This is a genomic window from Streptomyces tauricus (genome assembly GCF_014650955.1).
GTDB lineage: Bacteria > Actinomycetota > Actinomycetes > Streptomycetales > Streptomycetaceae > Streptomyces > Streptomyces tauricus.
Genome location: NZ_BMVY01000041.1, coordinates 1 through 57,671 on the forward strand (window position 1 = coordinate 1; position 57,671 = coordinate 57,671).

The 57,671-nt window shown below is 71.0% G+C and carries 49 protein-coding genes; 33 read left to right on the forward strand and 16 right to left on the reverse strand.

Annotation, left to right across the window (positions count from 1 at the left end):
- Positions 1 to 118: 118 nt before the first annotated feature.
- The 3 genes from IE278_RS36370 (at position 119) to IE278_RS36380 (ending at position 2,639) form a co-directional block, all read left to right on the forward strand.
- Positions 119 to 1,108 (forward strand): pirin family protein, encoded by a 990-nt coding sequence (locus tag IE278_RS36370; protein ID WP_189779066.1) that lies wholly within the window; start codon positions 119 to 121, stop codon positions 1,106 to 1,108.
- Positions 1,109 to 1,444: 336 nt separating this feature from the next.
- Positions 1,445 to 2,104, forward strand: a complete 660-nt coding sequence (locus tag IE278_RS36375) for a hydrolase (protein ID WP_189779068.1) — start codon at positions 1,445 to 1,447, stop codon at positions 2,102 to 2,104.
- Between the two features lie 190 nt (positions 2,105 to 2,294).
- Positions 2,295 to 2,639: a GNAT family N-acetyltransferase gene (locus tag IE278_RS36380; protein WP_189779070.1), complete on the forward strand. Its 345-nt coding sequence runs from the start codon at positions 2,295 to 2,297 to the stop codon at positions 2,637 to 2,639.
- 542 nt (positions 2,640 to 3,181) lie between these two features.
- Here the strand turns inward: IE278_RS36380 and gnd are convergent.
- A complete protein-coding gene (gene gnd, locus IE278_RS36385; RefSeq protein ID WP_189779072.1) occupies positions 3,182 to 4,621 on the reverse strand; it encodes an NADP-dependent phosphogluconate dehydrogenase in 1,440 nt (479 codons plus the stop codon).
- A 317-nt stretch (positions 4,622 to 4,938) separates the two neighbouring features.
- On the opposite strand from gnd, the gene IE278_RS36390 reads away from it, so the two are divergent.
- Positions 4,939 to 6,096, forward strand: a complete 1,158-nt coding sequence (locus IE278_RS36390; protein ID WP_189779080.1) for a transglycosylase family protein — start codon at positions 4,939 to 4,941, stop codon at positions 6,094 to 6,096.
- A 9-nt stretch (positions 6,097 to 6,105) separates the two neighbouring features.
- Here IE278_RS36390 and IE278_RS42605 read toward each other — a convergent pair whose 3' ends face one another.
- A complete protein-coding gene (locus IE278_RS42605; RefSeq protein ID WP_246571251.1) occupies positions 6,106 to 7,554 on the reverse strand; it encodes a DMT family transporter in 1,449 nt (482 codons plus the stop codon).
- A 240-nt stretch (positions 7,555 to 7,794) separates the two neighbouring features.
- Between IE278_RS42605 and IE278_RS36400 the strand changes: the two genes are divergently transcribed.
- From IE278_RS36400 to IE278_RS36420, 5 genes are all read left to right on the forward strand, one after another.
- Positions 7,795 to 8,592, forward strand: a complete 798-nt coding sequence (locus tag IE278_RS36400) for a (2Fe-2S)-binding protein (RefSeq protein ID WP_189779082.1) — start codon at positions 7,795 to 7,797, stop codon at positions 8,590 to 8,592.
- Between the two features lie 37 nt (positions 8,593 to 8,629).
- Positions 8,630 to 9,781, forward strand: coding sequence for a glycogen synthase (glgA, locus tag IE278_RS36405; protein ID WP_246571254.1), 1,152 nt, complete (start codon positions 8,630 to 8,632; stop codon positions 9,779 to 9,781).
- 51 nt (positions 9,782 to 9,832) lie between these two features.
- Entirely contained in the window at positions 9,833 to 11,053 is a 1,221-nt protein-coding gene (glgC, locus tag IE278_RS36410; protein ID WP_189779086.1) for a glucose-1-phosphate adenylyltransferase, read from the forward strand.
- Positions 11,054 to 11,276: 223 nt separating this feature from the next.
- Positions 11,277 to 12,623, forward strand: a complete 1,347-nt coding sequence (locus tag IE278_RS36415; RefSeq protein WP_189779088.1) for a wax ester/triacylglycerol synthase family O-acyltransferase — start codon at positions 11,277 to 11,279, stop codon at positions 12,621 to 12,623.
- A 171-nt stretch (positions 12,624 to 12,794) separates the two neighbouring features.
- Complete coding sequence (locus IE278_RS36420) at positions 12,795 to 14,291, forward strand: SDR family NAD(P)-dependent oxidoreductase (RefSeq protein WP_189779090.1); 1,497 nt, start codon at positions 12,795 to 12,797, stop codon at positions 14,289 to 14,291.
- On the opposite strand, the gene IE278_RS36425 is transcribed toward IE278_RS36420, so the two are convergent.
- The 4 genes from IE278_RS36425 to IE278_RS36440 form a co-directional block, all read right to left on the reverse strand.
- On the reverse strand, positions 14,270 to 15,073 hold the full coding sequence (locus tag IE278_RS36425) for an SDR family oxidoreductase (protein ID WP_189779092.1): 804 nt from the start codon (positions 15,071 to 15,073) through the stop codon (positions 14,270 to 14,272). The genes IE278_RS36420 and IE278_RS36425 overlap by 22 nt on opposite strands.
- A gap of 129 nt (positions 15,074 to 15,202) precedes the next feature.
- Entirely contained in the window at positions 15,203 to 15,670 is a 468-nt protein-coding gene (locus tag IE278_RS36430) for a hypothetical protein (RefSeq protein WP_189779169.1), read from the reverse strand.
- A gap of 111 nt (positions 15,671 to 15,781) precedes the next feature.
- Positions 15,782 to 16,414 carry an MBL fold metallo-hydrolase gene (locus IE278_RS36435; protein WP_189779094.1) on the reverse strand — a complete coding sequence of 211 codons (633 nt, stop codon included), beginning with the start codon at positions 16,412 to 16,414 and terminating at the stop codon, positions 15,782 to 15,784.
- Positions 16,411 to 17,499 carry an S-(hydroxymethyl)mycothiol dehydrogenase gene (locus IE278_RS36440; RefSeq protein ID WP_189779096.1) on the reverse strand — a complete coding sequence of 363 codons (1,089 nt, stop codon included), beginning with the start codon at positions 17,497 to 17,499 and terminating at the stop codon, positions 16,411 to 16,413. The genes IE278_RS36435 and IE278_RS36440 overlap by 4 nt, the downstream gene beginning before the upstream one ends.
- 404 nt (positions 17,500 to 17,903) lie before the next feature.
- On the opposite strand from IE278_RS36440, the gene IE278_RS36445 reads away from it, so the two are divergent.
- Positions 17,904 to 18,074: a hypothetical protein gene (locus IE278_RS36445; protein ID WP_189779098.1), complete on the forward strand. Its 171-nt coding sequence runs from the start codon at positions 17,904 to 17,906 to the stop codon at positions 18,072 to 18,074.
- Positions 18,075 to 18,374: 300 nt separating this feature from the next.
- The gene (locus IE278_RS36450; RefSeq protein WP_189779100.1) at positions 18,375 to 18,860 is read left to right on the forward strand and encodes a GNAT family N-acetyltransferase; all 486 of its coding nucleotides are present in this window, start codon (positions 18,375 to 18,377) and stop codon (positions 18,858 to 18,860) included.
- A 116-nt stretch (positions 18,861 to 18,976) separates the two neighbouring features.
- Here IE278_RS36450 and IE278_RS36455 read toward each other — a convergent pair whose 3' ends face one another.
- Positions 18,977 to 20,338, reverse strand: a complete 1,362-nt coding sequence (locus IE278_RS36455; RefSeq protein ID WP_189779102.1) for an amidase — start codon at positions 20,336 to 20,338, stop codon at positions 18,977 to 18,979.
- Positions 20,339 to 20,716: 378 nt separating this feature from the next.
- On the opposite strand from IE278_RS36455, the gene IE278_RS36460 reads away from it, so the two are divergent.
- Together IE278_RS36460 and IE278_RS36465 are read left to right on the forward strand one after the other, a co-directional pair.
- Positions 20,717 to 22,543, forward strand: coding sequence for a glycoside hydrolase family 20 protein (locus IE278_RS36460; protein ID WP_189779171.1), 1,827 nt, complete (start codon positions 20,717 to 20,719; stop codon positions 22,541 to 22,543).
- A 62-nt stretch (positions 22,544 to 22,605) separates the two neighbouring features.
- A complete protein-coding gene (locus tag IE278_RS36465; RefSeq protein ID WP_189779104.1) occupies positions 22,606 to 24,162 on the forward strand; it encodes an alpha-L-fucosidase in 1,557 nt (518 codons plus the stop codon).
- 194 nt (positions 24,163 to 24,356) lie between these two features.
- On the opposite strand, the gene IE278_RS36470 is transcribed toward IE278_RS36465, so the two are convergent.
- Positions 24,357 to 25,424: a LacI family DNA-binding transcriptional regulator gene (locus IE278_RS36470; RefSeq protein WP_189779105.1), complete on the reverse strand. Its 1,068-nt coding sequence runs from the start codon at positions 25,422 to 25,424 to the stop codon at positions 24,357 to 24,359.
- A 246-nt stretch (positions 25,425 to 25,670) separates the two neighbouring features.
- Here IE278_RS36470 and IE278_RS36475 point away from each other — a divergent pair, with 246 nt between their 5' ends.
- From IE278_RS36475 to IE278_RS36510, 8 genes are all read left to right on the forward strand, one after another.
- Positions 25,671 to 26,954 (forward strand): ABC transporter substrate-binding protein, encoded by a 1,284-nt coding sequence (locus IE278_RS36475; RefSeq protein WP_189779173.1) that lies wholly within the window; start codon positions 25,671 to 25,673, stop codon positions 26,952 to 26,954.
- Between the two features lie 5 nt (positions 26,955 to 26,959).
- A complete protein-coding gene (locus tag IE278_RS36480; protein WP_189779107.1) occupies positions 26,960 to 27,862 on the forward strand; it encodes a carbohydrate ABC transporter permease in 903 nt (300 codons plus the stop codon).
- Positions 27,859 to 28,779, forward strand: coding sequence for a carbohydrate ABC transporter permease (locus IE278_RS36485; RefSeq protein ID WP_373312187.1), 921 nt, complete (start codon positions 27,859 to 27,861; stop codon positions 28,777 to 28,779). The genes IE278_RS36480 and IE278_RS36485 overlap by 4 nt, the downstream gene beginning before the upstream one ends.
- A 224-nt stretch (positions 28,780 to 29,003) precedes the next feature.
- Positions 29,004 to 30,242 (forward strand): glycoside hydrolase 5 family protein, encoded by a 1,239-nt coding sequence (locus IE278_RS36490; RefSeq protein WP_189779110.1) that lies wholly within the window; start codon positions 29,004 to 29,006, stop codon positions 30,240 to 30,242.
- Positions 30,243 to 30,334: 92 nt separating this feature from the next.
- Positions 30,335 to 32,371: an endo-beta-N-acetylglucosaminidase gene (locus tag IE278_RS36495; RefSeq protein WP_189779112.1), complete on the forward strand. Its 2,037-nt coding sequence runs from the start codon at positions 30,335 to 30,337 to the stop codon at positions 32,369 to 32,371.
- A gap of 65 nt (positions 32,372 to 32,436) precedes the next feature.
- The gene (locus IE278_RS36500; protein WP_189779114.1) at positions 32,437 to 35,454 is read left to right on the forward strand and encodes an alpha-mannosidase; all 3,018 of its coding nucleotides are present in this window, start codon (positions 32,437 to 32,439) and stop codon (positions 35,452 to 35,454) included.
- A 450-nt stretch (positions 35,455 to 35,904) separates the two neighbouring features.
- Positions 35,905 to 36,765, forward strand: coding sequence for a helix-turn-helix transcriptional regulator (locus tag IE278_RS36505; RefSeq protein ID WP_189779116.1), 861 nt, complete (start codon positions 35,905 to 35,907; stop codon positions 36,763 to 36,765).
- Between the two features lie 152 nt (positions 36,766 to 36,917).
- Complete coding sequence (locus IE278_RS36510) at positions 36,918 to 37,712, forward strand: SDR family oxidoreductase (RefSeq protein WP_189779118.1); 795 nt, start codon at positions 36,918 to 36,920, stop codon at positions 37,710 to 37,712.
- Positions 37,713 to 37,855: 143 nt separating this feature from the next.
- Here IE278_RS36510 and IE278_RS36515 read toward each other — a convergent pair whose 3' ends face one another.
- Positions 37,856 to 38,602 (reverse strand): FadR/GntR family transcriptional regulator, encoded by a 747-nt coding sequence (locus IE278_RS36515; protein WP_246571257.1) that lies wholly within the window; start codon positions 38,600 to 38,602, stop codon positions 37,856 to 37,858.
- A 175-nt stretch (positions 38,603 to 38,777) separates the two neighbouring features.
- On the opposite strand from IE278_RS36515, the gene IE278_RS36520 reads away from it, so the two are divergent.
- From IE278_RS36520 to IE278_RS36555, 8 genes are all read left to right on the forward strand, one after another.
- Positions 38,778 to 39,860, forward strand: coding sequence for a sugar ABC transporter substrate-binding protein (locus tag IE278_RS36520; protein WP_189779119.1), 1,083 nt, complete (start codon positions 38,778 to 38,780; stop codon positions 39,858 to 39,860).
- On the forward strand, positions 39,857 to 41,362 hold the full coding sequence (locus tag IE278_RS36525) for a sugar ABC transporter ATP-binding protein (protein WP_189779121.1): 1,506 nt from the start codon (positions 39,857 to 39,859) through the stop codon (positions 41,360 to 41,362). The genes IE278_RS36520 and IE278_RS36525 overlap by 4 nt, the downstream gene beginning before the upstream one ends.
- A complete protein-coding gene (locus IE278_RS36530; protein ID WP_189779123.1) occupies positions 41,355 to 42,392 on the forward strand; it encodes an ABC transporter permease in 1,038 nt (345 codons plus the stop codon). The genes IE278_RS36525 and IE278_RS36530 overlap by 8 nt, the downstream gene beginning before the upstream one ends.
- Positions 42,393 to 42,536: 144 nt before the next feature.
- Entirely contained in the window at positions 42,537 to 43,907 is a 1,371-nt protein-coding gene (locus IE278_RS36535) for an L-fuconate dehydratase (RefSeq protein WP_246571260.1), read from the forward strand.
- Positions 43,904 to 44,659, forward strand: a complete 756-nt coding sequence (locus IE278_RS36540) for an SDR family NAD(P)-dependent oxidoreductase (protein ID WP_189779125.1) — start codon at positions 43,904 to 43,906, stop codon at positions 44,657 to 44,659. The genes IE278_RS36535 and IE278_RS36540 overlap by 4 nt, the downstream gene beginning before the upstream one ends.
- A gap of 5 nt (positions 44,660 to 44,664) precedes the next feature.
- Complete coding sequence (locus IE278_RS36545; protein WP_189779127.1) at positions 44,665 to 45,657, forward strand: aldo/keto reductase; 993 nt, start codon at positions 44,665 to 44,667, stop codon at positions 45,655 to 45,657.
- Positions 45,654 to 45,968 carry an L-rhamnose mutarotase gene (locus tag IE278_RS36550; RefSeq protein ID WP_189779129.1) on the forward strand — a complete coding sequence of 105 codons (315 nt, stop codon included), beginning with the start codon at positions 45,654 to 45,656 and terminating at the stop codon, positions 45,966 to 45,968. The genes IE278_RS36545 and IE278_RS36550 overlap by 4 nt, the downstream gene beginning before the upstream one ends.
- Positions 45,965 to 46,834 (forward strand): amidohydrolase family protein, encoded by an 870-nt coding sequence (locus IE278_RS36555; RefSeq protein ID WP_246571263.1) that lies wholly within the window; start codon positions 45,965 to 45,967, stop codon positions 46,832 to 46,834. The genes IE278_RS36550 and IE278_RS36555 overlap by 4 nt, the downstream gene beginning before the upstream one ends.
- Positions 46,835 to 46,914: 80 nt before the next feature.
- On the opposite strand, the gene IE278_RS36560 is transcribed toward IE278_RS36555, so the two are convergent.
- Positions 46,915 to 48,321 carry a lipase maturation factor family protein gene (locus IE278_RS36560; RefSeq protein ID WP_189779131.1) on the reverse strand — a complete coding sequence of 469 codons (1,407 nt, stop codon included), beginning with the start codon at positions 48,319 to 48,321 and terminating at the stop codon, positions 46,915 to 46,917.
- A gap of 151 nt (positions 48,322 to 48,472) precedes the next feature.
- Here IE278_RS36560 and IE278_RS36565 point away from each other — a divergent pair, with 151 nt between their 5' ends.
- Positions 48,473 to 50,551, forward strand: coding sequence for a SpoIIE family protein phosphatase (locus IE278_RS36565; protein WP_189779133.1), 2,079 nt, complete (start codon positions 48,473 to 48,475; stop codon positions 50,549 to 50,551).
- A 94-nt stretch (positions 50,552 to 50,645) separates the two neighbouring features.
- A complete protein-coding gene (locus IE278_RS36570; protein WP_189779136.1) occupies positions 50,646 to 51,509 on the forward strand; it encodes an Fpg/Nei family DNA glycosylase in 864 nt (287 codons plus the stop codon).
- A gap of 43 nt (positions 51,510 to 51,552) precedes the next feature.
- Here IE278_RS36570 and IE278_RS36575 read toward each other — a convergent pair whose 3' ends face one another.
- From IE278_RS36575 to IE278_RS36590, 4 genes are all read right to left on the reverse strand, one after another.
- On the reverse strand, positions 51,553 to 52,209 hold the full coding sequence (locus tag IE278_RS36575; protein ID WP_189779138.1) for an anti-sigma factor family protein: 657 nt from the start codon (positions 52,207 to 52,209) through the stop codon (positions 51,553 to 51,555).
- 210 nt (positions 52,210 to 52,419) lie between these two features.
- On the reverse strand, positions 52,420 to 52,935 hold the full coding sequence (locus IE278_RS36580; protein ID WP_189779139.1) for a hypothetical protein: 516 nt from the start codon (positions 52,933 to 52,935) through the stop codon (positions 52,420 to 52,422).
- A gap of 135 nt (positions 52,936 to 53,070) precedes the next feature.
- Positions 53,071 to 53,616: a sigma-70 family RNA polymerase sigma factor gene (locus IE278_RS36585; protein ID WP_189779141.1), complete on the reverse strand. Its 546-nt coding sequence runs from the start codon at positions 53,614 to 53,616 to the stop codon at positions 53,071 to 53,073.
- A gap of 246 nt (positions 53,617 to 53,862) precedes the next feature.
- Complete coding sequence (locus IE278_RS36590; protein ID WP_189779143.1) at positions 53,863 to 54,324, reverse strand: universal stress protein; 462 nt, start codon at positions 54,322 to 54,324, stop codon at positions 53,863 to 53,865.
- Positions 54,325 to 54,478: 154 nt separating this feature from the next.
- Here IE278_RS36590 and IE278_RS36595 point away from each other — a divergent pair, with 154 nt between their 5' ends.
- Positions 54,479 to 55,327 (forward strand): polysaccharide deacetylase family protein, encoded by an 849-nt coding sequence (locus IE278_RS36595; RefSeq protein WP_189779145.1) that lies wholly within the window; start codon positions 54,479 to 54,481, stop codon positions 55,325 to 55,327.
- 54 nt (positions 55,328 to 55,381) lie between these two features.
- Here the strand turns inward: IE278_RS36595 and IE278_RS36600 are convergent, their stop codons facing one another.
- Positions 55,382 to 56,044, reverse strand: a complete 663-nt coding sequence (locus tag IE278_RS36600) for a class F sortase (RefSeq protein WP_189779147.1) — start codon at positions 56,042 to 56,044, stop codon at positions 55,382 to 55,384.
- 333 nt (positions 56,045 to 56,377) lie between these two features.
- Between IE278_RS36600 and IE278_RS36605 the strand changes: the two genes are divergently transcribed.
- Entirely contained in the window at positions 56,378 to 56,863 is a 486-nt protein-coding gene (locus tag IE278_RS36605; RefSeq protein ID WP_189779149.1) for a hypothetical protein, read from the forward strand.
- 105 nt (positions 56,864 to 56,968) lie between these two features.
- Here IE278_RS36605 and IE278_RS36610 read toward each other — a convergent pair whose 3' ends face one another.
- Positions 56,969 to 57,502 (reverse strand): hypothetical protein, encoded by a 534-nt coding sequence (locus IE278_RS36610; protein WP_189779151.1) that lies wholly within the window; start codon positions 57,500 to 57,502, stop codon positions 56,969 to 56,971.
- Positions 57,503 to 57,671 lie beyond the last annotated feature (169 nt).

The following is a 57,671-nucleotide window of genomic DNA, read 5'->3' on the forward strand; positions in this document are numbered from 1 at the left end:
CCTGAGCCGCGGGGCGGGCCGGCCACCCCGCCCCGCGCCGCCCTGCCCCGTGCCGTCCCGCTCTGCCTTGTGCCACCCTAGTTGACGTGACAACCAAATCATGTGGGAGGTGCTCTCGATGAGCAACGCGGAAAACGATGTCGTGGCCCTGCTCGGCGGTGCGCCCGTCGAAGGCGGCCGGCCGGACGGAGCCCCCGGGGTCGACGTCCTGTCCGCGCGTGAAGTCCCTCTCGGGGGCCCACGTGCGATGCGCGTACGGCGGACGCTGCCCCAGCGGCAGCGCACACTCATCGGCGCCTGGTGCTTCGTCGACCACTACGGCCCCCACCAGGTCGCCGTCTCGGGGGGTATGAACATGCCCCCGCATCCGCACACCGGACTGCAGACGGTGAGCTGGCTGTTCAGCGGAGAGCTCGAACACCGCGACACCCTCGGCACCCACGCCTTGATCCGGCCCGGCGAGATGAACCTCATGACCGGCGGACACGGCATCGCCCACTCCGAGGTCTCCACCCCGGACACCGCCGTCCTCCACGGCGTCCAGTTGTGGGTCGCGCTGCCCGAGGAACACCGCCGCGCCGCCCGGGACTTCCAGCACTACGTGCCCGAACCCGTGCGGGTCGACGGCGCCGAGATCAGGGTCTTCCTGGGCTCGCTCGCCGGCCGGACCTCCTCGGCCCGGACCTTCACACCGCTGCTCGGCGCCGAGATCGTCATCGAACCCCATGGGGTACTCACTCTCGCCGTGGAGCCGGCCTTCGAGCACGGCCTCCTCGTGGACAGCGGAGACATCCGCGTGGCCGACACCGTGCTGCGGCCCGCCGAACTCGGCTACGTCCCTCGCGGCGCGGACACCCTGACGTTGGTGAACGAAGCCGACGCCCCGGCGCGGGCCGTCCTCATCGGCGGACCTCCCTTCGAAGAGGAGATCGTCATGTGGTGGAACTTCGTGGGCCGCAGCCACGAGGACATCGTGCGAGCCCGTGAGGACTGGGAGGCCTCCTCCGACCGCTTCGGCGTCATCGAGGACTTCCCCGGCGGCCCCCTGCCCGCACCGGCCCTCCCGAACGCCGTCATCACACCGCGCCGGAACCCGCCGGCCCGGTGACGCCCGGCCGCCTGTGAGCGCGGTGCGCGCGGTCAACTGCCCGCATTCCTGCCGTAGTTGAGGCCCGGGACGACTCCATGCATCTGGTTGACACGTCAACCAGCACTGCTAATGTGGTTGATGTATTAACCGCTCGGCCGGCGGGCAGCGAGCCGTCACCGAGGCCGCGGGCCGTCCTCCCGTCGAAGCTGAGTGCGAGGCCGAGCCCGAGCCCGCTCGTGACGCGATGTCAGCCGACACGCGATATCAGCCGACGCGGCGTGGTGGTCGGTCGAGCCGACCCCAGGGTGACCGCGCACACGCCCCCGGCGCCACGAAGACCCGGAGAGGGACCCCATGAGCAACGAGACGAAGTCCGGACTGCAGGCGCTGCTGACGCCCGAGGAGAGCGTCGTCGTCCTCATCGACCACCAGCCGTTCCAGTTCGCCAACCTGCACAGCCACGAACCCACGATGATCGTGAACAACGCCGTCGGCCTGGCCAAGGCCGCCAAGGCGTTCGACGTGCCGACCATTCTGACGACCGTGCTGGAGGAGCGCGGCGGCTACCTCATCCAGGGGCTGCAGGACGTGTTTCCGGAGCAGAAGCCGATCAACCGCACGCTCATCAACACCTGGGAGGACGCGAACGTCGTCGACGCCGTCAAGGCGACCGGCCGCAAGAAGCTGATCATCGCCGGCCTGTGGACGGAGATCTGTGTCGCGATGCCGGCGATCCAGGCGGCGGGCGAGGGTTTCGAGGTCTTCGTCGTCACCGACGCCTCGGGCAGTGCCTCGAAGGAAGCGCATGACATGGCCGTGCGCCGCATGATCCAGGCGGGCGTGGTGCCGATCACCTGGACGGCCGTGGCGAGTGAGTGGCAGCGCGACTGGGCGCGCGAGGAGACCATCCCGGCCGTGACCGACATTCTGCTTCAGCACGGGGGCGCCACCGGCGTCGCCTTCGCCTGGGAGACGCAGTTGCTCGCCACGGGCCGCACCGTGAGCGCCGGCTGACATGTCGCAAGGCCGTGGCGCCGTCACTCCCGACGGCGCCGCGGCCCCGGTACGTGCACCCCGGCGATCCATGAGCACCACCGGTTACGCTCAAGTCGCCGTCACCCGTGCGCCTGGGCCGCAGGCCGTCCCTACGGCCCGACCGGCCCCGTACCCGCACTCACCACACCCGTAGCCACGAGGAGCATCCATGAGCGAGATCACCATCCGCGACGACCGGGCCGGCGGCCTCCTGGAGGCGTACGCCGGTGACGAAGTGGCGGGTCGCATCGCGTACTTCGTCCTCGAAAGCCCCGGTCGCGCCCTCGTCCCGGTGCACACCACCGTGGAGCCCGCCCATGAGGGCAAGGGCATCGCGGGCTCCCTGGCCCGTGAGCTGTACGCGATCTCCGGGCGCGAGGGTGTGCCGGTCGCGCCGCTCTGCCCGTACGTCGTGAAGTGGGCCGAGCGGCACCCGGACGAGGCGCCGGTGGCGGACCCGGCGCTGCTGAGTGCGGCGAAGGAGTGGCTCGCGGCGCACCCCGGCCGCTTCTGAGCGGCGCAACCGCCGGGTCCGGTGCTCGCGGCGCGGGCCGGTGGGCGCCGGTCGCGCGGTTCCCCGCGCCCTCACGGGGCCACATGGGCCCCGTTCGTCCCGCCAGGGGGTGAGTGGGTGCGCGGGGTCCGGGTACGCGTGGGAGAAGTCCAGAGCCGACGTTCCCTCTGGCTGGAGGACATGATGACGCAACCGTTCCCCGATCCCGTACACCCGGATCCCACACCCGGCCCGGGCCCGGACCGACCGCAGCCCTTCCCCGACCCGGACCCGGTGCCGCCGACCCCGAAGCCGCGTCCGGTCCCGGGACCGCCGCCGCGCCCCGCGCCCGGCCCGGACCCGACCCCACCGCCGGAGCCCCAGCCGGGCCCCTTGGGCTGACAACGCCCTGACAACGCCCGAAGCCGGTGGCCCGGCGTGGAGACATCCACGCCGGGCCACCGGCTTTGCCTTGAGGGGCGCGGGGAACCGCGCGATCAGCCTCCACCGGGCCCGCACCCTGCAACGAACCCTCAGTTCCCCCAGCCCTCAACCCTCGGTCGTCAGCCGGAGACCTCGGACCGGTCCCCGCCCCACAGCGTGTGGAACGACCCCTCCCGGTCGGTCCGCCGGTACGTGTGCGCCCCGAAGAAGTCCCGCTGCCCCTGCGTGAGCGCCGCGGGCAACCGCTCCGCGCGCAGCGCGTCGTAGTACGCCAGCGCCGCCGCGAACCCGGGCGTCGGCACCCCCTGCTGCACGGCGGAGACGAGCACCGCGCGCCAGTCGTCCTGCGCCGCCGCGATCTCCTGCGCGAACGTGTCGTCGGAGAGCAGGCTCGGCAGCTCCGCCTGCGCGTCGTACGCCTCCCGGATCCGGTCCAGGAACGCCGCCCGGATGATGCAGCCCCCGCGCCAGATCGACGCGACCGCGCCCAGGTCGATGTTCCAGTCGTACTCGGCGCTGCCGGCCGCGACCTCGTGGAAGCCCTGCGTGTAGGACACGATCTTCGACGCGTACAGCGCCTGCTCCACCTGGTCGGCGAACGCCGACGCCTCGGACTCGCTCAGCGCCGTCGCCGACGGCCCGGCGAGACCGCGCGAGGCCTCGCGCAGCGCGCTGTGGCCCGACAGCGACCGGGCGAAGACCGCCTCGGCGATGCCCGACACCGGTACGCCCAGGTCAAGGGCGATCTGCACGGTCCAGCGGCCCGTGCCCTTCTGCTCGGCCTGGTCCTGCACCACGTCCACGAACGGCTTGCCCGTCGCCTCGTCCACGTGGGAGAGGACCTCGGCGGTGATCTCGATCAGGTACGAGTCGAGGCGCCCGGTGTTCCAGGTGCGGAAGATGTCGGCGATCTGCGCGGGGGAGTACCCGGCCACATCGCGCAGCAGCTGGTACGCCTCGCCGATCAGCTGCATGTCGGCGTACTCGATGCCGTTGTGCACCATCTTCACGAAGTGCCCGGCGCCGTCGGGACCGACGTGCGTGACACACGGCGCGCCGTCCTCGGCCTTCGCGGAGATCTTCTCCAGCATCGGGCCCAGCGACTCGTACGACTCGACCGGACCGCCCGGCATGATGCTCGGGCCGTTGAGCGCGCCCTCCTCACCGCCGGAGATGCCCGCGCCGACGAAGTGGATGCCCTGCTCGCGCAGCTCGCGCTCCCGGCGCCGGGTGTCCGCGAAGTGCGCGTTGCCGCCGTCGATGATCATGTCGCCCGGCTCCAGGAGCGGGGCGAACTCCTGGATCACCGCGTCGGTCGGTTCACCGGCCTTCACCATGATCACCAGGCGGCGGGGCCGCTCCAGCGCGGCCACGAACTCCTTGGCCGTCTCCGTCGCGATGAAGTCGCCCTCACTGCCGAACTCCTCCACCAGCGCGTGCGTGCGCGCCGCCGTCCGGTTGTGCAGGGCGACGGCGTATCCGTTCCGCGCGAAGTTACGGGCGAGATTGCGCCCCATCACCGCGAGTCCCGTGACACCGATCTGCGCTGAGTTGCTCATACGGTTTGGCTCCTAAGATCCTGAATCAGTGGTGCCGGTCCTGCCCGCCAGTATTGACCCACCGACCATCCTGACTTGCCGGTTCTCCGACCGCACATCCTGCCGTGCCGACGATGTGTACGCAGAAGAGGCGCCCTCGCCTCAGCCTCCGGGCGAACTTCACCCTCGTACCTGCCACCGGCATCTGCACCAACCATCGCGAACGAAGGCGCATTCCTGGTCACTTGGCGGGATAGGGAGGCTGATTGCCCTCTTGTCATGGCCTGTTAGCAGCGTTTACTTTTGCCGCTCCTGACGCTTGTTTAGGGGGCACCTTCATGGCCGTACGCGGCCGGCACCGCCGGTATCAGCCCAACAGGATCAATCGAGCGTCACTCACGGTCACGGTCGGCGGTGCCGGAATGGCGATACCGCTCATCGGGACCGGCGTCGCGAACGCGGCCGATGTGGACACCTGGAACAAGGTCGCCGCCTGCGAGTCCACGAACAACTGGCACATCAACACGGGCAACGGCTACTACGGCGGGCTCCAGTTCAGCCAGTCCACCTGGGAGGCCTACGGCGGCAGGGCCTACGCGGCCCGCGCCGACCTCGCCACCAAGGACCAGCAGATAGCCGTCGCCGAGAAGGTCCTGGACGGGCAGGGGCCGGGCGCCTGGCCCACCTGCTCGCAGCGGGCGGGGCTCACCCGCGGTGGCGACAGCCCCGACATCAGCCCCTCGGGCACCTCCACGCAGACCGCCAAGCGCAAGGTCGACGTACAGCCGCAGACCACGCCCCAGTCCCGGGCCGGGACCGCCGAGATGTACACGGTCGTCCACGGCGACACGCTCTCGGAGATCGCGGGCACCCGCAAGATACCCGGCGGTTGGCGCCAGCTGTACGACGCCAACCGCAGGACCGTCGGCTCCGACCCCGATCTGATCGTCCCCGGCCAGCGGCTGAGCCTGCACGGCAAGGCGCAGACGAAGGCGCCGACGAAGGAGAAGACGGACAACAAGGGCACGAAGGAGAAGAAGAAGGAAGAGAAGGCCGAGGAGAAGTCGCAGAAGAAGACCCACTCGGTCACCCACACCCTCACCGCGCCGGTGAGCGCCGGCACCGGCACCCCGTACCACGCCGCCGGTTCCTCCTGGTCGAAGGGCTATCACACGGGTGTCGACTTCCCCGTGCCGACCGGTACGTCCGTCAAGTCGGTCGGGGCGGGCAGCGTGGTGACCGCGGGGTGGGGCGGGTCCTTCGGCTACCAGGTGGTGATCCGGCACGGCGACGGCCGCTACACCCAGTACGCCCATCTGTCCGCGATCTCCGTGAAGGCCGGGCAGAACGTGGGGGCCGGCCAGCGCATCGGCCGGTCCGGCTCCACGGGCAACAGCTCGGGCCCGCATCTGCACTTCGAGGTGCGGACGGGGCCCGGTTTCGGCAGCGACGTCGATCCGGTCGCCTACCTGCGCGCCGGCGGGGTCCGGATCTGACCGGCGGCGTCAGGATTTGACGCAGGCGCGCAGCAGCATCGGGGCGGGCAGCAGGGGCAGGCACGGAACGCCGTAGTAGAGGCTTTCCGGCCATGCCACCTCGTCCGGGCCGTCCGGCAGGTCGCCGGGCGGCGGGGGCCCGTTGGACCCGGGCGGCGGCACCAGGGCCTCCTCGCTCACGGCGGCGAGCATCCCGGTCGGCGCGGGCGACTCCTGCCGACCGCCCGGTACTCCGGCGCCGGACACGCGCGCCTGCTCAGGTACGCCCTCGTGTACGCCACGGACCGTGCGCGGGGCCTGCCTGGCCGGTCCGGCGGCCGCGAGCCGTTTGCGCCGCCCCGCAGCCCCCGTGAACGATTCTTCTCGTACAGCCGCCGGCGTGTACGCCTTGTCCCGCACCCCCGAGGAGACCCGCCGCCCGGCGGAGACCGAGGCGGAGGCCGCGGGGGAGACCGAGGCGGAGGCGGGAGCGGATACCGCCGGCCGCTCGGGAGGAAAAACCGCCGCGGCCTGCTCGAAGCGGCTCGGCGTGCTGTCCGGGACCGCGCCCTGTGACGCCTCCTGAAGCACGGTGTCCGCGGCCGAGGGCGCCGCTCCGGCAGCCGGGGCGACCGCCTGCGTACGCTCCGAGCCGCTGATCCGCTCCGTGGTGAGCAGGATCAGACCGCCCGCGGCGACGACCCCGCAGCCGAGGGCGAGCATGGTGCCCGTCTCGCCGTGGCGGAACGTCTCGCCGAACATCGTCAGTCCCACCGCGGCGGCCACGATCGGGTTCACGACGGTCAGCGTGGCCAGCGGGGCCGCGAGTCCGGCGCCCCGGTACGAGGCCTGCGACAGCAGCATTCCGGCGGTCGCCAGCACGCCGATCACGGCGAGGCTCGGCAGGTCGGCGAGTGCCACGCCGCCCGTCCAGTCCACCGCGACGGTCTTCGTGAACACCGACGACATACCGAAGGCGACACCCGCCGCGATCGCCAGCAGGATGCTGCGCACGGCCGGGTGCCGGTGCGCGGCGCGGGCCGCCGTCATCAGCGCCACCACCGCACCGCCGGTGACCAGGGCCACCACGACGCGCTGGGCGCTGTTCAGGGACTGCGAGTCGGCGGTGCCGACCAGTGCCAGGATCCCGGCCAGACCGATCGTCGCCATGATCGCGCCCCGCCAGGCGGTCGCCCCGGCCCTGCGGCGGACGAAGACGGCCGCCATGGGCAGCGCGAACACGATGGTCAGCGCGCCCAGCGGCTGGACCAGGCTGAGCGGCCCGTAGGCCAGCGCCACGACGTGCAGCAGTCCGCCGAGCGCGTTGAGACCGACCGCCGCCCACCAGGCGAGCTGGCGCATGGGGGCGTACGTACGCTCGGGCGTGGTCGCCGCGACACGTTCCTGCACGATGGCCCCGCCCGCGTAGGCGACGGCGGAGACGAGGGAGAGCACCACAGAAAGCACTAGTGCGCTCATGTGTCTCTCCTCTGCGTGTGGCGGACGCGCTCCGGCGGGTGCAGAGTCCGGTGCGGCGAACGGTCGGCTTCCATGGTTATGACGATCCCTTGTGAAAGGTCCGGTGTCGTCGTACCTGAGCAGTCATTGGGTCCTACTGCCGATGGAGTACGTCTTGGACCGAGTCCTCCCCAGGTCGGGTGACACGAAGTACAACCCGCCCTCCGGCGCCGTTATGCCCCCTTGGTGTACTTGGTCTTCGTGAATCTCGATCCGGACCTCAATCGGCTCGCCGCTCTCGAAGGTTTCTTCGCCCTGCGCACGGGACGGCCGCGCCCGCGCACAGGACGGCCGCCGCTGCCGACGCTCGCCGAGGTCTACGCGACACGAGGCGCCCCCGACGCGCCGGAGTGCGCCGGGCGGCGGGATCACGAGGAGGTCGATCACGAGGGAGTCGATCCGCTCGCCTTCCGTGTCCGCAAGGTCGTCCGGCTGCTGGCCGCGCCGGAGGTTCGCGTCGGGGTGTCCGTGGCACAGCAGGGGCTCGCCGCCCGGCTGTGGTCCGTGGCCCTGGGTGCCGCCGTGCTCTACGGCCAGGTACCGGACCTCGACCCCCGTCTGCTGCACTGGGACGCCGACGGCAGCGCTCCCGACGACCTGTGGCTGTCGCGGGTGCGCGCGCTGCCCGGCGACGCGGCGACGATCCGGCGGCTCGTGCAAAACGGCCACCTCGCACCCCTCTCGGCAGCGCTGAGAGAGCGGCACCCGGTGGCCGCGGGGCTGCTGTGGGGCAACGCGGCCTCCGCCCTCGCGAGCACCGCGCGCCTGCTCGACGGCTGGGCCGTCGCCCACGGCCGTACGGACGTCCGTGATCGCGTACGCGCGCTCACCGCCGAACTCCTCGGCCACCCCGACCTGCGGGACACCGGCGACTGGGACGGAACCGCCTTCAGACGGCGCAGTTGCTGCCTCTATTACCGGGTACCCGGTGGCGGGTTGTGCGGCGACTGCTGCTTCACTCGGGCACCGCGCTCTTCCCCAACCGACCCATCTGGGTGACCATGTGGGAACCAGCCACAGAGACAGGGGGTTCCGGGTGCGAGTGGGACTGCTGACCCGCGAGTATCCGCCGGACGTGTACGGCGGCGCGGGAGTCCATGTCGAGTTCCTCGCCCGGGAGCTGAGGCCGCTCACCGACCTGGGCGTGCACTGCTGGGGCGAGGGCGCCGGCGGCGGGGTGGTCAGGCACCGGCCCTGGTCCGTGCTCGACGGCGCCAACGACGCGTTGCGCACGTTCTCCGTGGACCTCTCCATGGCGGCCGCGCTGGAGGACCGCGACCTCGTCCATTCGCACACCTGGTACGCCAACCTCGCCGGCCACCTCGCGAAGCTCCAGTACGGCATCCCGCATGTCATGACCGCGCACTCGCTGGAGCCGCTGCGCCCCTGGAAGGCCGAGCAACTGGGCGGCGGTTACGCCCTGTCCAGCTGGGCCGAGCGCACCGCGGTCGAGTCGGCCGACGGCGTGATCGCCGTCTCCGGGGCCATGCGCGAGGACATCCTCGGCTGCTACCCGTCCCTGGACCCGGCCAAGGTGCACATCGTCCACAACGGCATCGACACCAGCCTCTACCGCCCGGACCACGGCACGGACGTCCTGGAGCGGCTCGGTCTCGACACCTCCCGGCCGTACGTGCTCTTCGTGGGCCGCATCACGCGCCAGAAGGGCGTGCCCCATCTCCTGCGGGCGGTGCGCGACATCGACCCCGCGGCGCAGGTCGTGCTCTGCGCGGGCGCGCCGGACACCCCCGAGATCGACCAGGAGTTCCGCGTCCTCTTCGAGGAGCTGAGCCGGGTCCGTGCGGGAGTGCACTGGATCCCGCAGATGCTGCCCCGCCCCGAGGTCATCCAACTCCTCACCCACGCGGCCGTGTTCGTCTGCCCCTCGGTCTACGAGCCGCTCGGCATCGTCAACCTGGAGGCGATGGCCTGCGGAACCCCGGTGGTCGCCTCCCGGGTCGGCGGTATCCCGGAGGTCGTTGAGGACGGTGAAACCGGGGTACTGGTGTCCGTGGACGAGGACTTCGAGACAGGACTCGCGCAGGCGCTGGACTCGGTCCTCGGGGATGCCGGGGCCGCCCGGCGGATGGGCGAGGCCGGACGGCGGCGCGCGGTGGGGGAGTTCGGCTGGGACGCCGTCGCCCGGCGTACGGTCCGGCTGTACGAGGAGATCCTCAAACAGGCGTAGTCCGGTCTGCTCGAAGGCAGGCCTGGATCAATGAGGGTTAGGGGAGCGGCCATGCGTCGTGGTGGACCTTCGGTGCTCGGGATCGTGCTGGCGGGCGGGGAAGGCAAACGCCTGATGCCCCTCACCGCGGACCGCGCCAAACCAGCGGTCACGTTCGGCGGCACGTACCGCCTCGTCGACTTCGTACTGTCCAACCTCGTCAATGCCGACATTCTGCGCATCTGTGTCCTGACGCAGTACAAGTCGCACTCGCTCGACCGGCACGTCACCACGACGTGGCGGATGTCCAGCCTGCTGGGCAACTATGTGACGCCGGTCCCGGCGCAGCAGCGCCTCGGCCCGCGCTGGTACCTGGGCAGCGCCGACGCGATCCTGCAGTCCCTGAACCTCGTGTACGACGAACAGCCCGAGTACGTGGCGGTGTTCGGCGCCGACCACGTGTACCGCATGGACCCGCGCCAGATGCTCGCCCAGCACATCGACAGCGGGGCGGGGGTGACCGTGGCCGGTATCCGCGTGCCGCGGACCGAGTCGTCGTCCTTCGGGGTGATCACGCCGGGCACGGACGGGCAGACGGTGGAGCGCTTCCTGGAGAAGCCGGCGGACCCGCCCGGTCTGCACGACGACCCCGAGTGCGTCTTCGCCTCCATGGGCAACTACATCTTCACCACCAAGGCCCTGATAGAGGCGCTGCAGCGGGACGCCGAGGACGCGAACTCCGTGCACGACATGGGCGGTTCGATCCTTCCCCAGCTCACCGAGCGCGGCGAGGCCGGGCTCTACGACTTCAGCGACAACCACGTGCCCGGCGAGACCACCCGCGACCAGGGCTACTGGCGTGACGTGGGCACCCTGGACGCGTACTACGACGCCCATATGGACCTGATCGCCGAGCGGCCCGCCTTCAACCTCTTCAACCGCAGCTGGCCCATCTACACCAGCTCCGGGCAGCTGTCGCCGGCGCGGTTCAACGCGGGCGGCATCGCGAGCGAGTCGATCATCAGCGCGGGCTGCCTCATCCGGGGGCAGGTCACGCGCTCGGTGCTCTCCCCGGGTGTCCTAGTCGACCCGGGAGCCGTAGTCCAGGGGTCGATCCTCCACGACAACGTGCACATCGGGCGGGGCGCCGTCGTACGCGGCGCGGTCCTCGACAAGAACGTGCAGGTACCCCCGGGCGCGACCATAGGCGTCAACCCGGAACGGGACCGGGAGCTGTACACCGTCTCCAAGGACGGCGTGATAGCCCTCGGCAAGGGCCAGCAGGTGCCGTAGGGCCGCGCGAGCCCGTCCGGGCAGGGTCGGCGGGTGATGTCGCCCACTCCCGGATGCGCCCAGATGACCCCAGATGCCTCGTGCGCCACATGGGTCCCGCTCCTGTCACCGGGAGCGGGACTTAATCTGCTGTTAACTGAGCGTAGCTTGATCGTACTTGACCGTAATCGTCCGGCCGGGATTGACTGCTGGCTCACCCGTCGTCGACGCGAGAGCCAAGCCATTGAAAGTACGGCCCGCTGACTCCGACCTTCTCGCACCACTCGACCTGGCGTTCTGGAGCATCGAATCCCCCGAGCACCCCATGCATCTCGGGGCACTGGGCATCTTCGCGGCCCACTCGCCCGCCGCGGGCCGGCACGCGGCCGATCTGCTCGCCGCCCGCGCGGCCGGTGTACCCGGGCTGCGCATGCGGATCCGCGACATCTGGCAGCCCCTCGACTTCGGCGGCGCGGCCCGCGAGGCCGCCCCCGACTTCGAACCGCTCGACCACGTCCGCCTGCACGCCCCCGCCGCCGACTTCCACGCCGCGGCCGGCGCGCTCATGCAGCGGCCCCTGGAGCGCGGCAGGCCCCCCTGGGAGGCCCACGTCGTGCCCGGCGTGGACGGCACCTCCTTCGCCGTCCTGTTCAAGTTCCACCACGCCCTGGCCGACGGCCTGCGGGCCCTGACGCTCGCGGCGGCCGTCCTCGACCCCATGGACATGCCGGCACCCCGCCCACGCCCCGCGGAGCCGGAGCGAGGCTTCCTCGCCGGCCTCGTCCCCGACGTGACGAAGCTGCCGGGACTGGTCCGCGGCGCGCTCTCCGACGCGGGTCGCGCTCTGGACATCGGCGCCTCCGTGGCCCGCGCCACCTGGGACGTACGGTCCTGTGCCGCCCTGGTCTCGAAGCCCACCGGCACCCGCCGGGTCGCGGGCGTGGCCGTGGAGCTCGACGAGATCCACACGATCCGCAAGAGCGTGGGCGGCACCGTCAACGACGTCCTCATCGCCGTCGTCGCGGGCGCCCTGCGCCGCTGGCTCGACGAGCGCGGCGACGGCAGCGACGGGGTCTCGCCCCGGGCCCTGATCCCCGTCTCCCGGCGGCGCCCGCGCACCGCGCACCCGCAGGGGAACCGGCTCTCCGGGTACTTGATAAGGCTCCCCGTCGACGACCCGGACCCGCTCGCGCGGCTCGCCGCCGTACGCGCGGACATGAACCGCAACAAGGACGCGGGACCCCACCGGGGAGCGGGAGCCGTCGCCCTGCTCGCCGACCACGTCCCGGCGATCGGCCACCGGCTCGGCATGCCCGTCGTCGGCCAGGCCGCCCGGCTGCTCTTCGACATCCTGGTCACCAGCGTGCCGCTGCCCAGCCTCGGCATGACGCTCGGCGGCTGCCCGCTGACCGAGGTGTACCCGCTCGCCCCGCTGGCCCGCGGCCAGGCCCTCGCTGTGGCGGTGTCGACGTTCCGCGGGCGCGTCCACTACGGGCTCGTCGCCGACGCGGAGGCCGTACCCGACCTCGACCTGCTGGCCAAGTCGCTGATCGTGGAGGTGGCGGAACTGAACGCCGCCTGTGTGTCCTAAAGACACCTCCTTCGGGCCCGCAGGACGCCCGGAGGGCCGCCTTCCACGGGCCCGGGGGAGAACGGTGATCATCGCGGGTTTGGTGCCTTTGCCCTGTGCTCCGTAAAATTCCGCCTTCGTGAGCGAGCGCGGTTCGAGCGCCGCGCGAGAACCCTAGGAACGGCAGCGGCGATGACGGTGACAGAGGACAGCCAGGCGGCCCCCGCCGTGGACACGGGACAGGACCCGGACGGTTCGTACGGTCCCGGTATCGACCCGGAGCGGCTGGCCGTCTGCCTCGCCGTGCTCGACGAGCTGGAGAAGATCGACGTCGACCACCCCGACGCGATCGCCGTGCGCCGCGCCACCGCGGGGATCTACCGCTCGGTCAAGCAGCGCCGCCGCCAGGAGCGCAGGGCCGCCAAGACCGCCCACGACAAGGCCGTCACCGAGGCCACCGCCACCGGGTCCGCCCAGCGCATCGACGACGAGACCGAGGGCGTCCTGCCGTCGTCCGTCACCGAGGCCGGCGCCATCGCGGGGATACTCCAGCGCCCGCGCTCCTGCTACACCTGCAAGACCCGGTACACCGAGGTCGACTACTTCTACCACCAGCTCTGCCAGAAGTGCGCCGCCGAGAACCGCGCCCGCCGGGACGCCCGCACCGACCTCACCGGCAAGCGCGCGCTGCTCACCGGCGGCCGGGCCAAGATCGGTATGTACATCGCGCTGCGGCTCCTGCGGGACGGCGCGCACACCACGATCACCACACGCTTCCCGAACGACGCGATCCGCCGCTTCAAGGCCATGCCCGACAGCGACGAGTGGATCGGCCGGCTGAAGATCGTCGGCATCGACCTGCGGGACCCCGCCCAGGTCGTGGCGCTCGCCGACTCGGTCGCCGCCGCGGGACCGCTCGACATCCTGATCAACAACGCCGCGCAGACCGTACGCCGTTCTCCGGGCGCCTACAGCGAGCTGCTCGCCGCCGAGTCGGGGCCGCTGCCCGCCGGCGAACTGCCGCCCGCCGAGGTCATCGGCACCTTCGGCTCCGGCGCGGTGTCCGCGCTCCCGGTGGCCGGGGGCGGCGCCCTGACCGCGCAGGACGTGACCGACCTCGCGCTCATCTCCGGCTCCGCCTCCCTGGAGCGGATCGCCGCCGGTACGGCCATCGACGCGGGCGGGCTCGTACCCGATCTGCACGACACCAACAGCTGGATCCAGGCCGTCGAGGAGGTCACGCCGATCGAGCTTCTCGAGGTCCAGCTCTGCAACTCCACGGCGCCGTTCATCCTCATCAGCCGGTTGCGGGGGGCGATGGCGGCGGCCGAGGCCGGGCGGACGTACATCGTCAACGTGTCCGCCATGGAGGGCGTCTTCAACCGCGGTTACAAGGGCGCCGGGCATCCGCACACCAACATGGCCAAGGCCGCGCTCAACATGCTCACGCGCACCAGCGCGCAGGAGATGTTCGAGAAGGACGGCATCCTGATGACCGCCGTCGACACCGGGTGGATCACGGACGAGCGGCCGCACCCGGACAAGATGCGGCTCGCCGACGCGGGCTTCCACGCGCCGCTCGACCTCATCGACGGGGCGGCGCGGGTGTACGACCCGATCGTGCGGGGGGAGCAGGGGGAGGACCTGTTCGGGGTATTCCTGAAGGACTACGCGCCCGGCAAGTGGTAGTTCCCGTCCTGGAGGGGCGCGCTCTTCGGGGCGTGTGCCGCTCGGACCCTTGTCCCGCCGTCCACCAGTAGGTCTGTGCCTGTGATCCACTTCGCCGCGTCCGAGGTGAGCCACAGGACAGCTCCGGCTATGTCCTCCGGCTCGCCCATGCGGCCGAGGGGCAGGCCGGTGGCCGACTCGTGGTCCGCCCGGTCCCAGACGAAGCGGGCCATCTCGGTGCGTACGAGGCCGGGGGAGACCGCGTTGACCCGGACCCCGGGGGCCAGCTCGCCCGCCAGTTGCCGGGTCAGGTGCAGCAGGGCGGCTTTGCTGGTGCCGTAAGCGCCCAGGTGGGGGCCGACGTGCGTCGCTCCCTCGGTGCAGATGTTGACCACCGAGCCGCCGTGCGCGCGCATCCAGGCCCGCCACGCGTGCTGCACCAGCCGCAGCGGGGCCTCGACGTTGACCGTGAACGCCTCGCGCCACCGGTCCGGGTCCGCGTCCATGAGCGGCCCGTACGGCTGGTTCGTCGCCGCGTTGTTCACCACCACGTCGATGCGGCCGTACTCGTCCATCGCCAGCTCGGTCAGCCGGCGCAGGTGGGCCGGGTCGGCGACGGTGCCCGCCAGGCCCACGGCGTCGCCCAGCCGCGCGGTGGCCCGGGCCAGCCCGTCGGCGTCCCGTGCCGTGACGCACACCCGCGCGCCCGCCGCCACGAACCCCTCGGCGACGGCCAGCCCGATCCCGCGCGAGGCCCCGGTGACGACGGCGACCTTGCCCCCGAACGCGTACGGCGACGTCATCCGCGTACCGTCTCATGACGGTCCGTCAGCCGACAGGGCTTGGGAGGGGAACGGTCCGGGAGGGGCGGGGTGCGGGAGGGGCCGGGCGTGGGCGGCGCAGGGTGGGGGCAGGGTGTGGGGGTCGAGCTGTCAGTCGACCGCGCCCAGGCGGGCGTGCCGGGTCGACACCAGTTCCAGTACCGTGCGCCAGTCCTCCAGCACTCCCGCGTCCAGGCCCGCCGTCCTGGCGGACTCGTCGGCCTGGCGCAGGATCAGTACGTCCTCCGTGAGCTGATCGTCCAGGGGCGGACCGACAGGGGGCGCCTCGTGCAGGCGTACCAGGCAGGCGACCCGCTCGCCCAGCAGTGGCCGGACCGCGTCGGCCGCGAGGTCGGCGTGACCCCGGGCATCGCCCGGCCGCAGCAGCTGCCCGACGCCATGCACCAACCCGGCCACCTGGAGTTCCTTGTCGGCCGGGCGACTTCGGCGCAGCAGCGCGGCGGTCTGCAGGGCGTGGTCGTGCAGATCGACCGGGGCGCCGCCGAGGCAGGCGGTGCCCCGGGCTCCTCGGCAGGCGTGCAGCAGATCCATCAGCTCTTCGACTCTGCGCAGCTCCATGCGCCAGTCCTCCCTGCGGGCGAGAAAGGCCGTCGTCTCGCGCCAGCAGATCATGGCCAGATTTCAATCGGGCCAACGGGAACTGAACTGCACACCTGCCCGACAGCTCGTTCAGTGCCCCCGGTCGATCCACTCCTGGAGGTTCGGGGCCTCGGCGCCGACCGTCGTCGTGTCGCCGTGGCCGGTGCGGACCACCGTCCCGGCGGGCAGGTCGAGCAGGCGGGTCCTGATCGACTCCACGATCGTCGGGAAGTGGGAGAACGACCGGCCCGTCGCGCCGGGACCGCCCTGGAAGAGGGTGTCGCCGGTGAAGACGGTGTCCAGCTCCGGGGCGTACAGGCAGACGGCCCCCGGCGCGTGACCCGGCGTGTGCAGGACGGTCAGCTCCACGCCCGCCACGGTGAGCTTCTCGCCGTCGGACAGCTCGCCGTCCGGGAGGCGGTCCGGGTGCGTCTGCTTCCAGAGCGGGAGGTCGTCCGGGTGGAGCAGGATCGGTGCGCCGGTGCGCGCCGCGAGCGCCGGGGCCGCGTCGATGTGGTCGTTGTGCGCGTGGGTGCAGATGATCGCGCGCAGGGTGCGGGTGCCGAGGGCCTTTGCGATGGCGTCCGCGTCGTGCGCCGCGTCGATGACGACCGCCTCGGTGTCGTCGCCCACGATCCATACGTTGTTGTCGACGTCCCAGGTGCCGCCGTCCAGGCTGAACGTGCCGGAGGTGACCAGGTGCTCGATGCGGGCGGTCGTCACAGCTCCACCACCGATCGCAGGACGTCGCCGCCGTGCATGCGGTCGAAGGCCTGCTCGACGTCGTCGAGCGTGATGGTCTCCGTCACGAAGGCCGCCAGGTCCAGCCTTCCCTGCTGATGGAGGTCGATCAGCATCGGGAAGTCGCGTGAGGGCAGGCAGTCGCCGTACCAGGACGACTTCAGGCTGCCGCCGCGGCCGAAGACGTCCAGCAGGGGCAGTTCGAGCTTCATCTCAGGGGTGGGGACACCGACCAGGACCACCGTGCCCGCCAGGTCGCGGGCGTAGAACGCCTGCTTGTACGTCTCCGGGCGGCCGACCGCCTCGATCACGACGTCGGCGCCGAAGCCGCCGGTCAGCTCGCGGATCGCCTCGACGGGGTCCGTCTCCTTGGAGTTGACCGTGTGGGTGGCGCCCATCGTGCGGGCCTTCTCCAGCTTCCGGTCGTCGATGTCGACGGCGATGATCTTCGCGGCGCCGGCGAGGTTCGCCCCGGCGATCGCGGCGTCGCCCACGCCGCCGCAGCCGATGACGGCGACGGAGTCGCCGCGGCCCACTCCGCCGGTGTTGATGGCCGCTCCGATGCCGGCCATCACGCCGCAGCCGAGCAGGCCCGCGACCGCCGGGGACACGGACGGGTCGACCTTGGTGCACTGGCCGGCCGCGACCAGGGTCTTCTCGGCGAAGGCGCCGATGCCCAGGGCGGGGGAGAGCTCGGTGCCGTCCTCCAAGGTCATCTTCTGCTTCGCGTTGTGCGTGTCGAAGCAGTACCAGGGGCGGCCGCGGAGGCAGGCGCGACACTGGCCGCACACCGCTCGCCAGTTGAGGACCACGAAGTCGCCGGGGGCGACGTCGGTGACGCCCTCGCCGACCGACTCGACGACGCCCGCCGCCTCGTGGCCGAGCAGGAAGGGGTACTCGTCGCTGATGCCGCCCTGCTTGTAGTGCAGGTCGGTGTGGCAGACCCCGCAGGCCTGGATCTTCACCACGGCCTCGCCGGGACCCGGGTCGGGGATGAGGATCGTCCGGATCTGCACCGGCTCGTTCTTGCCGGGGGCGATGACACCGCGTACCTGCTGGGCGGCCATGTCGGGCTCCTTCACATGGACAGTGGGGCGCTGATCATGTTGGCACAGGGCCGGACGGGTGGCTCCCTGCCTGTGGACAACCGAGGTGGACAACGAGTGGCGGATGTCGAACGGACGGCCGAACGTTGGCTGGATGACTTCAGATGGTTACACCTTGTTTTCAGCCCCATCGAGCGGCGGCCCGCTCATTTGGTTACTCTGTGCGGGACGGACAGCTCATTTGGGTCCCACCCACACCCACGGTCCGTCCCGGGACAAGCCAGTCACCACGGCCTGCTCTCATGCGAGTTGACCGGCGCCACCGCGTCCGAAGTGCCTTTGTTCAGACCCGCGCGGACGCCGGCGACCGACAGCAGAGTGGTCCTGTGCGCCCCGAGGGTGACCCGACACATAAGGAGTGCGCGGTGACACCGGAGACGACGAATCTCGATCAAGGCCTCAAGGAACGGACAGAGGTCACGGACCGGGCGGAGAAGCTCGGCAGCCTGGACGTGTGGGCCAGGTCCGCGCCCATCCGGCTGGCGGGCTACGAGGACGACCTGGCCGAGCCCCACATCCTGCCCAGCGTGGACTGACCGGCCCGGGGCGGCTGCCCTTATCGCCCGGGACCGTCCGGAGCCGCCAGGCGACCCCTTCGAGGGCGTCTGGCGGTGATGGGTGGGGGCGAGTGAGTGGGTGGGTCGGGGCCGTGCCGGTACGTCGAGCCCGTCGCCTTCCGGGTGTACGGCCCCAAGGACGGATGGGGACGGTCGATCGCAGGAGCCGTACGCGACGGGCTGCGACGTACCGGCACGGCCCGCTCCCGTGGCTCTGACCGCGCGGGTCGGTATGGGGCGACGGAGTGGCGCACAGGCGGTCGTGCCAGACTCGGGTCCATGTTGATCAGAGAAGCCGTGGCCGGCGACTGGCCGAGGATCTGGCCTTTCTGGCATCGCATCGTGGCCGCCGCCGAGTCCTACGCCTGGGACCCGGACACCTCCGACGAGGATGCCCGCGCGCTGTGGATGGCGCCGGGCAAGCGTGTGTTCGTCGCCGAGGACGAGGGGTCGGGTGCCGTCGTGGGCTCCGCCTACGTCACCCCCAACTACGGCGGTCCCGCGGCCGATGTCGCCAACGCCGGCTTCATGGTCGACCCTGACCGCACCGGCCAGGGCATCGGCCGGGCTCTGGCGGAACACATCCTGCGGACGGCCAAGGCCGACGGCTACCGGGCGATGGTCTTCAACGCCGTCGTGGAGACCAACCCCGCCGTGAAACTGTGGACGTCACTGGGTTTCGAGGTGGTGGGTACGATCCCCGAGGCTTTCACCCACCCGACCCACGGCAGAGTCGCCCTGTACGTCATGCACCGAACACTCTGACCGCCGGCCCCCTTGCCTTTAGGGGCGCGGGGAACTGCGCGGCCAGCAACGACCCACCCGCACCCCGCCAGCTGAGCCGCACACACCCGACCCCACACCCCGCACCCCCGGCGGAGCTACCCCGCTCCTCCCAGCGGAGCGGTCCGTGTCCAAGGCCGCAGCACCTCCAACTGCTCCGCCAGCGCCAGCAGAACCCCCTCGCTCCCTGGCCGCCCCACCAGCTGCACAGCCCCCGGCCCGCCCGACGGCAGCACCCCGAACGGCACCACCATCGCCGGCCACCCCGTCAGATTCCACGGCGGAGTCAGCGGCGAGTAGTTCGTGTTGACCAGAACATTCCGCAGCCACCCCCGCTTGTGCCACTCGGCCGCGGCAGGCCCCCGCCGCGCCAACGCGGGCGTGAGCAGCACATCGTGCTCCTCGAAGAAGGGCGTGAGCCGCTCCCGCAGCTGCTGCCGGCGCACACCGGTCCGTACCGAGTCCACGAACCGGCGCCCCAGCCCCGTGTGCACCCGCGTCCGCGGTGCCAGCCGCCGCGGGTCGAGCCCTTCCGCGTCCACCGCCGTCCCGGCCGTCCAGTGCGCCAGCGAGGTCGTACCCAGCCACACCGGATACGGCGGGTCCGCGCGCCGCACCCGATGCCCCTCCCCGGCGAGCAGCCCGGCCGCCTCACGGGCCGCGGTCACGTACGGCCGGGTGACGGCGACCCCCACCAGCGGACTGCGCACGGACACGGCGACCGAGAGAACCGAAGGAGGCGCGGGTTCCGCGGCGCGTACGGCATCCGTGGCGGCCAGTACCGAGAACATCAGCCGGGCGTCCTCGACCGTCGTCGCCAGCGGCCCGTTCTCGGACATGCCGAACCAGTCACCGTGCCCGATGCCCGCCGGAATCACGCCATGGCCCGGCTTGAGGCCTATCAGGCCGCAGTTGGCGGCGGGTATCCGCAGCGACCCCATGCCGTCGTTGCCGAGCGCCAGGGGAACCATCGCGGCGGCGACCGCCGCCGCGCTGCCGCCGGAGGAGCCGCCCGCCGTACGGGTGGTGTCCCACGGGTTGCGGGCCGTGCCGTACACGCCCTCAGTGGTGCCGAAGACGCACAGTTCGGGGACGTTCGTCAGGCCCACCACGACGGCCCCCGCCGCACGCAGCCTGGCCACCGTTTCGTGGTCCTCCGCCGCCGCGGTGTCCGGGCTCGCGGCGCTGCCGTTGCGGGTGGACTCGCCGCGTACGGCCAGGTTGTCCTTGACCGCCACGGGTACGCCCGCCAGGGGGAGGTCGGCCAGGTCCGCCCGGGATCCCACCTCGTCCGCCTCGACGAGCGCGGCCGACGCGCGTACGTGGCGGAAGGCGCCCACGCGCGCGTCGAGCAACTCGATCCGCGCCAGGTGCTCGGCCACCACCTCGCGCGGCGTGACCCGCTTCTCACGGACGGCGGCGGCGATCTCGGCGGCGGTCCGGCCGACCCAGCTGGTCACGGTGGCTCCTCGGGGATGTGGTCCTATCTGATCAGCATGGTGAGTACTGGTGAGTACGCACGCATACGAGAAGTACTGTGCCCCGGCGCCGGCCGTCCCGTCGAGAGTTGATCGGCCGAGAGCCGTCGTGCCGGGACGCGCTTGGACATTCGCTGCGCTCCTCTTGGACTTTTGGCGACCCCGCTCGCTGATTCCTCGCGCGGAGTGGCAGGTCATCCGACCACTGGCTCAACTCGGCGCAGTACGGACCCCATTGACATGTCCTGAAGGCGGCCCAATCATCACACCTCCGATGTATGGGAGGTGCCCGTGAGTACGGACGTCAAGAGTGCGTCTTCAGGACGGTCCTGGCTGGTCGGCGCCCTGACGGCGCTCCTGATGCTCGCGGTGCCGGTCCCGCCGGCTGGGGCGGCAGAGGCGAGAAAGACGGCAGGGACGGCAGCGGCGGCCGTCCCCGCGGTCCCTGTCACCGTTCCCGCCCTGACCGACTGGACGCCGGGAACCGGCCATTACGCGTACGAGCGCGGCACCCGTCTCGTCGCCGACGGCCGTGCGGAACGCCGCGTCGCCGACACCCTCGCCGACGACCTGCGCGCGGCGGGCCACGGCACCGTTCCGGTCGTGAGCGGGGGAGCGCGCAAGGGTGACATCGTTGTCGACGTCTCGCCCGGCAGGGCCGCGCTGGGCAAGGAGGGGTACGAACTCCGCGCGGGCGCGCGTCTGTCGGTGACGGCCGCCACGGAGACGGGTGCCTTCTACGGCACCCGGACCGTCCTCCAACTCCTCGCCCAGGGCGACCGGCTGCCCGCCGGCCGCACCGTCGACGTGCCGCGGTACGAGGAGCGGGGCGTCGGAGTGTGCGCCTGCTACGTCCACATCACCACACAGTGGCTGGAGAACCTCGTACGCGACATGGCGTACCACAAGCTCAACCAGCTGCTGCTGGAACTGAAGGTGAAGAGCGACGCACATCCCGAGGCCAACACCTGGGGCTACTACACCAAGGACGAGATACGGCGGCTCGTCGCCCTGGGGGAGAAGTACCACGTCACCATCGTGCCGGAGATCAACTCCCCGGGGCACATGGACCCCTGGATCGAGAACCGGCCGGATCTCCAGCTCACCGACTCCGACGGCGACAAGCAGCCCTCCCGGCTCGACATCACACGCCCGGAGGCCTTCGCCTACTACACGAGCCTGATGGACGAGTACGCGCAGGTGTTCACGGCCGACTCCTGGCACATGGGCGCCGACGAGTACATGCTCGGCTCCGACTTCGCCAAGTATCCGCAGGTCCTGGAGTACGCCAGGGCCAGGTACGGCGAGGACGCCACCCCGCAGGACGCCTTCATCGACTTCGTCAACCGGGTCCACGCCTACGCGGCGGACAGGGGGAAGGAGCTGCGGATCTGGAACGACGGGCTCACCGGCGCCAACACCGTGCCCGTCACGGCCGGTACGACGGTCGAGCACTGGCTGAACGTGGCGACGAAGCCCAGCGAACTGCGGGCGCGGGGTTACCCGTTGATGAACGCGGCCTACGCCCTCTATCTCGTACGCGGCGGCTTCCACTCGGACACGAAGGGCCTGTACGAGCAGAGTTGGGACCCGCGCAGCTTCGAGGGCGAGAAGCTCGCCTCCCGTGAGGGCATCACCGGGGCGAAGATCAGCCTCTGGCCCGACAACGGCCGCGGCGAGACCGAGAACGAGGTCGCGGAGGACACCGACCCGGCTCTGCGCCATGTCGCCCAGGCCACCTGGGGCGACCCTCACCCGGACGCCACGTACGCCCGGTTCACCGCTCGCGCGGCGGCCGTGGGCCACGCACCCGGGTGGCGGGACCTCACCCGCGTACCGGTCGCGAACGGCACGTACACCTTCCGCTCGGGGGCCGCACGCGTCACGGCCGAGGTCGGGCGCACCCCGGACGGCTACGTGACCTTGAAGACCGCGGACGGCTGTCTGGAGGTGCGTGGCGGCAAGCTCACGCTCAACGTGCCGCTCCAGCCCGGTATCGAGGTCTCCGAGCAGGCGTGCGACGCGGCGAACACCGTGCAGCGCTGGCAGTTGGCGCCGGCGCGGGGTGGCTACCGGCTCATCAACGCGATCACCCAGATGGCCGTAAGCGTGAGCGACGACGGCCGGCTGGTGCAGTACCCGCCGGACCAGCGGCCGTCTGCCGTATGGCAGTTGACCACGGCGTGACTCGGAATCCCGCTGATCTCCACCCCTGCCCCCTGATGTCCTGATGTGAGGAGTCCGACCCCATGGCAGTCTCCAGACGTCTCTTCGTCACGGCCGCCGCGGCACTCGTGGCGTCCAGTGGTACGTCCGTGGCGCTCGCGTCCGCCGCGTCCGCCTCTTCCGGGGAGCCGTGGTACCGGATCCCCGTCAGCCCCGACGACTCCCCGGACGAGCTGGTCCGCAAGGCCTCCCGAGTCCGGCCCACGGAACGGCAGATCGCCTGGCAGGCCCTCGAACGGACCGCCTTCCTGCACTTCGGCGTGAACACCTTCACCGGTCTCGAATGGGGCACCGGGGACGAGGATCCGGATGTCTTCCAGCCGGTCGGGCTCGACACCGACCAGTGGGCCCGCGCCCTGCGCGACGGCGGCTTCAAGCTGGCCATCCTCACCGTCAAGCACCACGACGGCTTCGTCCTCTACCCGTCCCGCTACACCAAGCACTCGGTGGCATCGAGCAGTTGGCAGGGCGGGCAGGGGGATGTCCTGCGTTCGTTCGCGGACTCCATGCGGCGCCACGGGCTCAAGGTCGGCGTCTACATCTCACCGGCCGACGAGAACCAGTACCTGCACGGTGTGTATGCCAACGGCAGCGCCCGCTCCGAGCGCACGATCCCCACTCCGGTACCGGGGGACGACCGCCCGGACGGGCCCACCTTCACGCTCCCGGCCACCGATTACGGGGCCCACATGCTCGACCAGCTCTACGAGGTCCTCACCGAGTACGGGCCGGTCGACGAGGTCTGGTTCGACGGCGCGCAGGGCCGTATCCCGCCGGACAAGGTCGAGACGTACGACTGGGACAGCTGGTACACGCTCATCAGGACCCTCGCGCCGGACGCCACGGTCGCCGTGTCCGGACCCGATGTGCGCTGGGTCGGCAACGAGGGCGGGCTGGCCCGCGAGAACGAGTGGAGCGTCGTACCCGTCCAGGAGAAGGCCAACGGGCGCATGGACTTCGCGCTCTCGTACGACGCGCCGGACATGGGCGGCCGGGACGCCCTCGTCGCCGCCCAGCCTGTGGCCGACCATCTCCAGTGGTGGCCGGCGGAGGCAGATGTGTCCATCCGGGACGGCTGGTTCTACCACGCCGACCAACAGCCGAAGTCGGTGCAGCAGTTGACGGACATCTACTTCGGCTCGGTGGGCCGCAACGCGGTCCTGCTGCTCAACGTACCCCCGGATGACCGGGGCCTCCTCCCGGCCGCCGACGTCACCCGCCTGCGGGAGTTCCGCGAGCGCGTAGACCGCGAACTCCCGGAGGACCTGGCACGCGGGGCGCACATCACCAGATCCACCGGCACGATCACGGTCGACCTCGGTACGCCCCGCGAGGTGAACCGCATCCGACTGGCGGAGGACATCCGCCACGGCCAGCAGGTGGAGACCTTCGTGATCGAGACCCACACGGGCGGAGCCTGGCGGCAGGTCACATCGGCAGGCACGATCGGCGCCAGCCGAATCCTGCTCCTACCGACCCCGGTAAGCTCCCAGCGTTGGCGCCTACGAGTGACAACCGCCCGTCGCCCTCCACGGCTGTCAGTTTTCACCCTGCACCGCTCACACCCCGAGATCTTCTAGGGGCGCGGCAAACGGCGCACCCAGCCCCAGCCCACCCGCACAAAACACAGACGCACACCCCCACCCCCTAGGGGCGCGGGGAACTGCGCGCTCAGCCCCAGCCCACCCGCACAAAACACAGACGCACACCCCCGGCAGGGGCCAAGTGGGGGCACCCGTCGCAAGCGACAACCGCCCCCACCCCCCCACCCCGCTCAAGCCCCGCAGGGCCCGCAGGGCCCCGTGCTGTCCCGTTCGATCAACCCCGGCACAGGCACCCCCACAGCCCGCGCGGGCCCCCCGTCCAGCAGCGACGTCAACTCCACCGCCGCCGTGCGCCCGAAAGCGACCGTGTCCCGCGACAGCGCCGACAGCCACGGCTTCACCATGCGGCACAGCGCCGAGTCCTCCCAGGCCACGACGGACACGTCACCCGGTACCGAGAAGCCCAGCTCCGTCGCGGCGGCGACCCCGGCGACGGCCATCACGTCGTTGTCGTAGACCAGTGCCGTCGGCGGCGAGCCACCCCCCAGCACGCCACCCTCCAGGACGCGGCGCGTGACAGCAGCCCCCTCCGCGTCGGAGTAGTCCGTGGTCACGGAGCACACCTCCGCGAGCCCGCGCCGCTCCGCCTCGGCCCGCAGCGTACGGATCCGCCGCTCCGTGTGCGCGAGCCCGGGCAGCCCCGCGATGTGCACGATCCGCCGGTGCCCCAGCTCGTACAGCCGCCCCACGACGGACGCCATCGCGCCCGCGTCGTCCGCCCAGACCGTGGACAGACCGGGATGCCGGGCGTCCGGCGCCCCGCCGATGACCACCGCCGGCAGCCCCAGCTCGTCGAGCAGGTCGGGGCGCGCGTCGTCGGTCCGCGGATCGACGACCAGTACTCCGTCCACGCGGTGCTCGGCCCACCAGCGCCGGTACACCGCGCACTCGTCGTCGACGTCCTCGACCACCTGGAAGAGCAGCCCGAGGTGACGTTCCGCCAGCACCTCCTGTATGCCCGAGATGAGCTGCAGGAAGAACGAGTCCACCCCGAGGGTGTCCGCGGGCCTCGCCAGGACGAGACCGACCGTCGCCGTGCCCTCGCCGGACAGCTGGCGGGCCGCGGTGCTGGGCCGCCAGCCCAGCTGTTCGGCGACCCGCCGCACCCGGTCCCGGGTGATCTCGGAGACCCCGGGCCGGTCGTTGAGCGCGAACGAGACCGCGCTCTCGGAGACCCCGGCGCGCTGCGCGATGTCCTTCATCGTCGGCCGGCGCGCGGGAGACCGCTTGGCTGGCAACCTTGCTCCCCACTTCATTGCGGCACTGCTCAAAGCCGCTGTGCACTAAAGCGCTTGAGTCAGGTCACTCTAAAGCGCATTAGTGATCCGCTGCAAGTAGTGCCGCATGGCCTCTCTCACCTGGGCTTATGTCCAACTAATGAATTTAGCGAGGCGGAATCCATTGACTTCTCCGCCGCGCAGGATGCAAGGTCTGCCCGTCACCCCTGACCCACACCGTCGCAAAGGAGCCCGGTCACCGTGCGCATGCCTCGCAGAGCACTCGCCGCCGCTGTCGTCGCCCTGGTCCTGCCGCTCAGCGCCTGCGGCTCCGGGGGTGACGACAGCGGTTCCACGGACGCCTCCGGCAAGGTCGAGGGCGACATCACCTTCCAGACCTGGAACCTGAGGGCGAACTTCAAGCCCTACTTCGAGGGCCTGGTCGCGGACTTCGAGAAGAAGTACCCCGGTACGAACGTGAAGTGGGTCGACCAGCCCGCCGAGGGCTACGCCGACAAGATCAGCGCCGACGCGGCCGGCGGCACCCTGCCCGATGTCGTGAACGTCTCCCCCGACCTCGTCGCCCCGCTCGCCAAGGCGGGCCTCGCGCTCGACCTCGACAAGGCCGCCGCGAAGTACAAGAAGGAGTACCTGCCGGGTGCGTGGGCCAGCCACGAGATACCGGGCACGGAGGGCACGTACGCCTTCCCGTGGTACCTGAACACCGGCCCGCTCTTCTACAACAAGTCGCTGTTCAAGGAGGCCGGCCTGGACGCCTCGAAGCCGCCGAAGACGTACGACGAACTCTTCGACAACGCCCTTGAGCTGGCCGACAAGAGCGACGGCAAGGTCGCCACCCTGGCGAACGTGCCCACCATCGAGGACTTCGGCCGCTACGGCGTCGAGCTGATGAACAAGGAGGGCACGGGCTTCGCCTTCAACGACGCCAAGGGTGTGGAACTCCTCACCAGGTACAAGGAGTTGTACGACGCCAAGGCTCTGGACTCGCAGGCGCTGACCGCCACCCCCGAGTCGTCCGGCAAGAAGTTCCTCACCGGGGCCGTCGCCATGAACCCGGGCAGCGCCCTGGACCTCGGCAACTTCAAGAAGCAGGCGCCGAACCTCTACAAGAACATCGGCATCACCGACCAGATCACCAGCACCGGCAAGGTCAACATGTACGTCATGGGCGTGATGGTGAACGCGCAGACCAAGCGGAAGCCCGCCGCCGTCGCCTTCGCGCACTTCGTCACCGACGCGCAGAACCAGATGTCGTTCGCCAAGAAGGTCGCGATCTTCCCGAGCACGGCCGGTTCGCTCGACGACCCGTACTTCACCAAGGAGGACGGGACCGACGAGACCCGCGTGCGGATTGCCGCCGCCAAGTCCCTGAAGAACGCCGTCAACTACACGCCGGTGCTGTTCAGCGAGCAGATGAAGACCGAACTGCGCAACTCCGTCGCCAAGGCGCTGCAGGGCAAGGTGAGCCCCGAGGAAGCTCTCGACAACGCTGTCAAGGCGTGTGACCGCCTGCTCCAGCAGCAGGGCTGACCGACATGACGAGTCCTTCCAGTACCACTGCCGCCCGCGTCCGGCGCCAACTGCCGACCAGCCCTTGGCTGTTCGCCGCCCCCGGACTGCTGGTCGTGGGGATCTTCATCCTCTATCCGTTCGTCTCGACCGTGGTCAACGCCTTCACCGACCGCCGGACCCTGATCCCCGGCGAGTTCGTGGGCCTGGCCAACTTCCGGGAGCTGCTGCACGACGAGATGTTCTGGATCGGCCTGCGCAACAGCACGCTGTACGTCGTCGGGGTCGTCCCCGCGCTCGTCCTGCTGCCCCTGCTGCTCGCGCTCCTCGTCCAGAAGAACATCCCCGGCATCGCCTTCTTCCGGTCGGCCTTCTACACCCCGGTCGTCGCCTCCATCGTCGTGGTGGGCCTCATCTGGGTGTGGCTGCTCGACGAACGCGGCCTGGTGAACTCGCTGCTGGAGGCGATCGGCGTCGGCAGGGTCGGCTTCCTGAGCGACCAGTGGCTGCTCCTGGGGAGCGCCATGGCCGTCACGGTCTGGAAGGGCCTCGGCTACTACATGATCATTTACCTGGCCGCGCTCGCCAACGTGCCGCGCGAGCTGCACGAGGCCGCGGCCGTGGACGGCGCGGGCGCGGTCCGCCGCTTCCTCACCGTCACCGTGCCCGCCGTCCGCTCCACGATGGTGCTGGTCGGCGCGCTCTCCTCGGTCGCCGCCTTCAAGGTGTTCTCCGAGGTGTACCTGATGGCAGGGCCCGACGGCGGCCCCGCGGGCGAGGACACCACGCTCGTGATGCTCGTCCAGCGCACCGGCACCGGTCTCACGGGCCGGGTCGGTTACGCCTCCGCCATCTCCGTCGTCGTCTTCGTCGTCACCGTCGCGCTGATGCTGCTCGTGCTCCGCGCCGACCGGAAGGAGGACGCGTGAGTATCGCCGAGAAGAGCCGCGAGACAGTGCCGGCCGCCGTGGACGTGCCCCGCCGCCGGCGCGGGAAGCGCGTCACCGACGAGCACGGCAAGCACGTACGGGTCTGGGAACTCGCCCTGCGCTACCTGCTGTTGCTGGCCGTCCTGGCCCTCACCGTCGGGCCGTTCCTGTGGCAGCTGTCCACCTCGCTGAAGGGGCCGACCGAGGACATCTTCAGCTCGCCGCCCAAGTTCCTGCCCGGCGAACCGACCCTGCACAACTACGACCGGGTCGCCCAGACCATTCCGGTCTGGGACTACGCCTTCAACTCCCTCAAGGTCGCCACCGCCAACGTCGTCACGAACTGCGTCGGCGCGGCGCTCGCGGGCTACGCGCTGGCCCGGCTGCGCTACCGCGGCCGCAAGGTGGCCACGCTCGTGTTCATCCTGGCGATGCTCGTGCCCGTGGAGGGCATCATCATCGCCCAGTTCACGACCATGCGTGAGCTGGGCCTGAACAACACGCTCATCGGGGTGGTGCTCCCCGGGTGCATCGGCGCGATGAACGTGCTGCTGATGAGGAACGCGTTCCTCAATCTGCCGTACGAGATCGAGGAGGCGGCCTTCGTCGACGGCGCGAACACCTGGCAGCGGTTCCTGCGGATCGCGCTGCCCTCGGTGAAGGGCACCCTCGCCGTCGTCGCGATCTTCGCCTTCATGGGCGCCTGGGACGACTTCCTGTGGCCGCTGATCGTGCTCAGCGACCCGGACAAGTTCACCCTGACCATCGGTCTCAACTATCTGCACGGCACCTTCGCCAACGACGAACGGCTCGTCGCGGCGGGCACGATCATCGCGGTGGCGCCGCTGATCGCCCTCTTCGCCTGCCTCCAGCGGTACTTCTTCCGCGGGGTCGGCGAGGGAGCGGTGAAGGGGTGAGGTCCGCGGCCACCGACCGCGAGCTGTGCGAACCACGCGCGGTGACCGGTCGCCTGCCCCTGAAGGGCGGCGGCCGTGTCGCGGGGTGGCCGCCGGCAAGGGGCGCCCTGCGCCGATAGCAGCCCGTTGTCAGGGGCTGTTCGCCGTCGAGGGCACCCCCGATGGCGAACAGCCCGCACACCCCCCCCACGTACGCACCACAGAAACAGGACTAGGACTCCCGGATGTCTTCTGCCGTGCGCTTCGGCGTCAACTACACCCCGAGTGAAGGGTGGTTCCATCACTGGCTCGACTTCGATCTCGACTCCGTGCGCGCCGACCTCGACTCGATCGCCGCACTCGGCCTCGACCACATACGGGTCTTTCCGATCTGGCCCTATTTCCAGCCGAACCGCTCGCTGATCCGCCCGCGTGCCGTGGAACAGCTCGTCGCTCTCGCGGACGCCGCCGCCGAACGGGGTATGGACGTCAACGTGGACGGACTGCAAGGTCACTTGTCGAGCTTCGACTTCCTGCCCGCCTGGACGCAGACCTGGCACCGGCGCAACCTCTTCACCGACCCCGAGGTCGTCGAAGGGCAGGCCGAGTATCTGCGGACCCTCGCCGCCGCCCTCGCCGACCGGCCCAACTTCATCGGCATGACCGTCGGCAACGAGATCAACCAGTTCTCGGCGGGCCCCCACCCGGACCCCGACCGCACGACGGCCGGCCTGATCGACACCTGGCTGGAGCGGATGCTCACCGCCTGCGAGAAGGGCGCGCCCGGCAAGCTGCACCTGCACGCGGAGTACGACGCGGCCTGGTACCAGGACGACATGCCGTTCACCCCGGCCCAGGCCGCACGGCGCGGTGCGGTCACCGCCGTCCACTCGTGGGTCTTCAACGGCACGGCCCAGCGGCACGGCCGTACCGGCGTCGCGACCGAACACCACGCCGCCTACCTGATCGAGCTGAGCAAGGCCTGGGCCGACGACCCGGCGCGCCCGGTCTGGCTCCAGGAGGTCGGCGCGCCCGCGCCGCTGGTCCCCGCCGAGCACGCCGCCGCCTTCACCGAGGCGACCGTCGCGAACGCCCTGGACTGCCCGGACCTCTGGGGCATCACCTGGTGGTGCTCCCACGACGTGTCCCGGGATCTCGTCGACTTCCCCGAACTCGAATACGGGCTCGGGCTGTTGAGCAACGACCGCCGCCCCAAGGCCAGCGCGCGGGCGCTGGCCCGGGCGGCCGGGGCGGCCCGCGAGCACCCCTCCGCGCCCAAGGTCCGTACCACCGCGCTCGTCGTCCCCGACGACCCCGCCGGCCGCTCCGTCTGCGCGCCGGGCGGACCGGTGTTCGAGGCGTTCTTCCGGCTCACCGCCGACGGCGCCCGACCGACCACCGTCCTCGCGTCCCGCGCGAGCGACGGGGAGCACCTCACGGCACGAGGCATCACCGAAGTCGTCACCCCGGATCAGCTTCCGTAGTCCCGCGGATTCGGTGGTTCCCGGATTCGGTGGTCCCTCAGGTTCCGTGACCCCCACAGGAAACAAGAACTCCCACAAGGAGGCACTTGCTCGTGAACCCCACCAGACGCACCGTCCTGCTCGTCGCCGGCACCGGGGCGGCCGCCGCCCTGCTCCCGGCAGGACCGGCCGCCGCCGGTCAGGAGGCCGCGGCCGGTCCCACCGCCGCCTCGGCGCTCCAGCCGTACGCCTCCTACTGGTACCCGGACTCCTTCCCCTCGGGCTCTCCGGGCGCGGGCATCACCTGGCGCAGCCTGAAGGCGTGGAGCGCCGCCACCGACGCCGACCTGGCCTTCAACACGGCGTCCGTGCGGCTCGCCGAGCGGTTCACCCCGACCCCGGTGAACACGACGGCCCGCGCGGGACAGGCCCGTATCCAGTCGCTGGTCTCCTTCGGGCCCACCGCGAGCAACCCCTCGCAGGGCGCGGCCACCGCCGACTACTACGCGCTCACCCACTGGAGTTACGTCGACGAACTGGTCTTCTGGGGAGGTTCCTCCGGCGAGGGCCTGATCCTCGCGCCGAACGCGCCGATCGTGGACGCCGCCCACCGGCACGGCGTACCCGTCCTCGGCAATGTGTTCCTGCCGCCCGCCGCGTACGGCGGCCAGCTGCAGTGGACCCGCGACCTGGTGCAGAAGGACGCGGCGGGGCACTATCCGCTGGCGGCCCAGCTCGTCGCGGTCGCCGAGGCGTACGGCTTCGACGGCTGGTTCGTCAACGCCGAGACGGGCGGCGGGAACGCGGCGCTCGCCACCGACATGCTCGGCTTCCTCACTGAGCTGAAGGCGCTCAGCAAGGCCAAGGGGCAGCGCGTCACCTGGTACGACTCCATGACCGTGAACGGCTCGGTGAGCTGGCAGGGCGCCCTCAACAACCAGAACAGGGTGTTCTTCCAGGCCGCGGACACGATGTTCATCGACTTCCGCTGGTCGGCGAGCAGCCTGGCCTCCTCCGGCACGAACGCCCAGCAGATCGGCCGCAGCCGTTACGAGCTGTGGGCGGGCGTCGACGTCGAGGCCAACGGCTGGAACCGCTCCGTGAACTGGGACGCCATGGTGCCCAGCGGCTCGGCGCACGTCGTCTCGGTGGGCTTCTACCGGCCCGAGTGGACCCGCAACCACCTGCCCGCCACCCGCACACCCGGCGACTTCCACGCCGCCGACGACCGCTTCTGGAGCGGGCGTTCACTAGATCCGGCCCGCCCCGACAGCACGGACACCTGGCGGGCGCCCGCCGTCGCCGTCGCCGACCGCTCGACCGTCACCGGGCTGCCCTTCGCGAGCACCTTCAACACCGGGCACGGACTGCGCTGGTACGAGGACGGCGAGGTCACGTCGACGGCCCAGTGGAACCACCTCGGTCTCCAGGACCGGCTGCCGTCCCGCCGCTGGGTCACGCGGACGACGGGCCGGCGTCCCGCCGTCACCTTCGACTTCGCGGACGCGTGGCGCGGCGGCAGCAGCGTCCTGGTCGACGGCACCCTGACCGCGCCCACCACCCTTGACCTCTACTCGACCCGCCTCCCGGCCGGCGAGGACACGGTCGTCGAACTGACCCACCGGGTCGATGCGGGGACCGTCACCGTCGAACTGGCCGTCGCCACCGCCGAGCCGTCCGGCCCCGGGCAGCCGTACACGTACACGTACTTCCCGGTGACCGCCGGTGACGGCTGGGAGACCTCGACCGTACGGCTGACCGGTCTGCCGGCCGGCGGCGCGGTGCACGCCCTCGGGGTCAGGCTCACCGGGACCGGGGGCGCCGTGAAATGGAGGCTCGGCGCGGTGGCCGTACGCGATCAGGACGCCCAGGCCCCGGCCACGCCCGCCGACGCGCGTATCACTGCCGCCTCCGGAGGCGATCTGCGTCTCGCCTGGCGCGCGGGCACCGGCGGCGGCGTACGCCACTACACGCTGCACCGGGTGCTGCCCGACGGCACCCGGCGCTTCCTCGGCGGAACCGCTCAGCAGGCCTTCTTCGTTGGAGGACTGACACCCGAAGGAGGCGAGGCGGCGACGAGGTTCGAATTGCGGGCCGTTGGGGAGCTTTACACCGCGTCGGCCCCCGCGACCCTGACCCACACCTGGTGACCGCCGACCACCGGTACCACCGGTAACAGCAACAACCCGCACAACGGAGTTACGGAGCACCCCACATGCATGACGACCGCGGCCTGGTCGAAGCCCGCCTCAAGCGCGTGCTCGACGAGCGCATACGACCCGCCGTGTACCCCGAGTCCCTGCCGCTGGAAGTGGCGGTGTGGAACGCGCCCGGCGAGCCGGTGCCTGTCGAGGAGGGGCTGGCGGCCACGCCGTCTCCGGTGGCGGTCGGCGACAGGTGGGGTGCTCCCTGGGGCACCAGCTGGTTCCGGGTCACGGGGACCGTGCCCGAGGAGTGGGCCGGGAAGACCGTCGAGGCGCTCCTCGACCTCGGCTTCGACGAGAACATGCCCGGCTTCCAGTGCGAGGGCCTCGTCTACCGCCCCGACGGGACCCCCGTGAAGGGCCTGAACCCGCGCAACCAGTGGGTACGGATCGGTGCGCCCGTCGCCGGCGGCGAGGAGGTGCGCCTGCACATCGAGGCCGCCTCGAACCCCGTCATCCTCGACTACCACCCCTTCCTGCCGACCCAGCTGGGCGACAAGGAGACGGCCGGCAGCGAGCCGCAGTACAAGCTGGCGCGGATGGATCTCGCCGTCCTCGACGAGACGGTGTGGCAGCTCGTCATCGACCTGGAGGTCCTCGGCGAGCTGATGGCCGAGCTGCCGGTCGAGTCCGCGCGCCGCTGGGACATCCTGCGGGCGGTGGAGAAGGCGCTCGACGCCGTCGACCTGCAGAACGTCGGCGCCACGGCTGCCGCCGCCCGCGCCCAGCTGGAAGCGGTGCTGGCGGCTCCCGCCGTCCCCTCCGCCCACCGCATCAGCGCGGTCGGCCACGCGCACATCGACTCGGCGTGGCTGTGGCCGCTGCGCGAGACCGTCCGCAAGGTCGCCAGGACCACCTCCAACATGACCGCACTCCTGGAGGACGAGCCGGACTTCGTCTTCGCCATGTCGCAGGCCCAGCAGTGGGCCTGGGTGAAGGAGCACCGGCCCGAGGTGTGGACCCGGGTGAAGAAGGCGGTCGCCGACGGACGGTTCGTGCCCACCGGGGGCATGTGGGTCGAGTCGGACACCAACATGCCCGGTTCGGAGGCCATGGCCCGGCAGTTCGTGCACGGCAAGCGGTTCTTCATCGACGAGTTCGGTGTCGACAACGACGAGGCCTGGCTGCCCGACACCTTCGGCTTCGCCGCCGGACTGCCGCAGATCATCAAGGCGGCCGGTTCCAAATGGCTGCTCACCCAGAAGATCTCCTGGTCGCAGACCAACAAGTTCCCGCACCACACCTTCCAGTGGGAGGGCATCGACGGCACGCGGATCTTCACGCACTTCCCGCCCGTCGACACGTACAACTGCTCGATGAAGGGGAGCGAGATCGCCCACGCGGCGAACAACTTCAAGGACAAGGGCGTCGCCCGGCACTCCCTCGCCCCGACCGGCTGGGGCGACGGAGGCGGCGGCACGACCCGCGAGATGGTCGCCAAGGCGGCCCGGCTGCGGGACCTCGAAGGCTCGGCGACCGTGGTCTGGGAGGCGCCGGAGAAGTTCTTCGAGAAGGCGGAGGCCGAGTACCCGAACGCGCCGGTCTGGGTCGGTGAGCTGTACCTGGAGCTGCACCGCGCCACCCTCACCAGCCAGGCCAAGACCAAGCAGGGCAACCGCCGCAGCGAACACCTGCTGCGCGAGGCGGAACTGTGGGCGGCGACCGCGGCGGTCAGGACGAAGTTCGCCTACCCGCACGAGGAGTTGGACCGGCTCTGGAAGACGGTGTTGCTCCACCAGTTCCACGACATCCTGCCCGGCTCGTCGATCGCCTGGGTGCACCGCGAGGCCCGTAAGACCTACGAGGCGGTCGCCGAAGAACTGAACGGCATCATCGACGCCGCGCAGCGCGCCCTTGTCGGTGAGGGCACGACCACCCTCGCCTTCAACTCCGCGCCGCACACCCGCGACGGGGTTCCCGCCGGTGGTGCGCGGACCCCGGCCGTCGGCGGCGAGTGCACGCTCGTGCCGCGCACGGACGGCGGCTTCGTGCTCGACAACGGCTGTCTGCGGATCGAGATCGACGAGCGCGGGCTCGTGGTCAGCGCGTTCGACCTCGCCGCGGACCGGGAGACGCTCGCGCCCGGCGAGGCGGCGAACCTGCTGCAGATCCACCCCGACTTCCCGAACATGTGGGACGCGTGGGACGTCGACGAGTTCTACCGCAACACGGTCACCGACCTGGTCGAGGCCGACGAGGTGGCCCCCGGCGACGACGGGGTCTCGGTCCGGATCGTACGGAGCTTCGGGGCGTCCAAGGTCACGCAGGTGCTGTCGCTCGCGCCGGGGGAGTGGCGGCTCGACATCGCCACCGAGGTCGACTGGCACGAGACGGAGAAGTTCCTGAAGATGGCGTTCCCGCTCGACGTGCACGCCGAGCGGTACGCGTCCGAGACGCAGTTCGGGCACTTCTTCCGGCCGACGCACACCAACACGTCGTGGGAGGCGGCCAAGTTCGAGGCGTGCAACCACCGGTTCGTCCACATGGAGGAGCCGGGGTGGGGTGTCGCCGTGGTGAACGACTCCACTTACGGCCACGACGTGACGCGTACGGTGCGTGAGGACGGCGGTACGACCACGACGGTCCGGGTCTCGCTGCTGCGTGCCCCGCGCTTCCCCGACCCGGAGACGGACCAGGGTGTGCACCGGTTCCGGCACGCGCTGGTGCCGGGGGCCGCGATCGGGGACGCGGTGCGGGAGGGGTGGCGGATCAATCTGCCCCAGCGGAAGGTGGCCGGCGGGGCGTCGGAGGTCGCGCCGCTGGTGACGGTCGCGCAGGACGCGGTGGTGGTCACCGCGCTGAAACTGGCCGACGACGGTAGCGGTGACGTGGTCGTCCGCTTCCACGAGTCCCGTGGTGGGCGCAGCCAGGCGACTCTGACGGCGGGCTTCGACGTCGAGTCGGTGACGGTGACGGACCTGCTGGAGCGCCCGCTTCCGGCTGCCGCCGGTCCGGAGCGGGACGGCAACCGCCTCACGCTGAAGCTCCGCCCGTTCGAACTCGTGACGCTGCGGCTGAAGCGCGCGTAAGTTTTCGAGGGGCGCGGACACACTGCGGTGACCCGCGCCCCTCACACCACGACTGCACGCGCGGGCGCGCCGTGGTTGCCCGCGCAGTTCCCCGCGCCCCCGCGAAGCCCGATTTCGTCTGCGGGCGGATCGTGGGCACCCGCGCAGTTCCCCGCGCCCCCAAGAAGGCCGGTTTCGTGTGCGGGCGCGCCGTGGTTGCCCGCGCCAGGAAGCGTGCGCCCCGGCTTGCGTGTCTTTAGGGGCGCGGGGAACTGCGCGGGTGACCACGGCAGGCCCGCAGATGTGGACTGGGGCCCAGGCCTCGTCTTTTAGGGGCGCGGGGAACTGCGCGGGCAACCACGGCGGACCCGCAGATGTGAACTGGGGCCCAGTCTTCGTCCTCAGGGGCGCGGGGAACTGCGCGACAAGGCCCACCGGGCCCGCCGCTGTGCGGCGGATTACCATGAGGTGATGGCCGCCACGATCAATGTGCGTACCGAGATCCAGGAGTTCCTGCGATCACGCCGCTCCCGCATCACACCCGACAAGGCAGGCCTCCCCACCTACGGAGGCAACCGCCGCGTCAAGGGCCTGCGCCGCGAGGAAGTAGCCCTCCTCGCAGGAGTGTCGGTCGACTACTACGTGCGTATGGAGCGCGGCGCCCTGGCCGGTACCTCCGAGGGCGTGCTCGACGCGCTCGCCTCGGTCCTGCAACTGGACGACGCGGAGCGCGACCACCTGTTCCACCTCGCGCGCCAGTCCGGGGCGCCCACCGGTCGACGCCGCCCCAGGCCCACGGCGACAGTGCGCCCGGCCCTGCAACAAGTACTCGACGCCATGACCGACGCACCGGCATGGATCCGCAACGGCCGCCACGACGTCCTCGCCATGAACCGACTCGGCCGAGCCCTGTACTCACCGGTGCTGGCAGACCCCCGACGCCCCGCCAACACCGTGCGGTTCGTGTACCTGAATCCCGACGCCGCCAAGGCGTTCTTCGTCGACTACGACCAGATCACCCGCAATGCGGCCGCGACACTGCGCATGGAAATCGGGCGCGATCCGCACGACGAGGAACTCGTCGACCTGGTCGGCGAATTGTCGGCGGGCAGTGAGCTCTTCCGGCAGCAGTGGGCATCGCAGGACGTGCGCCTGCACGGACACGGGAGCAAGCGGGTGAACCATCCGGTGGCCGGCCGGCTCGACCTGGACTTCGAGTCCATGGATCTGCCCACCGACCCCGGCCTGCAGCTGAACGTCTACACCGCACCCGCGGACGGGCCGACCGCCGGCAATCTGGCCCTGTTGGCGTCGTGGGCGTCCGGGTCCTGAGGGAGGCCCTCGCAGTACCTGTATCACCAGGGACTCACGGGCGTCCCGGAAGGCTGCCTAATCTCGTACCGGCTCCCGGCCGAACACGAATTCAGCGAGAGCCGGACGACCGATAGCCCGGAGCATCTCTGATGCGGCGAGAAAGACGGCAAGTGGCAGACAACCAATTCACCACGCACACAGAACTCTTCGATCTGCGGGGAAAGCGCGCGCTCGTCACCGGTGGCACCAGAGGAATCGGCATGATGATCGCGCGTGGCCTTCTCCAGGCGGGCGCCCACGTGGTCATCAGCTCACGCAACGCGGACGCGTGCGCTCAGGCGCAGGAACAGCTGTCCGCGTTCGGTGAGGTGCGGGCCGTCCCCGCCGACCTGTCCCGCCACGACGAGTGCCGGCGACTGTCCGACCTCGTCACGGCCGACTCGGAGCGTCTCGACATCCTCGTCAACAACGCGGGCGCCCTGTGGGACGAGCCGCTGGAGACGTTCCCGGACGAGGCCTGGGACACGGTCGTCGACCTCAACCTGAAGTCGCCGTTCTGGCTGGTCCAGGCGCTGCTGCCGGCACTTCGCAAGGCGGGCACCGCCGACGACCCCGCGCGGATCATCAACATCGGCAGCATCGCCGCCATCCACATCCCCCAGCGGCCCAACTACTCGTACTCCAGCAGCAAGGCCGCACTGCATCAACTCACCAGGGTGCTCGCCAAGGAGCTGGGACCGCAGCACGTCACGGTGAACGCCGTGGCGCCGGGACCGTTCCCGTCGGCGATGATGGCCGCGACCCTCGACGAGTTCGGCGAGGTGATCGCGGCGTCGGCCCCACTGCGCCGGATCGGCCGCGACGACGACATGGCGGGCGTCGCCGTGTTCCTCGCAAGCCGGGCGGGCGCATATCTGACGGGCACCGTGATCCCCGTCGACGGCGGCATCGCCACCACCGCGTAGCCGCGCGGGCCGCCCGAGTCGCCCCAGCCGCCCGGGCCACCCAGGCCTCCTGGGTCAGGCCCAGTCGGCCCAGTGGCGTCGGCGCAGTGGGGTCAGCGCAGTGGCATCAGCCCAGCGGTGAAGCCGGTCGGCTGAGGCGACCTCTACGGCTGGATCTGGCTCCGGAGCCATTCCTCCACCTCGCCCACATGCGCCGCCGCGGCCGCCCGAGCCGCCTCCGGATCGTGCGCGACCAGCGCCCGGTGGATGGCGGCGTGTTCCCGCCGCGTCCGCTCGAACGCCCCCTCCTCCTGATACCCCCGCCACACCCGCGCCCGGAACGTCCGTGAGGACAGCCCGTCCAGGATCGCCGCCATCGTCTCGTTGCCCGCGGCGCCCGCGATGACCCGGTGGAACGCCAGGTCGTGGGAGAGGATCTCCTCCGGGTCGTCCGTGGCGTTCATGGCCGTCAGGTGCTTCTCCACCTCGGCCAGCTGGTCCGCGGTGATCCGCGCGGCGGCCAGCGCCGTCGCCGTCGACTCCAGGATCCGGCGGACTTCGAGCAGTTCGACCAGACGCGGGCCGCGGGACAGATCCGCGACCACCCCGAAGGTCTCCAGCAGGTCCCCGGCCTCCAGCTGCGTGACGTAGATCCCGGACCCGTGCCGGGCCTCGAGCACGCCCAGCACCGTGAGCGCCCGGATCGCCTCGCGCATGGAACTGCGCGAGATACCGAGCTGCGCGGCCAGATCGCGCTCGGTCGGCAGCCGCGCGCCCGGCTCCAGACGGCCCTCGCCGATCATCGCCTTGATCCGGTCGATGGCGCGCTGTGTCACGGTCCCCTTCTGGGGGGCCGGAGCCGGTGCAGCAGCCGGGGCCGTCGTCGCCGCCTCGGGCAGGCTCTCGTCCACGCCATGTCCTCCTGTCGCCGGGTGCGCCGCAGTCTAACCACTCAGGTGGTCGGACCACTACGCGCAAAAACAGCGAAAATCACGGCCGAGGGGTGTTGTCGGAGCGAAGTGGTCTGATAAATATGCGTGGCACCTGCTCGATCACGCTTGATCACGCTCAATGAGGAGCCGATAGATGGCCGGCAGAACTGTGCGGTACAGGAACGGGCGAAACGCCTCGCGAGCGATGGGTGCGACGGCCGCGGCCGTCTGCGCCGCCCTCGCGCTCACGGCGTGCGGCAGCACCAAGGACACCGTCGACTCCGGTGGTGGCAAAGGCGACGGGAGCGGCAAGGTCGGGGTCATCCTGCCCCTGCTGACCTCGCCGTTCTGGCAGTCGTACAACGACTACGTGCCCAAGATGGCGAAGTCCGAGGACGTCGACGCGCTCAAGACCGTCAACTCCAACAGTGACCCCTCGCAGCAGATCACGGACATCAACAACCAGCTCAACCAGGGTGTGAAGGGCCTCGTCGTGGCCCCCCTGGACAGCGCCGCGATCTCCGCGGGCCTCGACCAGGCCGAACGCAAGGGCGTGCCCGTGGTCGCCGTCGACGTGGCGCCCGAGAAGGGCAAGGTCGCGATGGTCGTCCGCGCCGACAACGTCGCGTACGGGCAGAAGGCCTGTGAGTACCTCGGCGAGCAGATCCCCTCCGGCAAGGTCGTGCAGATCATGGGCGACCTCGCCTCGGTCAACGGCCGGGACCGCTCCGAGGCCTTCCGCACCTGCGTGAAGGAGAAGTTCCCGAAGCTGAAGGTCCTGGAGATCCCCGCCAAGTGGGAGTCCGACACCGCGGCCTCCAAGCTGGACACCCTCCTGAACGCCAACCCCGACATCAAGGGCATCTACATGCAGGCGGGCGGCGTCTACCTCGCGCCCACCCTGCAGACCCTCAAGTCCAAGGGGCTGCTGAAGAAGGCCGGCGAGAAGGGCCACATCTCGATCGTCTCGAACGACGGCATCCCGCAGGAGTACGACGCGATCCGCAAGGGCCAGATCGACGCCACCGTCTCGCAGCCGGCCGACCTCTACGCCAAGTACGGCATGTACTACATCAAGGCGGCGATGGCGGGGAAGACGTTCAAGCCGGGTCCGACCGACCACGACTCGGAGATCGTCAAGCTGCCCAGCGGCATCCTCGAGGACCAGCTGACCGCGCCGCTGGTGACCAAGGAGAACGTCGACGACCCCGAGCTGTGGGGCAACACGGTCAAATGAGCACACCACCACTCGTTGAGGCGCGGGGCATCGCCAAGCGGTACGGCCCCACCGTCGCGCTCGCCGACGGTCGACTCACCGTGCACGCGGGCGAGTCCCACGCCCTCGTCGGCCGCAACGGCGCGGGCAAGTCCACCCTCGTCACCGTCCTGACCGGACTCCAGGCACCCGACGAGGGCACGGTCCGCTTCGACGGCGCGCCCGCGCCCGCGCTGACCGACCGGGACGCCTGGCGCCGCAAGGTGGCCTGCGTCTACCAGAAGCCCACCGTGGTACCGGAGTTGACGGTCGCCGAGAACCTCTTCATCAACCGGCAGCCGCAGGGCCGCGGCGGCTTCATCAGCTGGCGCCGGCTGCGGAGCGAGGCCGCCGAGGTGCTGGACACCTGGGACGTGCGGGTCGACCCCGAGGCGCGGACCGCCGACCTCAAGGTCGAGGACCGCCAAATGGTGGAGATCGCACGGGCGTTGAGCTTCGGCGCGCGGTTCATCGTCCTCGACGAGCCGACCGCCCAGCTCGACAACCGGGAGATCGAGCGACTCTTCACGAGGATGCGCGCACTGCAGGAATCCGGCGTCACCTTCCTCTTCATCTCGCACCACCTCCAGGAGGTGTACGAGGTCTGCCAGACCGTGACGGTCCTGCGCGACGCCCGCTGGATCACCACGGCGCCGGTGGCGGACCTGCCGCGGGCCGCCCTCGTCGAGGCCATGGCGGGGGAGTCCATCGCCGCCGTGGAGGAGAAGGCCGCCCGCGGGGAGGTGGCCGCCGGAGCGCCCGTCGTCCTCGAAGCGCACGGGCTGACGTCGGACGCGTACGAGAGTGTCGATCTGACCGTGCGCGGCGGAGAGGTCGTCGGGCTCGCCGGGTCCAGCGGCAGCGGCAAGATCGAGCTGGCCGAGTCCTTCACGGGACTGCACTCACCGACCGGCGGAAAAGCCCAACTGGACGGCAGGACACTGCCGTTCGGCGATGTGACGGCGGCGCTGCGGGCCGGTGTCGGCTGCGTACCGCGTGACCGGCACGGCCAGGGGCTGGTCTTCGGGATGACCGTCGGCGACAACGCCACCATGAGCGTCCTGGACCGCCTCGGCCGGTACGGATTCGTCGGCACCGACCGCAAGCGGGGCGTCGCCGACGAGCTGATCGACCGCCTCGACATCCACACCGAGGGGCCCGACCAGCCCGTGTCCGACCTCTCCGGCGGCAACGCCCAGAAGGTCGTCATGGCCCGGGCCCTCGCCTCCGACCCCCGGCTGCTGGTCCTGATCAACCCCACCGCGGGCGTCGACGTGAAGTCCAAGGAGTCCCTGCTCTCGCGCATGGACTCGGCCCGCGACGACGGCACCGCCGTCCTCGTCGTCTCCGACGAACTCGACGACCTGCGCCGCTGCGACCGGGTCCTCGTCCTCTTCCACGGCCGTGTCGTCGCCGAGCACCCGGCGGGCTGGCGTGACCACGAGCTGATCGCCTCCATCGAAGGAGTGGACCACCATGGCTGACACGAAGGCCCCGTCGGCCTCGGCCCCCACCCCCCTGCGACCACTGCGGAGCAAGGCCGACGCCAAGGCCGTACTCCTGCGCAGGGCGCGCGAACTCGCCCTCGTACCTGCCCTGTTGCTGCTGCTGGTGCTCGGCGCGTTCGTCAACGACGCCTTCCTCACCGAGCAGAACATCATCTCCATCCTGGGCGCCTCGGCGGCCCTCGCGATGGTGGTGCTCGCCGAGTCGCTGGTGCTCATCACCGGCAAGTTCGACCTGTCCCTGGAGTCGGTCGTCGGGATCGCGCCCGCCGTCGGCGCGCTGTTGCTGCTGCCCGCCGCGCAGTCCGGCTGGGGTACGGAGCTGCCCGCCGGAGTCGCGCTGCTCGCGATCCTCGTCGTCGGCGCGATCATCGGCGGGTTCAACGGCTTCCTCGTCGTGAAGCTCAAGCTCAACGCGTTCATCGTGACGCTGGCGATGCTGATCATCCTGCGCGGTCTGCTCGTCGGCGCGACCGAGGGCAAGACGCTCTTCGGGATGCCCGACGCCTTCTACACCCTGGCCACCACCACCTTCCTGACCGTGCCGATCTCGGTGTGGCTGGCGGCGGCGGCGTTCGGAGTCGCCGGATTCGTCCTCAAGTACCACCGCTGGGGACGGGCCCTGTACGCGATCGGCGGCAACCCGGACGCGGCGCGCGCGGCCGGTATCCGGGTCGAGCGCGTCATGCTCGGCGTGTTCGTCGTCGCGGGGACGCTGGCCGCGGTCGGCGGGCTGATGCAGACCGGCTATGTCGGCGCGATCAACGCCAACCAGGGCCAGAACATGATCTTCACGGTGTTCGCCGCCGCGGTGATCGGGGGGATCAGCCTCGACGGGGGCAAGGGCACGATGTTCGGGGCCCTCACGGGAGTTCTCCTTCTTGGAGTGGTCCAGAACCTGCTGACCCTCGCGCAGGTGCCGTCCTTCTGGATCCAGGCCATCTACGGGGGGATCATCCTCGTCGCTCTGATGATCGCCCGGGTGACCACCGGCCGGGCGCAGGACTGAGCGTGGTGTGCACCTGCGGGTGCGTTGTGGTTGGCCGCGCCCACGCGGAGCCGCACATCGTTACAGCCCCGCGCCCCTGACGGGGCGCCCTGGTGCGCCGGATCTCGACAGTCCGCCCCTTGTCCCTGACTGAAAGGCACCTCTGTGTCCTCATCCGCCGCCTCCCGCATCACCGCGGTCGACACCTACGACATCCGTTTTCCCACCTCGCGGGAGCTCGACGGGTCCGACGCCATGAACCCGGATCCCGACTACTCGGCCGCGTACGTCGTCCTGCGTACGGACGGGGACGATTCGGCCGCCGACCCGGACGGGCACGGATTCACCTTCACCATCGGGCGGGGCAACGATGTCCAGGTCGCCGCGATCGAGGCGCTGCGCCCGCACATCCTCGGGCGGTCGGTCGACGAGCTGTGCGCGGACCCGGGATCGCTCGCCCGCGACCTCACGGGCGACAGCCAACTGCGCTGGCTCGGGCCCGAGAAGGGCGTGATGCACATGGCGATCGGTGCCGTCGTCAACGCCGTCTGGGACCTCGCCGCCAAGCGCGCAGGCAAGCCCCTGTGGCAGCTCCTCGCCGACGCCACCCCCGAATGGCTCGTCGCCCAGGTGGACTTCCGGTACATCGCGGACGTCCTCACCCCCGAGGACGCGCTCCGGCTGCTGCGCAAGGGCAGGGAGGGCGCGGCGGAACGTACCGCCCTGCTGAAGGAGCGCGGCTTCCCCGGCTACACCACCTCGCCCGGCTGGCTGGGCTACTCCGACGAGAAGCTGACCCGGCTGGCCCGCCAGGCCGTCGCCGACGGCTTCACCCAGATCAAGCTGAAGGTCGGCGCGGACCTCGCGGACGACGTCCGGCGCTGCCGGGTGGCCAGAGCCGTCGTCGGGCCCGGCATCCGGATCGCGATCGACGCCAACCAGCGGTGGAACGTCGACGAGGCGATCGAGTGGACCAAGGCGCTGACCGAGTTCGACCCGTACTGGATCGAGGAGCCCACCAGCCCCGACGACATCCTCGGCCACGCCGCGATCCGCGAGGCCGTCGCACCGGTCAAGGTCGCCACCGGAGAGCACGTGCAGAACCGGATCGTCTTCAAACAGCTGCTCCAGGCGGGCGCGATCGACGTCCTGCAGATCGACGCGGCCCGGGTCGGCGGCGTCAACGAGAACCTGGCGATCCTGCTCCTCGCGGCCAAGTTCGGCGTCCCCGTCTGCCCGCACGCCGGCGGTGTCGGACTGTGCGAACTCGTCCAGCACCTCTCGATGTTCGACTACGTGGCACTCTCCGGCACGACCGAGAACCGGGTGATCGAGTACGTCGACCATCTGCACGACCACTTCCTCGATCCGGTGGTGATCGGAGAGGGTCGGTACAGGGCACCCACCCTGCCGGGTTTCTCGGCGACCATGCGGCCGGAGTCCATCGCCGAGTTCACCTTCCCCGGCGGCACGTTCTGGGCCGCCGACCTCGACCGGCAGCAGACCGAGCAGAATCAGAAGGAGCAGGCGGCATGAGTGACTTCGAGGGACTCAAGGCGCTGGTGACGGGCGGCGCCTCCGGCATCGGCCGGGCCACGGCGGAACTCCTCGCCGCCCGCGGCGCCCAGGTCGCCGTGCTCGACCTGGACCCGGAGGGCGTACAGAAACCCCTGCTCGGCTATCAGGCCGACGTCGGCGACGACGAGTCCGTGCGCCGGGCCGTCGCCGCGGCGGTCGCCGACCTCGGCGGTCTGGACGTGCTGGTCAACAACGCGGGCATCGGCGCCCAGGGCACCGTCGAGGACAACGACGACGAGGACTGGCACCGCGTCATGAACGTCAACGTCGTCGGCATGGTGCGTACGTCCAGGGCGGCCCTGCCGCACCTGCGGAAGTCCTCGCACGCCGCCGTCGTGAACACCTGCTCCATCGCGGCCACCGCGGGCCTCCCGCAGCGCGCCCTGTACTCCGCGTCCAAGGGCGCCGTCCTGTCGCTGACCCTCGCCATGGCCGCCGACCACATCCGTGAGGGCATCCGCGTCAACTGCGTGAACCCCGGCACGGCCGACACCCCGTGGGTCGGCCGCCTCCTGGACGCCGCGCCCGACCCGGCCGCCGAACGGGCCGCGCTGGAGGCCCGCCAGCCCACCGGACGCCTCGTCTCCGCCGACGAAGTCGCGGGCGCCATCGCCTACTTGGCGAGCCCGCTGTCGGGCGCCACCACCGGCACGGCCCTCGCGGTCGACGGCGGCATGCAGGGGCTGCGGCTGCGCCCGGCGGGGCGGTGACCGGCATGCGGACCCGGACACTCGGCCACGGTTCCGTCGGCGTCACCGCGCTCGCCCTCGGCGCCGCCGGGATCGGCAGCCTCTACAGCGAGGTCCCCGAGGAGCAGGCGTACGAGACGGTGAACGCCGCCTGGGACGCGGGCATCCGCTACTTCGACACCGCGCCCCACTACGGCATAGGCCACTCCGAACGACGCCTCGGCGCGGCCCTGCGCGGGCGCCCCCGGTCGGCGTACACCGTCTCCACCAAGGTGGGCCGCCGTCTGGAGCCCACCGACGCGGGCGGCACGGACCTGGCCAACGGTTTCGCGGTGCCCGCCACGCACCGCCGGGTGTGGGACTTCAGCGCCGACGGGATACGCCGGACCCTGGACGCCAGCCTGGAGCGGCTGGGCCTCGACCGGGTGGACGTCGTCTACCTCCACGACCCGGACGACCACGGCGAGGAGGCCTTCCGGGAGGGGTATCCGGCGCTGGAGAAACTGCGGTCGGAGGGCGTGGTGGGCGCGATAGGCGCGGGCATGAACCAGGCCGAGATGCTCACCCGGTTCGTCCGCGACACGGACGTCGACGTGGTGCTCTGCGCCGGCCGCTACACGCTGCTCGACCAGCGGGCGCTCACCGACCTGCTGCCGGCCGCCCAGGAGCGCGGCACGTCCGTCGTCATCGGCGGCGCCTTCAACTCCGGTCTGCTGGCCGACCCGAGGCCCGGAGCGCGCTACAACTACGCCGCCGCCCCGGCGGAGTTGCTGGACAGGGCGCTGGCCCTCAAGGCGGCGGCGGACCGGCACGGCACCACCCTGCGGGCGGCGGCCCTCGCCTTCTGCGCGGCCCACCCGGCGGTCGCGGCCGTACTCGTCGGCGCCCGCTCGCCCCACGAAGTCCGTGACTGCGCCGCCCAGTTCACGGCGGACGTGCCCGCGAGCCTGTGGCAGGAGCTGCGGGAGACGGGCCTCCTGCCCGCCGAAGCTCCCGTCCCGTCCGAGGAGCCGTCATGAGAGTCGCCCTGCACACCAAGGTCCGCGAGGACCGCATCGCCGCGTACGAGGCCGCCCACCGCGAGGTCCCGGAGGAACTCACGGACGCGATCCGCGCGGCCGGCGCGACCTCCTGGACGATCTGGCGCAGCGGCCCCGACCTCTTCCACCTCCTGGAGTGCGAGGACTACGCGCGCCTGCTCGCCGAACTCGAGAAGCTGCCCGTGAACATCGCCTGGCAGTCCCGGATGGCCGAGCTGCTGGACGTGGTCCACGACTACTCGGCCGAGGGCTCGCGGGCAGGGCTGCCGGTCGTCTGGGAGCTGCCGTGACGGTCCACACGGGCACCGTCGACGCCCACCACCACGTCTGGGACCTGTCCGTACGGGACCAGGACTGGATCGTCGGCCCCGAACTCGCACCGCTGAGACGGAACTTCACCGTCCAGGACCTGGAGGCGGAGGCGCGTGCCGCGGGGGTCCACCGGACCGTCCTCGTACAGACGGTCACGGTGGCGGAGGAGACCCCGGAGTTCCTGACCCTCGCGGACGAGCACGACCTGATCGGCGGGGTCGTGGGCTGGACGGACCTCACCCGCCCTGACGTGGCGGACGAGCTGGCCCGACTGCGCGAGCTGCCGGGCGGCCGGTGTCTGAGGGGCATCCGCCACCAGGTCCAGGGCGAACCCGACCCGGAGTGGCTGCTGCGCCCGGACGTCCGCCGGGGACTGGGCGCGGTGGCGGCGGCCGGGCTCGTGTACGACCTGGTGGTGCTTCCCCACCAGCTTCCGGCCTGTGTCCGGGCGGCCGCCGCACTGCCCGGTCTCACCTTCGTCCTCGACCACTTGGGGAAACCGCCCATCGCCTCGGGCGAACTGGAGCCGTGGGCCACCCACTTCAGGGCGCTCGCCGCGCTGCCGAACACGGTGTGCAAGCTGTCGGGCATGGTGACGGAGACGGACCTGACGCGGCGGCGCTCGCCGCAGGCACGGCGGCGGGAGATGCTGCCCTACGCGGACACCGCGCTGGACGCCTTCGGCCCGGGGCGCCTCATGTTCGGCTCCGACTGGCCGGTGTGCACGCTCGCGACGACGTACGGCGGAGTCGCGTTCATGGCCGACGGTCTCACCCTGGGCCTGAGCGGCGACGAACGCGCCCAGGTCTTCGAGGGCACGGCCACGCGCGTCTACCGACTCTGAGCCCAGGGCTCCAGGAGTCCGGGGACCCAGGCGTCCAGGGCTCCAGGGCACCAGAGTCCTGGGCTCCAGAGCCCCGGGCTCTAGGAGTCCAGCCGCGTCGGCGGCAGGAACTCCCGTACATACGTCCGCTCCCAGCACGCGCCCGTCCTGCGCAGCTCCCGCCAGGTCGTGTACCGGTAGCGGTAGAGGCGGGCCCGGACGTAGTGGGGCGGGGCGTCCGGTGGGAACGGTGAGCGGCGCAGGAGGCGCAGCGTGTCGCGGTCGTTCGCCAGGAGCCGTTCCACGAGACCGCCGAACCACGGCTCGGCGTACGCGGGGGAGAGCGCGGCGAACCACATCATCCAGTCGAGCCGCAGATGGTAGGGCGCGAACTGCCGGGGCCACCGCCGAGGATCGCCCGGCTTGCCCCGGAACTCGTACTCCAGCCAGTCTCCGTCCTCCCGAGGTGCCGGGTCGGCCGTCCCCTCGACCACCACCTCGTACCGGATCCGGCTGACGCTGCCGAACGCCCCGTACGTGTTCACCAGGTGCAGCGGGTCGAAGGAGCGGTTCATGGTCTGGCGGCGGGAGAGCATGTTGCGGACCGGCCCGTGGCTGAGGAAGACGATCAGTGCCGCGGCCGACAGGACCACGATCTCGTACCAGAGCGGGGTGCCGGGGACCTCCGGGGCCGTGCCGGGCAGGGCCAGGGCCGGCACGGCGAGCACGATCGTGATCCAGTTCAGCCAGGAGAAGTTGCCGGACAGGACCAGCCACAGCTGGGTGACGATCATCAGGGCCGCGGCGGCCGTGGCGACCGGCTGCGGGGCGAACAGCAGGAACGGCACGACGAGTTGGGTGACGTGGTTGGCGGCCACCTCGGCCCGGTGGATCGGCTTCGGGAGGCGGTGGAAGAACCAGCTCAGCGGACCCGGCATCGGCTGGGTCTCGTGGTGGTGGTCGAGGCAGGTGAGCTTGCGCCAGCAGGCGTCGCCGCGCATCTTGATCAGGCCGGCGCCGAACTCCACGCGGAACAGGAGCCAGCGCAGCAGGAAGAGCACCACGACGGGTGGCGCGATCTCGTCGTTGCCGAGGAACACCGCGACGAAGCCGGTCTCCAGGAGCAGGGACTCCCAGCCGAAGCCGTACCAGGTCTGGCCGACGTTCACGATCGACAGGTACATGACCCAGGGGACCAGCCAGAGCAGCATGGCGCCCCACAGCGGCAGCCGGTTGTCCAGGCCCAGGACGAGTGCCAGCGACACCGCGCAGCCCGTCCAGGCCCAGGCCGCGAAGAAGCGGTCGGAGCAGTGGAGGTGGAACACGCTCGGCGCCCGGCGGAACGGCACCCGGGCCACGAACCGGGACACCGGCAGCATGCCGCGCTCGCCGATCAGCGCGCGGAACTGGAGAGCCGCGCCCAGGAACGCGACGAGATAGACCACCGCCAGCGCCCGCTGGAAGACCAGCCGGCCGGTCCAGTACTCAGGGGCGGTGGACCACTCCACGCCGACCGCTCCCTTCCCTCTTGTTCCCCTCGCCCTTCGTATGCGTTCCTCGTGCGCCCTCTCATGGTCACGCGGGGCGGCTCCGTCCGCGGGGCGACCAGGTTATGTCCTACGAGTCGAGGATTCGGGTAAACCCTGACAAGGTGGGCTCATGGTTGATCGGGGTGAGAGCGCTCTGTCACTCCCGGACGACTGGCCCGCCCAACCGGATCCGATTCTGACGCTCAACCGCATGGGCAGCTTCGACTGGGACCTGGACACCGGTCTCATGCGGATGGACGCGCTGGCCCACGAGATCTTCGACGTGCTCCCCGAGGAGTACGCCGACCGTCCGGAGAACCTGGCCTCGCGCGTGCCGCCGGACGAGGGCCACCGCCTGGACACGCACGTCTCCCAGTCCCTCAAGGACGGCAGCGAGAACTACGGGGCGTACTTCCGCATCCGCCGCCGGGACGGCACCCTGCGCTGGACCCACACCCAGGGCTACATCCAGCGCGACGCGACCGGCCGGCCGCGCCGCATCATCGGCATCGTCCGTGACGCCACCCGGGAACTGAGCGAGGCCCAGGACCGCCGCGAGAAGGCCGCCCTGGACATCGAGGCCCGCCGCCGGCAGACGAACGTCGTACAGATCACCACGGCGGCCCTCGCCCACGCCCGCACGGTCCAGGACGTCATCGACGTCCTGAAGAACAACCAGGGCGTCACCCACCTGGGCGCGACCAGCCTCGTCATGGGCCTCGTCGAGGCCGGCCGCATCCGGCTGGTCGCGGAGGGCCCCAAGGGCAGCTTCGTGCCCGGCACCCTGGTCACCGGCATCGACGAGCAGTACCCGATGAGCGAGGTCGTGCGCACCCTCACCCCGCGCTTCATCGAGTCGCCGGAGGAGTTCGCCCGGCGCTATCCGCTGCTGTGGCCGCACATCACCGAACTCGACATCACCTCGGCGGCCTATCTGCCCCTCATCGCGCAGGCCAGGCCCATCGGGGCCATGGGGCTGCTCTACAACGACCGGCGCGGCTTCTCCGCACAGGATCGCAACGTCCTCGTCGCCCTCGGCAGCAGCATCGCGCAGAGCCTGCAGCGCGCCATGTTCTACGAGCAGGAGAAGGACCTCGCCCAGGGGCTCCAGCAGGCCATGCTGCCGCGCACGATCCCCCGCGTCCCCGGCGCCGACGTCGCCGTGCGCTACCGCTCCGGCTCCCTGGGCCGCGAGATCGGCGGCGACTGGTACGACGTGATCCCGCTGCCCGGCGGCCGGGTCGGAGCGGTCATCGGGGACGTCCAGGGACACGACACGCACGCCGCCGCCGTCATGGGCCAGCTGCGGATCGTCCTGCGCGCCTACGCGGCCGAGGGCCACACCCCGGCGACCGTCATGGCCCGCGCCTCCCTCTTCCTGCACGAACTCGACACCGACCGCTTCGCGACCTGTCTGTACGCGGAGGCCGACCTGGCCACCGGAGTCGTCCAGGTCGTCCGGGCCGGCCACATCGACCCGCTGGTCCGCCACACGGACGGCAGCTGCCACCGGCTCGCCGTCGCGGGTGGCCTGCCGCTCGGCCTGTCCGCCGAGTTCGGGCGCCTCGAATACCCGGTCGACACCCTGGAGCTCGACCCCGGGCAGACGCTGCTCCTGTGCACCGACGGCCTGGTCGAACAGCCGGGGATCGACCTCGACGACGGCATGCGGACCCTGCGCGCACTCGTCGCCGCGGGGCCCGACGACGTCCGCGACCTGGCCGACCGGCTCATCGACGTCGCGGAGGAACGCGGCGGCGAGGACGACGTGGCGCTGCTCCTGCTCCGCCGGGTGGCGAAGGACGCGCGGCGCCCCGGCGGGCGGGTCCAGCAGCACGTGGGGCCCGGGGACCCCGAGGCGCTCACCGAGGCCCGGCACATGGTCCGGGCCGCCGTACGGGCCTGGGGCGCCCGGGAACGCGCCGACGAGATCGAGCTGATCGCCGACGAGCTGATCACCAACGCCCTCATGCACACGGAGGGCGCCGCCGTAGTGACCTTGAGGGCGCTCACCGGGCCGGACCGCCGGATCCGCGTCGAGGTCGAGGACGCGTCCAGCGCGCTGCCCCGGCGCCGCGAGGCGGGGGAGTCCGGCGTCTCGGGCCGGGGTCTCCTGCTGGTGGACAGGCTGGCGGACGTGTGGGGCGTGGAGGCCCGGGGCGGCGGCAAGTGCGTGTGGTGCGAGTTCCTGGTGCCGGAACGGGAGTGAAGGGGCCGGGGCCCGTGGGTGTGCAATGCGGCGGGACCCCTGCGAGGGCAGTTCCCCGCGCCCCTTTCGGGGCGTCGGTGGCACCCTGGGAGCTATGCCGGAACTGCCCGAGGTCGAAGCGTTGAAGGACTTCCTGGCCGAACACCTGGTCGGCCACGAGATCATCCGCGTGCTGCCCGTCGCGATCAGTGTGCTCAAGACGTACGATCCGCCGCTCGGCGCCCTGGAGGGCCGCGAGGTCACGGCCGTGCACCGGCACGGCAAGTTCCTGGACCTGGAGACCGCGGGCGGCCCGCACTTCGTCACGCATCTGGCCCGGGCGGGCTGGCTCCACTGGAAGGACCGGCTGCCCGACGGCCCGCCCCGCCCCGGCAAGGGCCCGCTGGCGATGCGCGTCGCCCTGGAGACCGGTGAGGGCTTCGACCTCACCGAGGCGGGCACGCAGAAGCGGCTGGCCGTGTACGTCGTACAGGATCCCGGGGAGGTTCCCGGTGTGGCCCGCCTCGGTCCGGACCCGCTGGCCGACGACTTCGACGAGGCCCGTTTCGCCGCGCTCCTGGAAGGCGAGCGCAGACAGCTGAAGGGCGCCCTGCGTGACCAGAGCCTGATCGCGGGGGTGGGGAACGCCTACAGCGACGAGATCCTGCACGCCGCGAAGATGTCGCCCTTCAAACTGGCCTCCGCGCTGACGCCGCAGGAGACCCGACGGCTGTACGAGGCGCTGCGCGCCACCCTCATGGAGGCCGTCGAGCGTTCCCGCGGAGTCGCCGCGGGCCGCCTCAAGGCCGAGAAGAAGAGCGGTCTGCGTGTCCACGGACGGACGGGCGAGCCCTGTCCGGTCTGCGGAGACACCGTCCGCGAGGTCTCCTTCAGCGACTCGTCGCTCCAGTACTGCCCCACGTGCCAGACGGGCGGCAAGCCCCTCGCGGACCGCAGGATGTCCAAGTTCCTGAAGTGACGGACACGGACAGCCCGCGGGGCGGGACGGGGGAACTGGGCGCTCAGGGTGCCTCGATCGTCACGAGACGTTTCCCGTCCGCCGTACGCACCTCGTACCGGGCGATGTCCGCGAGATGCATCGCGGCGGCGCCCTGCATGCCGTCGGAGGGCGACGAGGCCCCCTTGGGCACGGTCCAGCTCAGGATCACCTGTTCCGAGTCGTCGCGGCCGATGGCCACGAGTTCGCAGGACTGGTCGGCGGACGCGTGCTTGACCTCGGCGTCCACCTCGCTGCCGTAGGCCCGGTCGCGGGTGGTGACCTCGGCCCACACGCCGGTTCCCGGATCGGTCGCGGCGACCGTCCTGGCGCCGGAGGCCTCGTCGCCGGTGAAGGCCGCGACCGCGGGTCCGCCGACGGCGAAGACCACGGCGGCGGCGACCGCGAACAGCCAGCGCCTGCGCCCGCTCCTGCGGGCCGTGACGACATCGTCCAGGAGCCGGTCCAACAAGCCGGGACCCGCCTGGGTCATGGGGTTCACCGAGCGTGGCGTCGCCTCGGCGTACGCCCGCAACGACCGTGTCGTCGCGGCCAGTTCATGTATCTGAACCGCACACTGGGGACACTCCATGAGGTGGTCCTCGAAGCGGAAGGCGTCCGCCTCGTCCAGCACGCCTAGCGCGTATGCGCCGACGTCGCGGTGGCGTTCCAGCGACCTCATACCAAATCCTCATGCCGTGCCGATGGGTGGGGGTGTGCGGGGAGTAGCTGCTTGCCCACCGGTACGCAGGGGACCGCCGAATCACTCAAGTCCCGATCGGAATGCAACCTGGAGATTCGGAGCGGTCGGGCCCGCGGATTGGTCGAGGTTCGGAAAAAAACTGGTCAGGGGAGCCGACCGGTGGCTCCGTCGGGGGATCGGCCGGAAGAATCAGAAAAGATGGATCGCCAGATGCCCGAGCGGCAGCCCCAGCTGCCAGGCCGGGGTCCACACCTTGGGGCCGTCGTCCTCGCCGATGACGGGGCCACCGCCCGGCACCGCGTCCAGGTCGGGCGCGAGCAGTTCGGTCTCCTCCAGCCAGCGCCAGGCCGCCGCCGCCAGGTCGAGATCCGGCGCGGGGCCACCCGCGTCGGCGGCCTCGGCCGCGAGCTTGGCCATGCGTCCGCTCACCCAGTCCTGCCACGGCTGGTCGTACGCCGTCAGCGACAACCAGGTCTCCAGCTGCGTCACCACCCGGATGCCGGAGAGCTCGCCGCCGGTGTCCGACAGGAAGATGGTGAGGGCCAGGGCGTCGCGCCCGGCGCGGAACTCGAAGGACGTGGGCGGCATCAGGTCGCCGGTCCGCAGCAGTTCGTCGGCGATGTACTCCGCGTACAACCACGCCATGGGGACGGTGAGTTCTCCACCGCCGGTGCCGTCCGTGCTCTCTTGACCTCTGTGCAGCATCCCTTCCTGCCTTCCTCCGGTGCGTGCGCGTCGCCCGAACCCGGGCCCCGTCGGGGAACACGGATGAGGACAGCTGATTGCTCAACCATGATCCTCAGCAAGGCGCTTTACGGAGGCTTGACCTAACCCGCGGTTTCACCGCAGGTCGGCCGCGTATCCCGGAAGAACCCGGCGCAGGGCGCGCAGCGCGTAGTACGCGCGGGACTTCACGGTACCGGCCGGAATACCCAGGGCGGCGGCGGCCTCCGCCACGCTGGCCCCGCGGAAATACACCTGCACCAGGACTTCACGGTGTTCCGGAGTGAGAGTCTTCACAGCCTCCCGTACGTCGAGGGTCGCGACGGAGCGTTCGGCGTGGTCCGCCGAGACGCGCGCGCTCTCCAGCACGGCGTCCCCGACCTCGGCGGGCCGCGCCTGCCGGGCCCGCCGCGCGTCGATGGCCAGGCGCCGCCCCACGGTCAGCAGCCAGGGCCGTACGGAATCGAAGTCGTCGGCGCGCAGGGCCTCGGGATGCTGCCAGGCGCGTACGAATGTCTCCTGCACCAGATCCTCGGCGCGCTGGCGGTCCCCGTCGGAGAGCCTCAGCATCAGGGCGAAGAGCGGTGCCCCGTGCTCCCGCTGCAATTCGGCCAGCTCGTGCTCGGCGGTCGTCCTGCTGGTCATGGTGATGGCGGCCGTCATGGCCGTATGCCAGCGCAGGGCGTCCCGCCGGGACAGGGCCAGGACACGGCTCGTCGGCAGACGGTCGAACCCGTCGGCGAACGGTACGACGAACGGTCATCCGGGACGGAAGGCTCCGCCTCCGCATATGTCCCGTCCTCGCCGGTTCGGCCCGCCGCCCACCGTCACCGGCCTGCCGCGCCACCGTCCACGGGGCCACGGCACCGCCGTCCACAGGGCCGCCGCACCACGGTCACCGCACCGCGGTTACGGCACCACCGTCACCGGCCAGCGGCCCGCCTTCACCAGCCGGATCGCGACGGAACCGACGATCCGGTGCCCCGCCTGCTCCGACGCGCCCACCACGACGGCGTCCGCCTTCAGCTGCTCGGCCGCCGAGACCAGCCCGTTGTACGGGTCGCCGCGGAAGGTGTGGAACTCCCAGCGCACATCGAATATGCCCTTGACCTGCTCGGCCGCCTCCTGGATGTCCCGGACCAGCTCCTCGGCGATCTGGTCGGTCGTGTCGGCGACCGGGACCCCGAGCGCCGCACCCGCCGCCATCACCGGCTGTACGTACACCAGCGTGAGCAGCGCCCGCTGCCGCCTGGCCAGCCCGGCGGCGTAGGACGCCGCCCGCAGCGAGGACTCGGAGCCGTCGACGCCGGCCATGATGACCTTGGGCCCGTCAGTGCCACGTTCGAACTGGTGGGAGTGCTGTTCCGTCACGGCCCGAGGCTATCGGAAGCGGCGCGTCGAGCCGCCGCCCGGGACCCCGCCGGCCGCAGCGGGGACACACCCAGATGCTCCCAACGGGTGTTTTCATACGACCGCACCGGTGGCGAGGTGCTGCGGCACACCACCGCCGGGCGAGTGATCAGTCATGAATAAGGATCAGTTCCTCTCGCGGCGCCGGGCATTGCTCGCCGGTGCCGCCGCCCTGGGAGCGGCGGGTGCGGCCGGCGCGGTACAGCTGCTCGGCGCCGAACCGGGCCCTCCGGTCCGGTCCTCCGCCGCTCCCGCCGCCGGGGCCCAGGCGAACGGAGCGGTCCGCAGGCCCTCCGCCTACCGCCTCCAGCCCATCGCCGGATACGGCCCGGCCCGCGGCACACCCGCCCGCACCCTCGTACGGCGCGAGCCGTTCCTGCGGCTTTCGGACCGGGAGCGCAGCATGGTGCTGAGCTTCGACGACGGTCCCGACCCCCGCTACACCCCCGGCATCCTGCGGACCCTCAAGGCCCACGACGTGCGCGCCATGTTCTTCGTGTGCGGCGAGATGGCCGCCGACCACAAGGACCTGCTGCGCCGCATGTCGGACGAGGGGCACGTCGTCGGCAACCACACCTGGTCCCACCCGCTCATGACCAAGCTGAGCAGGTCCGCGATCCGCTCCCAGATGGAACGCACCTGCGACGTCATCGAGGAGGCCTACGGCGAGCGGCCCGGCTGGTTCCGCGCGCCGTACGGGGCCTGGAACCGGGCCGTCTTCGAGGTCGGTGCCGACCTCGGCATGGAACCCCTCGCCTGGACCGTCGACACCCTGGACTGGAAGACACCGGGCGCCGGATACATCGAGCGCCGGGTCGTCAAGGGGGCGGGTCCGGGTGTCGTGGTCCTCGCGCACGACGCGGGCGGCAACCGCTCACAGAGCGTGCGGGCGCTGCGCGACTACCTGCCGCGCCTGCTGGACTCGGGCTACCACATCACCGTGCCCCGGCGGCAGATCAGCTAGGGCCCGAGGCGCGCTCCGGCCGGGCGGGCTCGTGCCCACCCGGCCGGGCACTGCTCAGCGGACCTCGACCAGGCGGGCGAACGCGACGACATTCCCGTCGTAGCCGTTCTGCTTGGAGAAACCGCCTCCGCAGGTGATGACACGCAATTCGGGCTGACCGGTGTTCCCGTAGACACGGTCTCCGGGGAAGTTGTTCTTCTCGAACACCTCGATGCCGTAGATCTCGAACACGGCGGTCTTTCCGTCCCGCCGTCCGACCTCCACGCGATTTCCCTTTTTCAGGGCGCCGAGTCCGTAGAAGACCGCGGGCCCCTGCTGGTTGTCGACATGGCCCACGACGACGGCCGTGCCCTTCTCACCGGGGGAGACCGCGCCCGAGAACCACCCCGCGAGATTCGGGTCCTCCGGCGGTGGCGCGTCCACCCAGCCCTCCATGTCGAGGCCCACCGGGACGGCCGGGGCGTCGACCTGGATCGCCGGGATCCTGATGCGGTCCGCCACGGAGAACGACAGCGGCGCCGGTGAGCCGGGCCGCGACCCGTCCGCGGAGGCACTGTCCGCGGCGGCGGCCGTCGCGGGCTGCGGGGGCCCCACGTCGAATTCTCCCGAACCATTGCGAATAAGGGCGAGGCCGGTCAGCAGAACAAGCGCTATGACACCCCAGGGAGCGCGCTTCCTGGGGCGCTCCTCCTCTTCGGCCAGCTCGGAAACCGACATTCGCAAACCCCTCTCGACGCGGCCGTCGCCAACGTCCGTCGCGCATACGAGAACGCTAAGCGCAGCCCGCGTGCGGGGCGACGGGAGAAAGGCGAACGGGTGGTGGACAGGGCCGCCGTGCGCCATCCGAGTCGCGACCGCGAGGAAATTTCTGACGGTGCGTGACCTGCGGCAATATCCGATTGTGTTCCTTTTCGTCGGCGTGTCCTCTCACCAGGACGGACCATTCCCGAAATGCGGCCCTGTGCACGACAACTGAGTGTCTGTCTGGGAGGCGTTCTCTCGCCGACCGACCCGGGGACGTTCCCCGGGGCGCCTTCCGCGGAGGAACACATGCGTACTCGTGCCCTGGCGGTCTCTGCGACAGCGATCGCCGCCCTCGGACTCACCGCCTCCCAGGCCGTCGCCTGGGACACCTCTAGCAACATCGTCGCCATGCCCAGCGCCATCGCCCGGGGCGGACAGCTCACCGTGACCGTCGACGGGTGCCCGCACGGCGGCAGCATGACGTCCAGGGCGTTCCCCCGGGCCGATCTCTCGCCGATCAACAACCACAGCGAGACGTCCAAGGGGACCGCGACCATCAACAGGTCGGCCTCGCCCGGCGCGTACGACATCAGGGTCCACTGCCAGGGCAAGCCCGCGCTGACGAAGTCCGCCGCCTTCACCGTCATCGGCGGTGTCCGCGGTGGTCTCGGCGGCAGCAGCTCGGACGGGGCCACGCCGACCGACATGGCGATCGGCGGCACCCTGGTCGGCCTCGCGCTCGTCGGCGGCGGGGTGTTCTGGATGCGCCGCCGCGCCGAGAGCAGGATCTGAGCCCTCTCGCAGGACGGGCTCCGCCCCTCGGAGACCGGAACGCACGTGAACGGCCCTTCGCCCCGGACCCGTGAGGGTTCCCGGGGCGAAGGGCCGTCCGGCGTGTCAGCCGCCGTGTTCCCCGGCGCGCTTGCGCGACCAGTGGTACGCCGCGCCGACCGAGCCGGCGATGAGCGCCGCCCCGAGGCCGATCTGGCCCAGGTCGAAGCCGCCCGCGGTGCCGCCGACGCCCGCCTTGACGCCCCGGTGGGCGGAGGGATGCGTCGGGTCGTCCGGGCGGCCACCGGCGATGGTGAGGTCCGTGTGGCCGGATTCGTGCCCGCACTGGAACGTCACCTCGTACACCGCGCCCGGTTTGGCGTCCCAGTCGACGGTGGCCGAGGCGTTGGACTGGCCCTTGTGGATCGTCACCGTGTCGAAGACACCGGAGCTGACCTTCGTCTCCTTCTTGCAGCCGTTGACCGACAGCGAGACACGGCCGCCCGCGGCGATCGTCGACGGCGAGACGTTGAAGCCGAACGAGGTGATGTTGCGGTCCGGCTCGTGTTCCCCCTCGCCCTCGGCGACGGCGACGGGCGTGGCGAGGGTCAGTGCGGTCATGCCCAGCAGTGCGGCCGAGGCGACGCGTATCGCGCGCATGGTGAGTCCTCCGGGTCCCGAGGAGCAGCCCGCGGACCGTTTCCGCTGCGCCGTACATGCACCTCGATGTCCGAAACGCTAGGAAGGTACGGGCGCGGGCGCGATCGCAGTAGCGCGAATGGGGCAATCGTGTGGGCCGAACCGGGTAACCCGTACCCGCGCCCGGGGG

Bases quoted from the DNA above. Each gene is read 5' to 3' on its own strand.
- IE278_RS36370 (WP_189779066.1), top strand. From the start codon at position 119: ATGAGCAACGCGGAAAACGATGTCGTGGCCCTGCTCGGCGGTGCGCCC.
- IE278_RS36375 (WP_189779068.1), top strand. From the start codon at position 1,445: ATGAGCAACGAGACGAAGTCCGGACTGCAGGCGCTGCTGACGCCCGAG.
- IE278_RS36380 (WP_189779070.1), top strand. From the start codon at position 2,295: ATGAGCGAGATCACCATCCGCGACGACCGGGCCGGCGGCCTCCTGGAG.
- gnd (WP_189779072.1), bottom strand. From the start codon at position 4,621: ATGAGCAACTCAGCGCAGATCGGTGTCACGGGACTCGCGGTGATGGGG.
- IE278_RS36390 (WP_189779080.1), top strand. From the start codon at position 4,939: ATGGCCGTACGCGGCCGGCACCGCCGGTATCAGCCCAACAGGATCAAT.
- IE278_RS42605 (WP_246571251.1), bottom strand. From the start codon at position 7,554: ATGAGCGCACTAGTGCTTTCTGTGGTGCTCTCCCTCGTCTCCGCCGTC.
- glgC (WP_189779086.1), top strand. From the start codon at position 9,833: ATGCGTCGTGGTGGACCTTCGGTGCTCGGGATCGTGCTGGCGGGCGGG.
- IE278_RS36420 (WP_189779090.1), top strand. From the start codon at position 12,795: ATGACGGTGACAGAGGACAGCCAGGCGGCCCCCGCCGTGGACACGGGA.
- IE278_RS36425 (WP_189779092.1), bottom strand. From the start codon at position 15,073: ATGACGTCGCCGTACGCGTTCGGGGGCAAGGTCGCCGTCGTCACCGGG.
- IE278_RS36430 (WP_189779169.1), bottom strand. From the start codon at position 15,670: ATGGAGCTGCGCAGAGTCGAAGAGCTGATGGATCTGCTGCACGCCTGC.
- IE278_RS36440 (WP_189779096.1), bottom strand. From the start codon at position 17,499: ATGGCCGCCCAGCAGGTACGCGGTGTCATCGCCCCCGGCAAGAACGAG.
- IE278_RS36450 (WP_189779100.1), top strand. From the start codon at position 18,375: ATGTTGATCAGAGAAGCCGTGGCCGGCGACTGGCCGAGGATCTGGCCT.
- IE278_RS36460 (WP_189779171.1), top strand. From the start codon at position 20,717: ATGCTCGCGGTGCCGGTCCCGCCGGCTGGGGCGGCAGAGGCGAGAAAG.
- IE278_RS36465 (WP_189779104.1), top strand. From the start codon at position 22,606: ATGGCAGTCTCCAGACGTCTCTTCGTCACGGCCGCCGCGGCACTCGTG.
- IE278_RS36475 (WP_189779173.1), top strand. From the start codon at position 25,671: ATGCCTCGCAGAGCACTCGCCGCCGCTGTCGTCGCCCTGGTCCTGCCG.
- IE278_RS36480 (WP_189779107.1), top strand. From the start codon at position 26,960: ATGACGAGTCCTTCCAGTACCACTGCCGCCCGCGTCCGGCGCCAACTG.
- IE278_RS36490 (WP_189779110.1), top strand. From the start codon at position 29,004: ATGTCTTCTGCCGTGCGCTTCGGCGTCAACTACACCCCGAGTGAAGGG.
- IE278_RS36500 (WP_189779114.1), top strand. From the start codon at position 32,437: ATGCATGACGACCGCGGCCTGGTCGAAGCCCGCCTCAAGCGCGTGCTC.
- IE278_RS36505 (WP_189779116.1), top strand. From the start codon at position 35,905: ATGGCCGCCACGATCAATGTGCGTACCGAGATCCAGGAGTTCCTGCGA.
- IE278_RS36520 (WP_189779119.1), top strand. From the start codon at position 38,778: ATGGCCGGCAGAACTGTGCGGTACAGGAACGGGCGAAACGCCTCGCGA.
- IE278_RS36525 (WP_189779121.1), top strand. From the start codon at position 39,857: ATGAGCACACCACCACTCGTTGAGGCGCGGGGCATCGCCAAGCGGTAC.
- IE278_RS36530 (WP_189779123.1), top strand. From the start codon at position 41,355: ATGGCTGACACGAAGGCCCCGTCGGCCTCGGCCCCCACCCCCCTGCGA.
- IE278_RS36540 (WP_189779125.1), top strand. From the start codon at position 43,904: ATGAGTGACTTCGAGGGACTCAAGGCGCTGGTGACGGGCGGCGCCTCC.
- IE278_RS36545 (WP_189779127.1), top strand. From the start codon at position 44,665: ATGCGGACCCGGACACTCGGCCACGGTTCCGTCGGCGTCACCGCGCTC.
- IE278_RS36550 (WP_189779129.1), top strand. From the start codon at position 45,654: ATGAGAGTCGCCCTGCACACCAAGGTCCGCGAGGACCGCATCGCCGCG.
- IE278_RS36565 (WP_189779133.1), top strand. From the start codon at position 48,473: ATGGTTGATCGGGGTGAGAGCGCTCTGTCACTCCCGGACGACTGGCCC.
- IE278_RS36570 (WP_189779136.1), top strand. From the start codon at position 50,646: ATGCCGGAACTGCCCGAGGTCGAAGCGTTGAAGGACTTCCTGGCCGAA.
- IE278_RS36575 (WP_189779138.1), bottom strand. From the start codon at position 52,209: ATGAGGTCGCTGGAACGCCACCGCGACGTCGGCGCATACGCGCTAGGC.
- IE278_RS36580 (WP_189779139.1), bottom strand. From the start codon at position 52,935: ATGCTGCACAGAGGTCAAGAGAGCACGGACGGCACCGGCGGTGGAGAA.
- IE278_RS36585 (WP_189779141.1), bottom strand. From the start codon at position 53,616: ATGACGGCCGCCATCACCATGACCAGCAGGACGACCGCCGAGCACGAG.
- IE278_RS36595 (WP_189779145.1), top strand. From the start codon at position 54,479: ATGAATAAGGATCAGTTCCTCTCGCGGCGCCGGGCATTGCTCGCCGGT.
- IE278_RS36600 (WP_189779147.1), bottom strand. From the start codon at position 56,044: ATGTCGGTTTCCGAGCTGGCCGAAGAGGAGGAGCGCCCCAGGAAGCGC.
- IE278_RS36605 (WP_189779149.1), top strand. From the start codon at position 56,378: ATGCGTACTCGTGCCCTGGCGGTCTCTGCGACAGCGATCGCCGCCCTC.
- IE278_RS36610 (WP_189779151.1), bottom strand. From the start codon at position 57,502: ATGCGCGCGATACGCGTCGCCTCGGCCGCACTGCTGGGCATGACCGCA.